Raw genomic sequence first — 57,671 nt, forward strand, 5'->3', positions numbered from 1 at the left:
GCAGGTAAAAAAGTAACGATTGAATATTGGCACACGTACAGCGACGCCGAAGAGGTGATACTGACCGATAAAATCAAGCCTGCCTTCGAGGAAGCGTATCCGAACATCGAGCTGAAGCTCACGCGCATGCCTTATGAAGGGCTGAAGCAGCAAGTCATTGCCGGTGTAGCCGGCGACGCCGCTCCAGACCTGATGCGCATGGATATCGTATGGGTGCCGGAGTTCGCAGCTCAGAACGCGCTGATGGAGGTTAGCAAGCTGGAAGGATTCGATGAGTTGAAAGCTAGCGTATTCGATGCGCCGATGGCGACGAACTATTTCAACAACGGCTACTACGGCGTACCGGTCAACACGAATACGAAGGTTGCGATTTACAACAAGGCTACTCTTGCTGAAGCGGGCTTGACAGAAGCGCCGAAAACGATAGATGAGCTGGTCGCTGCGGCAGAAACGCTGAAGGCAAAGGGCAAATACGGCATGGGCGTATCCGGCATTCATGCCTGGGGTCTCGCTCCGTGGTTCTGGAGCCTCGGCGGCTCCATCACGAACGACGATTACACCAAAGCTGACGGTTATCTGAACAGCGAGGCGAGCGTGAAGGCGCTGCAAACGATTATGGATTGGAACAACAAAGGTCTGGTGCTTCCAGTTATGCTGGGCGGCGAGCCTGGCACATGGGATGGCATCATTAGCGGCGAATACCTGATGAGCGATGACGGTCCTTGGTTCTACAGCACGAAGATTGCAGAGAAGGAAGCGACGGGCTTCGATCCGCTGGAGGGGACGGTTAGAGCGCTTATGCCTGCGGGAGACGGCGGCAGCCGTTCGGTCATCGGCGGCGAGAATCTGGTCATGTTCGCGAATTCGAAGCATCCGGAGGAAGCATGGACGTTCGCGAAGTGGATGCTGACAGAAGAGCCGCAAAAAATTATGGCGGAGACAGGTCTGATTCCTTCCAACAAAACGGCAGCCGATGCGATGAAGTCGATGGATATCCCATTCGTCGATACGTTCGTTGAGCAGTTGGAGACGGCATTGCCGCGCACACCGATCCCGCAATGGGGTGAAGTGGAAGCGATTTTCAACCTAGCGTTCGAGAAAGCGATTCGCGGCGAGCAAGAGCCGAAGGCTGCGCTGGATGAAGCGGTGAAGCAGATCGAAGCGATTTTGAAATAAGCAATATCAACGGGAAGGGTAACTTTGCGGGGCGGCAGCTTCGGCGAAGCCGCCCTTTCCTCCTTGCAACAACCAGACATGATTTCAACCAGTGAAAGGAGGGCTTCCGCCTATGCCCGATTCCGCATTAACACCGGATACGAAGCAACTGCCTATGATGCGCAAAAGCAAGTTCAAGCTGGGCCTGAAGCAATGGATGACCGTGCTGCCTTTTGTCGCGATCGGCTTTATCGGCATCGCCGTATTCGTCATTTATCCTATGATCCGCAACATTATGATCAGCTTTCAGGATTACAGCATAATGCCGAATGCGGCGAATCCGTGGGTCGGCTTCGATAACTACACACGGGTGTTCCAGGACCCGAACGACCGCTTCCTGATCGCGCTGCGCAACACATTCCTGAACGTGGCAGCGACGGTGCCGGTCAACTGGTTTTTGGCGGTGTTCTTTGCCGTCATGATCAACGCCCGATTCGTCAAATTCAAACTTGCTTTCCGCACCATCTACTACTTGCCGATCGTCACCTCATGGATTATCATCGCGCTGCTGTTCAAATATTTGTTTGCGGACGGTGACGGCGGCTTTATCAATTTCATCCTTCATAAGCAATTGGGTCTGATCGCCGAGCCGATTTCCTGGCGCAACAACTATTGGTCCGCTATGGTCATGATTTGGCTGTTCCATATTTGGAAGACAGTCGGCTGGGGCGTCGTGATCTATCTTGCCGCGCTGCAAGGGATACCGAAGGATCTGTATGAGGCAGCTGAGATCGACGGGGCGAATGCAGGCCAGAAGTTTTGGAAGATTACGATACCGCTGCTCAAGCCGATTACCTTATTTATCGTAATCAATTTAATTAACGGTGCATTTGGCTTCTTCCCGCAAGTGTACTTTATTACGCAAGGCGGGCCGATGAACCAGACGCATGTTATTCCGAGCTTGATCTACATCGAAGCGTTCCAGAATTTGAAGTTTGGCCCGGCGTCGGCTATGGGCGTCATGATGGGTGTGCTCGTCTTTATATTAACGTATACGCAGATGAAAAAAATCGGAAGACAGAGAATGTTCTAAGGAGGATCGCCTATGCAAACATCACTTATCAACAAGATCGTCGTCTACGCGATCATCATAACGGGCGCTCTTCTCTTTGTCTTCCCGTTCATCTATATGATTCTGACGACCTTCTTTCAGGGCACCAATACACTGCCTAAGCCGGAACAAGTTTTTTCGGTCAAAATCAACTTCGCCAACTACGTGACTGTATGGAACAAAAACAACTTTGTGAACTACTTCATGAACAGTGTTATCGTCACTTCGGTTGCGATGGTAGGCTCGCTGTTTCTCGGGGCGCTGACCGCATACGGTTTTGCGAGATTCACATTTCCGGGCAAGGAGCTGGTCTTCCGGATCTTCCTGTTGACCATGTTCATCCCGGGTGTCATCAACATTATTCCGCAGTTTGTCATTATTAAGGATATGGGGCTCGTCAACACGTACAGCGGCTTATGGCTTGTCTATATAGCAGGTGGCGTCATTGGGAATGTCTTCTTCCTGCGCGGATTTTTCGAGAGCATACCGAAGGAGCTGGAGGAATCCGTCCTGATCGACGGCGGGGGCAACTGGCGCATCTTCTGGAACATCTACCTGCCCCAATCGCTGCCTGCGCTTGGTACGCTGGCGATCTTTATCTTCCAGGGCACGTGGGAGGAATACTTCCTGGCGCTGACCTTGATCAAGAGCGAAGCCATGCGCACGCTGCCGATTGCCATACTTATGTTCAATGACAAATATTCGACCAACTACGGCCAAGTATTCGCGGCTTCGATGATTGCGTTATTGCCGGTTATATTGCTGTACATCATATTTCAGAAAAAATTCGTTCAGTCCGGCTACAACGAGGGCGGCGTGAAGGGCTAAAAGCCATCGACTGGTCAAACGGCAGAATGCAGATTGCGCTCAGCCATCGGGCTGATCAAGCGCCAGAGTGCAGATTGCATTCAGCCGTCAAGTCCAAGCCAAGGTCGTCAGGCGCTGCGCATGGAGTGGCATGGCGATAAGGGACACAACGAATGTTAACGAATCCCAATACAAGGAGACTACAATGCCAGGATATGTTTTTTGCAAAAAAACAGCAGCGGTATGCGCCAGCGTACTCGTCATTACTGGATTGCTGGCTGGCTGCCTGGGCGGCAAGCAAGCAGTCGTCGATCCGCAGAAAGCTGGTGATGCCGGTCTGCTGGCGTATGTCACGACAGACAAGGCGAGATATAACCCCGGAGACCCGGTTCATTACACGCTGACGATGAAGCCATCGGATATTGGCGGTGATCTGATCGTTCGCTACAAGCATCTCGACCGGACCATGGGCGAGTCGACGATCAAGTGGGACGGATCGGCGGCGCAGGTGCAATGGGAGTGGAAGCCTTCCTCCGATGATTATAAGGGGTATATGGCGGAAATTTTTTTGAAGCAGGGCAAAGAGATCGTTGACCATACGAACATTGCGGTGGATGTCTCGTCCGATTGGGGCAAATTCCCGCGTTACGGCTACTTGGCCGACTTTATGGCGATGGACGCGGGCGAGCAGGACAAAACGGTCGATCGGCTGAACCGTTTCCGTATTAATGGCATTCAGTTCTACGATTGGCAGTGGAAGCACCATATACCGATGAAGCTGGATAACGGCCAGCCGGCGAGCGAGTGGCCGGAGATTGCGGGTCGGCTAGTCTCGTACGATACGGTGAAGGGCTATATCGACCTCGCGCATAGCAAAAATATGAAGGCGATGAACTACAATCTGCTCTTCGGCGCGTTCGAGGACGCGGAGAAGGACGGCGTGAAGCGGGAGTGGGGCTTGTTCCGAGATCCGCTGCTTGCCACTCAGGACCGCCATCCGCTGCCGGACAGCTGGGTCAGCGACATTATGCTGATGAACCCGGCGAATGAGCAATGGCAGAACTATCTGTTCCAGGCGGAGCAGGAAGTGTTCAAGCATCTGCCGTTCGACGGCTGGCATGTCGATCAGCTTGGCGACCGGGGCATCCTGTATGACGGCAATGCCGATAAGGTCAATCTGCCGGAGACTTATGTTCCGTTCATGAATGCAGCAAAGAAAGCCGTTGATGTCGATTATGTAATGAATGCCGTCGGACAGTTCGGACAGAGCTACATTGCCAAGACGCCGGTGAAGTTTCTGTATACGGAGGTATGGGACGCGCATCCGCAATACCGCAATCTGAAGGAGATCGTGGACCAAAATCTGAAGTTCAGCGCGGGGGAGCTGAATACGGTATTTGCAGCCTATATGAACTATGATCATGCGGACTCCCGAGGGGAATTCAATACGCCGGGCGTGCTTCTGACCGATGCCGTTATCTTCGCCTCCGGCGGCTCCCATCTGGAGCTGGGCGAGAACATGCTGGCGAAGGAATATTTCCCGAACCGCAATCTGTCCATTCCGGCTGAGCTGGAAGAGGCGCTGGTGTCGTATTACGACTTCATGACCGCATATCAGAATCTGCTGCGTGACGGAACGGTCGACAAGGAGCTGAACGTTGCGGCGGCAGAGGGAGCAGAGCTGTCGGCGATGCCGGAGCGAGGCAAGGTATGGAGCTTCGCGAAGGAGGCGCAGGACAAGACGATCCTGCATCTGATCAATTTCAGCGATGCGACCGTGATGGAATGGCAGGACAATAAGGCTTCGCAAGCGGAGCCGAAGGAGATTGCCGATCTGAAGCTGACCGTGAAGGCGGACGGCAAAGTGAAGAAGGCGTGGCTGGCTTCACCTGATTATTACAACGGATCGGCCCTGCCGCTGGAGTTCACCGAGAAGAACGGGGCTGTGGAGCTTACACTGCCGCATCTGAAATACTGGAATATGGTTGTGCTGGAATACTAATGAAGCGCAAGACGCCCGGAGGGGGCGTCTTTGCGTCGTTGTCCGGAGAACTTGAGATATCGCATGTCTAATCGTATTCAGAATGTACTACAATGAGGGAACAAGCCGTTAGGGAGGAGGGGCAGTATGCGGGAATTATTACGTATGAGGATGCGAATGTCTTTTACAACGAAAATGATTGCAGCTTTTGTGCTCGTTATTCTCATTCCGACGCTGTTCACAAGCGTCTCCTTTTACGTCGTATCCAATTCCACGGTCAAGCAGAACGTCCGCGAGGCGTCCGTCCAGATTGCGAAGCAAGGCGCGGATTCCCTGTCCTTCATCTTCAATGCGGGCAGTGATGTCTCGGACATGATCTATATCGACTCCCGCGTGCAGCATGTGCTGGTGAATAACCCGACAAGCGAAGAGGACCTGCTGTTATGGCGCGAGAACGAAAAATATATGGAGAGCTTCCTGAACAATATTGTCTATTCCAGCTCGTTCGTCGGCATTGTGTATGTGTTGAAGGACCCGGCGACAGGCTGGGGAAGCGGCACATTCTCCAAGGTGAAGCTCGCGCGTTATGACGTGGAGGCCCAGTCATGGGCGAAAGAAGCCAGAGCGCTGGACGGCGGGCTCGTCTGGCATGAGATTCGGGCGGATCAGCTTAGCAGCGGCGGTGACAATACCGAGATGGTGCTGCCGATCGGGCGGGCGATTCATAGCGATGCGAATGAGGAGACACTCGGCTACATTGTGGTTAATCTGAACGGCCGCAAAGTCATCGACAAGATTGAGGAGATGAAGCTGGGCCAGACGGGAAGTTTCCTTGTGGTGGATGAGGGAGGCCGCATTATGGTCGCCTCCGACACGTCGCAGATTGGCGGGGTGGTGGAGAACGGGGAGTTGCTTGCGCATATTCGCGATCCGTACATCGAGTTTGAATTCCAGAACGGGGACGTGCCTTATTACGGCGTTAAGCAGACGCTGAGCAACGGCTGGCTGCTTGTTGGCACAGTGCCTGTACATGAAATAACGGACCGGCTGAGCGCGCTGCATCGCACCATTCTATTGTCCTTCGGCGTATTCACCTTGCTTGGCATCGGCATGGGACTTGTCATTGCCAGCCGTGTTACGCGGCCTGTCCAGAAGCTGACCCGGGGTATGAGACTCGTACAGAAAGGCGATCTGACGGTGCGGACGGATGTGGACACGAATGACGAATTCGGCCTGATGAGTCATCAGTTCAACAAAATGATCAGCGACATCAACCTCTTGATGGAACAAGTGTCGGAGGAACAGAAGCTGAAGCAGGAGGCGGAGCTGCGAGCGGCGGTGCACCGGATTAATCCGCATTTCCTGTTCAATACGCTCGGCACGATCAGATGGCTGATTAAGTATGGACAGTCCGACAAGGCTTATGAAGGCATCTCCGCGTTGACCCGGCTGCTGGAGGCGAACATGGGGCGGAAGGGCAACTTCGTTACAATCGCTGAAGAACTGGATATTATCGAAAAGTATCTGGTTATTCTGGAGATGCGCTATAACCGAAGATTCGCGCTGACGATTCACAAGGATAATGCAGCAGCAGAGCTGCTTGTGCCGAGAATGCTCATTCAGCCGCTCGTAGAGAATGCGATCTTCCACGGTATTGTGCCGAAGGACAGCGACGGCGAGATTGTTATAACGGTAAGGCGGGAAGGAAGCGCAACGATCATCGAGGTGGAGGATGACGGCATTGGTCTGCTGCCGGGCAAAGAGAAGATGCTGGAGTCGGTTGAAAAAGCAGTAAGGGACGGACAATCCGGCATTGGTCTGCAGCATGTGTACGAGTGTACTCGGCTTTATTTTGACAGAGGCTCAGGGGTGGAGATCCACGCCCGTGAACAAGGCGGCACGCTAGCGAAAGTCGTGCTGCATCCGAAGAGAACATCGCGGCAGGAAGGGTGAGGCTTAATGTGGCAAGCGATGATTGTGGATGATGAACCGATTATTCGATACGGCATCAAAGCATCCGTAGATTGGGAGCGCGAAGGCGTCGAGATCGCGGCGGACTGCGCGAACGGAGCCGAAGCGCTGCAGCTGATGGAGACTCGCCGGATCGACCTTCTGATCACGGATATCAAGATGCCGGTGCTCGACGGGCTGGCCCTGACGAAGCAGGCGCTGTCGCTGAACCCCGGCATCAAGGTGATTCTGGTAAGCAGCCATAATGACTTTGAATATGTGCGCGAGGGACTGAAGCTGGGCGTAGCGGATTATATTCTAAAGCATACGCTGGAGCCGGAGGAGCTGGTGCAGGTCGTTCGCAGATGTATCGGCATGCTGCAGAGAGAAAGCGGGGGAAACGGCGGAATGAGTCCGTCTGCCAGAGAGGAGCGGGCGAAGCTTCGCAAAAGCTATGAGAGCGACCTTAAGCAGCACTTGCTGCAGCGAAGCGGGAGCCTGTCTGTGGGAGCTTACCCAGAGTGGCTTAATGAGGAATATGCCGGTCTCCTTATTCATCCCAACCGTGTCTACTATATTGAAGAGCAGCAAGGTTATTTGTACAAATCTGTATTAATGGAGCAATTGACCGAAGTGTTGTACGGAGCCGAGCCGGAAGGGCTGGCGGTTCAGTCTGGGGAGCATGAGCTGTTTTATCTCATGCCGGTGCCTGACGCTGCGGATGTGGAGCGTGCTGCTGAGCTGCGGGAAAGGCTGCTGCGGCTTCGAGATAAGCTGGAGCGCGAAGGCGGCGCCGGTCTCACAATCGGTTATGCCGAGGGCTGGGGAGCCGGAGATATCCGCTCCGTCTTCTTCGGCAGCAAGGAAGCCTCCGACAGAGGGTTCTTCGAAGGGAGCGGCATCTATTCGAGCGAGTCCGCAAGTTCCCGCGACAGGGAAGGCATGCGGCTGCCCGCCATGTATCAGGAGGCGGAGGGGCTGGTTGACGAGAAGCTTCAGACTCTCGTGGCAGAGTGGAAGGAAGATTGGTCGCAGGGCGGCTGTCCTCCGCTTGTGCTCAAGGAAGAAGCGAGCCGTGTCCTCTCCATTATGTTCAAGCATCAAGTTGATCCGTATGCGCTCGTGGAATCATTCGATCGGCTGTTCAAGACGGAGACGCTGGCGGAATTATGCGACACGCTCCTTCTTGTAGCGGGTGAGTTGCGCAAAAGCCGCTCAGACTTCGATGCTCCCGGCTTCAGCCACCCCATCGACAAGGCGCTGGAGTACATTCGGACACACTACCTGGAGACGATGACGCTGCAGCAAGTGGCGGATATTGTTCACGTGAGCAAAAACTATTTTTCCATCCTGTTCAAGAAGGTTACAGGCCATAATTTCATCGATTACGTCATTACGCTGCGTATCCAGAGGGCGAAGGAGCTGCTGGCCGGCTCGGAGCTGAAGGTCTATGAAGTTGCCGAGCTATCGGGCTTCAATGACGTGAAATATTTCAGTAAGCTGTTCAAGAAGATGACGGGTCAATCGCCGGTTGATTACCGGGAACAGAAGCTGCATAAGGCGGACGGTTGCTGCGAGAGGGGAGGAGGGACAGAGTGACGCTTCGGATGATGCGGTCGTCGGCGCTAATGGCGATGCTTGCCTTATTGCTGTCTGGCTGTCTGGGCAATTCCATCATCGATGATCCCGGTACGGTCAAGAGGCTGGGCGACGAGCCTCAGAAAACGATTGTCATCTGGCATACGTACAGCGATGAGGAGACGATATTGTTCGAGAAGGAAGTGATTCCGGCATTCGAAGCGGAGCATCCGGGCATCGTCATTGAGTCGGTTAGGCAGACGCATAACCAGGAGTATCACTCTGCCCTGCAAGCCCGGGCTTCAGCGGGGAAGACGCCGGATATTATCCGGATGGATTATACCTGGATTCCGGTATTCGCGCAGCGGGAATTGCTGTATCCGATTGAGTCCTTCCCGGGTTATGCGGAGGTGTCCGACCAATTGCAGGGCCGCATGATGAATACGAACCGTTACGCCGGCCATGTATACGGGCTTCCGCTTAACATGACCACGAAGGCTGCGCTGTACAATGTTCAACTGCTAGAGAAGCTGGACATCTCCGAACCTCCGACTTCCTTCGCTGAGACGGTGAAGCTGGCCCGTGAGCACGGTTATTCGCTCGGGATGTCAGATGTTGATCTATGGAACAGCCTGCCTTATTTCTTTGCGCTCGGGGGCAATCTTGCTGACCCTTCGTTCTCGCGGACGGAAGGGTATCTGAATAGCCCGGCCAGCGTAAGCGCGATGAAGGAGCTGCTCAAGCTGCACAAGGAGGGAATTATTAATCCTTGGCTGCTGAAGGGGAACGCAGACTTGTGGCGGGAGGTCTATGCGCCAGGCCGTTTTCTGATGATAGACGAAGGTCCATGGTACTACAGCATCCTGCTTAATATCGCCAATACGGAGGTCGATTTGCTGCAGCGTACGAAGCCGGTGCCGTTCCCAAGCGATGGAGAATACCGTTCCATCATGGGCGGAGAGAGCTTGGTCATGACGAAGGGGGCGCGCAACAAGGAAGAGGCTTGGACCTTCATGAGCTGGATGGCCAACAAGCAAACGCAGCTGAAGCTGATGGATGCGGGGCTGATTCCGGCCAATACGGAAGCTTTTGAAGCGGGACGCCATTCGGATAACCCTGTAATCCGCTATTTGGCACCGTATATGGAAGGGATCGAAGACGCCTTCTACCGTCCGCCGATCCCGCAGTGGAACGAGATCGAGAAGCTGTACAATACGGCTATGGAAGATATATTCATGCGGGGCAAGGATGTCGAAGAGACGCTAGATGATACTGCGCGGAAGATGGACGCGCTGCTTGGCTCATCGTAAGAGCCAACGGCATGGTGAAAAAGCGGTTAACGGGGAGCTAGGCCTCCGGTTAACCGCTTTTTATTGTGTGTGTTTGTGCAACGTTATCGGCTCGCTAGGAATGAAGCACACTAGGCCGACTGGCGCATCGGGGGAGTTAGAGGAAACTGGTAGAGTAAAAAACGCTTATTTGCGCGAGAAGTGTGATTGGAGGGAAATAGTGATGTGAGAAACGCGAAACGGGGTGTTTGAGGAGTTTAGCGGTGCCAGAAACGCTTAAATGTACGCGGCGGGTACGCTGCTCGACTATTTGAACCGGCGATATACGATACCCGTCAAGATTTGGGTGCCGCATGAGCTGAAGCTCCGCCACTCCACGGGAGACCATTCTTAACTCGCATAAGACCGCATCCGGTCCCGCCTCTTGCCAATTGCAAGGACGGGACTTTTTTGCGTTTCCTTGGCTCTAAATCTTATTCAGAAAGAGACTCTGCTTTATATGGCTGCCGTCTTTCTTCATAATCCCGTACAAGCTCGAATACACTTTCCTTAACAGGCGGCTTGTCTGACGGTCAGATTGGGGGACAAGTCTGAATATAGAGGGAAAGAGGGATGCGATAATGAGCATAGAGCAATCGGATGCGGCAATATTGGGACTGGGGACGGCGGTGCCGCCCTATCGAATGGATCAGGAGGATACGTCCCGCAGGCTGACGGAGGCGCTGACAAGTGCCGGACATTCGGATTCCAGCCGGTGGGCGAAGCGAATATTCCGGCAATGCGGCGTCGAGAGCCGCTATACCTGCGAGCCGAATTTGCTTGAGCCCGCATCAAGCTGCAGGTACTTTCCGAGTGCGGACGGGCAAGCGGAAGTGCCTTCGACAAGCGGGCGCATGGCGGTGTACAAGCGGTCATCGGTTCCGCTTGCGGCAGAGGCGGCATTGAAGGCGCTGGCGGATAGCGGGACACATCCGGAGGACATTACGCATTTAATTACCGTGAGCTGTACGGGACAATTTCTGCCGGGACTCGACGCCGCGTTAATAGGAGAGCTTGGGCTCCGTCCGACCGTTGCGCGGATACCGCTTACGTTCCTCGGCTGCGCGGCGGGCTTGAAGGCGGTCTGTTTGTCCAAAGGGCTTGTTGAGAATCAGAGCGGTGCGAAGGCGCTGGTCGTATGCGTGGAGCTATGCACGCTTCATATCCAGCCCTCTAGCGATCGGGAGGCGCTATATGGCGCATCCTTCTTCGGGGACGGCGCTTCCGCATGCGTAGTGGGGAGACCGGAGGTACATCACCGGGACGTATTCCTGCTGGGAGACGAGAGATCGGTATTGCTGCCCGGCAGCTCGGGGGAGATGATCTGGGAGGTGGGCAACCATGGGTTCGACCTGTACCTGTCTCCATCGATCCCCCGGCTGATCGGTGAGCATGTTCCAGCCGAAGTGGACCGACTGCTAGATGGTGTGCCAAAGCCGGAACTGTGGGCTATCCATCCCGGCGGCAGAGGCATTGTCGACACCTTGCAGGAGACGTTTGCGCTGAGCGATGGCCAGACCTCCGCCAGCCGAACGGTACTGCGGAATTACGGCAATATGTCCTCGGCTACGATTCTGTTTGTGCTGAGCGAGATGAAGCGAACGCTCCGCGAAGAGAAGGCCGGCTACAAGGCGGGCGTGGCGCTTGCCTTCGGCCCCGGCGTCACCGCCGAGATGATCCGCATCGCTTATTCGCCAACTCCGCAAGCTCGCAAGGCGGGAGGTTCGTTAGAAGGCGTTCCAGAGGCTGATGCTTATGCTTAAAGCTCTTCAGAATCGGGAATTGAAGCCCGAATACATGGACGATAGGACACAGGGCGGACCGGAGCTGCAAGAAGCGCTGGTTCATCTGCGCCGGCTGAACCGCTTGTTCGGCGCAGCTTCCCCGACCCTATACGGCGTGAAGCGATTGTGGAAGGCGGCGGGTTCACCCAAGGAGCTGTCGATTCTGGATATCGGGGCCGGCTCGGGAGATGTGAACAGGAAGCTTCTCCAATGGGCGCTGGAGGAGGGGGTACGCCTTAATGTGACGCTTGTCGATACGACCGAGGAAGCAGTGAAGGAGGCAAGCCTGTACTTTTGGAACGAGTCGCGGGTGCGTGTATGCCAAGGCGATCTGTTCGAGCTGGAGGCCGATTCGGCGGATGTGGTGACGGGCACTCAATTTCTGCATCATTTCACCGGACATGAGCTGGAACGGGCGGTCAGGCAGATGATGCGGGCATCGCGCATTGGCGTTGTTATTAATGATATCCATCGTCATCCCGTATCATGGCTGTCCGTATGGCTGGCGACCCGGCTTATTTCACGCAATCCTTACATCCGGCATGACGGACCCCTCTCCGTTGCCAAAGGCTTCCGGGGAGACGACTGGGGGAGGCTGCGAAAGGCGTTATCGCTTGGTCCATCGTCGTTCAAATATGTCTGGCGGCCGTTGTTCCGGTATTCGGTCATGATTAGGAAGGATGGCAGCAAGCATCATGGGAGGTGGTGACCCATGACGACGATCTATGATGTCGCGGTGCTCGGCGCCGGGGTGGCAGGCAGCGCGGCAGCGAAGTTGCTTGCTTCGAAGGGGTGGAACACCGTCCTGCTGGACCGGCAGCGATTCCCGCGGCATAAGGTATGCGGAGAATTTTTGTCGCCGGAATCCCAGGAGACGCTTGCCCGGCTTGGATTGCTGAAGGCCGTACAAGGGTTGTCGCCTAGTCTGATTACCCGTACGAGCTTGTATCTGGAGAATGGAGGTGTCATCCGGCTTCCGCTGCCGGGTGCAGCACTTGGCATAAGCCGCTATAGGCTGGATGCCTCCTTTCATCAGGAGGCTGAGGCGGCGGGCGCAAGGATTCGGGAAGGCGTAACCGTCCTGTCGGCGGAGCTGCAGGATGGGCACTATTCGCTGACGTTGCGAAGCGAAGGCCAGACAGAAGTGCTGCGTGCGCGTGCGGTTATCGCGGCTTGGGGCGGGGCAGGACAGGCAAGCGAGCGACCGGACGGGAGCCGGCCGTCTCGTTCACGTAAGAGCGATCTGACCAGCCGTGACAGGGGCTCAGGCCGTTCGGCCCAAGTATCGGGCCTTGTCGGTGTGAAAATGCATTACCGGATGGCAGATCCCACTCCGCTCAGCGTACAGGTGAATAGCGCAGTAGAGCTGTATTTCTTCCAGGGAGGGTACACAGGGATTAACGGAGTGGAGGATGGAAAGGTGAATATCGCGGCCTTGCTTGATCGAGACGACATTCCCTCGAAGCACCGCTCCGTATCCGCGATGCTGGAGGAGGCGGCCCGCCGCCATCCGTCTCTACGTGAAAGGATTGAGGCGCTAATTCCGCTGCCTGATACAGCCGCCGCCGTATCGCCTGTTCGAATCAGCATGCGTCCAGTGGCATGGAGCGGCATTCCGCTAATCGGCGATGCCATCTGCCGCATTCCGCCGCTGTGCGGGGACGGCATGTCGATGGCGCTGCGCTCCGCTGAGCTTTGCTCGGATTATGCAGACCGATATTTGCGCGGTGAACTTTCGCTCGGCGACTGGGAACGTGAATATAAGGAGGCCATTATGCGGGAATTCAGCAGGCCGCTGCGTTGGGGACGGTTCGCAGAATTTCTGCTCAGCTCCGCTTTTCTGTCCCGTGCGCTGCCTGCGCTTGCAAGGCTGGCCCCGCGGGCGGCGAGAGGCATGATTCAAGCTACGAGATTGCGTGTCCGTTAGCGTTGCGATCATTTTTTGTAAATGGGTGGTTTACAACCGGCGGGGCGATCTGGTAGAGTATCACAAATGCAATGACGAGAAGAGTAAGCCTTCATGTCCCTGTACAGAGAGCTCCGCCAGCTGCGAAGGGGTCATCGGACATACGGCCGAACCAAGCCTCCGAGCGGCACATTGGAACGGGTGCGACCAGCCCCGGGATGGTGTGACGGGTGCTCCCGTTATAGGGCTAGAGTATAAGCATGTTTCATGCCGTACTTGAAGAGGCCGGCTTGGCGACAGGCTGGCGAATATGGGGTGGCACCGCGATGATCAATCTCGCCCCCAAGACCAAAAGTCTTGGGGGTGGGATTTTTTTGTTGTTGATCATCATGAGGTGAAGGGAGCCACATCTATGAAGAGGAATGTTTGGTTGGAAAAGTGGAAGTATCCGTTCATTCTATTATTCGGCATCGGCATATCCAATGTCGGGGGATGGATCTATTTTATCGCGCTGAATCTGATTGTGTATGATATGACGCAGTCCGCGTTAGCGGTGTCCATACTCTATCTGATCCGTCCGTTGTCTACGCTGGCCAGCAATTTGTGGGCGGGCAGTCTCATTGACCGGACGAACAAGCGCAGCTTGATGGCGATATTGGATGTAGCAAGGGCAGGGCTGATCGTTCTTCTGCCCCTCAATTCGTCTATTTGGTATATATACGTCCTGGTGTTCTTTATTCAAATGGCGGGTTCTGTGTTTGGACCGGCCTCAGGCACGTATATTACGATGCTGATTCCGCCAGACCAAAGACCGCGCTTCAACTCGCTGAATGCGCTGATCGGCTCCGGCGCTTTCCTGATCGGTCCGGCTATTGCTGGACTGCTGTTTCTTGCAGGCTCTCCGGTTATGGCGATCTATATCAATGCCGCCGCGATGTTCTTGTCCGGGCTCATTACGCTGCTTATGCCAAATTTGGAGAAGGGTGTATTTGCTCAAAAGGGTGGAGCTAGGCTGGAATGGTCCGTGATCAGGGCGGACTGGGGGACAGTGCTGAGATTCTATCGCTCGCACATATACATTACGGCTGTATGCCTACTGTTCGGCGCTATTATGATGGTCATGGCTTCGGCTGTCGATTCGCTGGAGGCGGTATTTGCCCTGACGGTGCTGGGTCTGACGGAGAGCAGCTACGGCATGCTGGTAAGCGTCTCCGGAGCGGGCATTATCGCAGGCGCTTTGGTCAATACGTTGGTGGCAGGAAGAGTGCCGTCAGCGGCATTAATTGGACTCGGCGTGCTTGGCGTAAGCGGAGGATATTTGCTGTATGCGACCTCCTCTGCTTTTGGAATGGCGGCAGCCGGATTTTTTATTCTTGCGTTTTTTATCGCCTTCGCCAATGCGGGATTTGCGACATTCTATCAAAACAACATTCCGGTGGGGATGATGGGCCGATTCGGCAGTATGAACGGCTTTATCGAAGCCATTCTCATTATGCTGACGACGATTGTGCTCGGATTATGGGCGGAGTGGGGATCGCTTCAAGTGGCTGTCATCGCCGGTGTCATCGTTATGGCTTTATTGAGTCTTGTCTTAGGGGGGCTGCTTTGGCGCAAAGTCATTATTGTACAAAAAGTATCCGGAACAGGCATTTCCGTGCAACAAGGCGCAGCCTATACTACAATAGAGACAAGACGCGAGTCGGGACCTGAGCAATAGACTGTTGCAGGATAGGCCTGGCGCTTGCGCAGGAATTGACGGCAAGACAACATCAATCGAGGAGGGATTGCGGTTGGCTGAGCAGGAGCAAGTGAAAATAGGATTAGTCGGAGCAAGCTGGTTTGCAGACCTGTGGTATTTGCCGGTCGTTCAGATGCATCCGAATGCGCAGCTGCATGCCATATGCAGCGAAGGCGGCGGAAGCGCGAGACGGATGGCGGACAAATACGGCATTCCGCATGTATTCGGCTCTTATGAGGAGATGCTGGAGCAAGCGGGTCTTGACGGCATATGTATCATTACGCCCAACGATGTGCATGTGACGATCGCGGAAGCGGCCATGAATCGGGCCGTCCACGTGATGAGCGAGAAGCCATTGGCGCTTAACTTGAAGGAAGCGGAGCAGATGATGCGTTTCGCGGAGAGAAGCGGAATGATCCATGGCGTTAATTTTACGTACAGGGAACATCCCGGAGTGCGCCGAATAAAGGCAATGGTAGAGGAAGGTCTAATCGGCCGGCTGCAATCCGGGCATTTTGAATATACAGGAGACTATGGCGTCGCCGGGCCTCCGGGGTGGAGAGGCTCCATTGCGAAGGGCGGCATAGGCGGCGTACTTGCGGATCTAGGCTCTCATTTGATCGATTTGGCACAATATGTAACCGGAGACGGCTTGTCGGAAGTTAGCGCGGATGCCACGTTCGCGCATCGGGATATGAACCCGGATGCGGCGGCGGACGCCGTCATCTTCTTAGCCCGTTCTTTGCAGGGTGCGCAGCATACGTTCCGTACGAGCTGGATCGAGCATCAGGGGACGAAGGGGCAGACGATTCGTATTCATCTGAATGGACAACTCGGCATTATCGAATTTGCCGTCAGCCATCTAGGTTCCGCTTTGTCTTATACGCTGCATGAAGGCGGTAAGACGGTAGTGGATCTTCGGGAGGATGGTCTCCCTGCGTGGAATGAAGACGAACCGTCCTCGGAGACGAGCTTCAGGCCTTGGCGGCTGACGGACCGCAATGAGGTATGGAAGTGGATCGACCGCATCATCGACCGAAAGGAAGGTACAGAGGAAGCATCAGCCGACGCGCCTACCTTTGCCGACGGATATTACGCACAGTCTGTTATGGAGGCTGTCATGCAGGCAGTGGAGGAGCGGCGCTGGGTGCCGGTTCGATCGGTGGAATAGAACGAAATATGATCTCTTGTTATAGTGAAAGCCTTGAACCCTATGATCAAATAGGTGCTTCAAGGCTTTTTATGCATGCTATAGAAGGATTGACATTTCTGCGCCTAGCGCGTATGTCAGGTTATTTTTTAGTTAATGAGAAATAAGACCATACTAAAAACTACTAAAAACGAGGCAGCAAGACGGTTTTTCATAACAATAAAATACGGTACGGGGGTATTGTAATTTTTCGTTGACGAATATAGGGGTACGGGGTATACTGATGATGTCGACAGGAAATGAAAGGTTTCTCATCCATCCCGATAAGAGAGCGAAAGCTGATGCGGAGTGAAGAAGTGAGGAATAGATGAACTTATAAATTGATCAAGAAGCATAGGAGTGTTCAATATGAAACAGGAAGCTTTAACGGCAAGCAACGATCAAGTGACATTTGATATATCCGGCATGACCTGCGCGGCTTGTGCTAACCGCATTGAGAAGGGACTTAACAAAATGCCGGGCGTGTCTCAGGCCAGCGTCAACTTCGCAATGGAGACCGCCAGCGTCAGCTTCTCGTCTTCGGAGATTTCCGTAAAAGATATGCAGAGCAAGGTGAAGCAGCTGGGTTATGCCGCGGCGCTGAAGGCAGAAGAGAAAGAGACGCAGGAACATCGTTCCCGTGAGACGAGAAAGCATAAGCTGACGCTTATCCTGTCTGCGCTACTCTCGCTTCCACTGCTCTGGAGTATGGTCGGCCACTTCTCATTTACTACATGGATGTACGTACCGGATTTGTTCATGAATCCGTGGTTCCAGTTAGTATTGGCTACGCCAGTACAATTCTATGTAGGCGCGCCGTTCTACAAGGGAGCCTATAAGGCGCTTCGCAACCGAAGCGCGAACATGGATGTGCTGATTTCATTGGGAACATCGGCGGCTTATTTCTACAGCATCTACCTGACGCTTCAGTGGTGGGCGGACGGAGCGTCCGCGCATCACGGCCATTCTGTGCAACACGGCCCGTCCCTGTACTTCGAGACTAGCGCCGTTCTGATCACGCTCGTGGTACTTGGCAAGCTGTTTGAGACGCTGGCCAAAGGCCGGACCTCGGAAGCCATCAAGTCGCTGATGGGTTTACAGGCGAAGACAGCGCTCGTCATTCGCGACGGTGAAGAACGCGCCGTTGCGATTGAAGAAGTGCTAAAAGGCGACATTGTTATTGTGAAGCCGGGCGAAAAAATTCCGGTAGACGGCCAGGTGCTTGAAGGAAGCTCGGCTGTAGATGAATCCATGCTGACGGGCGAGAGTATCCCCGTTACGAAAAATACAGGCGACCATGTCATTGGCGCCACCATTAACAAAAACGGCTTGCTGCGCATTACAGCGACGAAGGTCGGCAAAGATACCGCATTGGCGCAAATTATTAAGGTTGTGGAAGATGCGCAAGGCTCGAAAGCGCCGATTCAGCGTGTTGCGGATGTCATCTCCGGCATCTTTGTACCTATTGTAGTAGCGATAGCTGTTGTGGCATTTCTGGTATGGTACTTTATCGTAACGCCGGGCGACTTCGGCGGCTCGCTGGAGAAGGCCATTGCGATTCTGGTTATCGCATGTCCTTGTGCGCTTGGACTGGCGACTCCAACCTCGATCATGGCGGGCTCCGGCCGTGCGGCAGAGCTGGGCGTTCTCTTCAAGGGCGGCGAGCATTTGGAAGGTACTCATCGCATCGATACGGTTGTTCTGGATAAGACAGGTACGGTAACCAAAGGCAAGCCTGAGCTGACAGATGTCGTAACGGCATGGAACGAAGAAGAGCTTCTGCGTTTGGTAGGATCGGCAGAGAAAGGCTCGGAGCATCCGCTTGCGGAAGCCATTGTAGCAGGCGCTGAAGCTCGCGGTATCAAGCTTGTAGATGCACAATCCTTCGAAGCCATCCCTGGTTTCGGCATAAGTGCGACAATCGATGGCCGGGACGTGCTCGTAGGTACAAGAAGGCTGATGGAACGCTATCAAATAGAAGCGAAAGACGCATTGAAGGCTATGACGGCACTTGAGATGGAAGGCAAAACTGCGATGCTGGCAGCGGTGGACGGCGAGTATGCAGGTATGGTTGCAGTAGCGGACACGATCAAGGATTCCTCGCCAGCTGCAATAGCGAGACTGAAAAGCATGGGCATTGAGGTTGTCATGATTACAGGGGATAATGAACGGACCGCCAAAGCGATAGCGTCCGAAGTCGGCATCGATCATGTACTTGCTGAGGTTCTGCCGGAGGGCAAAGCCGAGGAAGTGAAGAAGCTGCAGGCACAGGGCAAAAAGGTAGCGATGGTCGGCGACGGAATCAATGATGCACCGGCGCTGGCTACGGCAGATGTCGGCATGGCGGTTGGCACTGGAACTGACGTGGCGATGGAAGCGGCAGATGTGACGCTGATGAGGGGCGATCTGTCCAGCATTCCGGATGCCATCATGATGAGCCGCAAGACAATGTCGAACATTAAGCAGAATCTGTTCTGGGCGCTTGGCTACAATACGCTGGGCATCCCGATCGCGGCGATTGGCTTACTGGCCCCATGGGTGGCGGGCGCGGCCATGGCGCTGAGCTCGGTATCCGTTGTACTGAATGCGCTCCGTCTGCAGCGTATGAAGATATAACTCGGAAGGCAGGGATATTCAATGGACCATTCCATAAAAATCTATACGATTCCCACTTGCAGCGATTGTGCCTTTGCAAAACGGTATTTTGGAGAGCGCGGGCTGTCGTATACGGAGCTGAGGTGCGAGGAAGAGGAGGCGTACCGCAGGGAAGTATGGCAATTGACAGGCAAGCAGGTTGTTCCGACGATCGTCATTGACGGCCATGTATTCATCGGGTTTGCCGATAATCTGTCCGAGATCGCTTCTCTGACCGGACAGAGCCAGAACTAAATCATGCCAGATGCAGGATCAGGGGGACGCTGGTTTCCCTGATCCTTTTTGCGTGTGCAGGCTTGAAATAACGGCAAGAGGGCATTCTACTTTTGGAGGAAAATATAACACTTGACTGAAGTATATATTGATTATATACTTAATTACAAATAGTAAGTAACAAGTGAAAAACAAGGTGGTGATCGCGTGGCTAACAAGCTGCATGCCGATACGCGCTTAGGCGAAGTCAAATTGCGAGTCAGCAATTTGGAGCGCTCGCTCAAGTTTTATGAAGATATTGTCGGCTTCCGCGTGTTGTCGCGAACCGAAAGCATAGCAGAGCTGACTGCCGACGGCCGTAACGTGCTGCTGGTGCTGGAAGAAGTGCCGAACGCGTCGATTACGCCGCTCCGTTCATCGAGCGGGTTGTATCATTTTGCAATTTTGCTGCCGACCCGAAAGGATCTTGGCCTGTCGCTTCGCAGATTGATGGATGCAGGCGCGAAGATCGGGCAAGCGGATCATTTGGTCAGCGAGGCGCTGTATATATCTGACCCGGATTTGAATGGTATTGAGATTTACCGGGACCGTCCGAGGGAACAATGGGAATATGATGCGCAAGGCTTTGTGAAGATGGCGACAGATCCCATTGATTGGGAAGGTTTGCTTGCGGAAGCGAAGGGAAGCGAGTGGAACGGGCTGCCAGACGGCACCGTCATCGGCCATGTCCACTTCCATGTCGGCGATCTTCATAAGTCCAAGCAATTTTATTGCGATGCGATCGGCTTCGAGGTAGAGGCGGATTTGATGCGGCAGATGGGCGCTCTCTTTATCGGGGCTGGCCGCTACCATCATCATATGGGACTTAATGTATGGGCTGGAGCCGGTGCGCCGCCTGTGAAGCCAAACGGTACGGGTATCGAGCATTTTACGATAATCGTGCCGAATGCAACTGAGCTGGAAGAGACGGTTCAGCGGGCGAAGCGGCTAGGCGTAGAACTGGAGCTGCGAGAGGGATCGTGGTGGACGAAGGACCCGAATGGAATAGCATTACAATTAGTAGCAGCAATCTGATCCAACGAATAAAGGAGCGTATAAAGCAATGAAAATTGGTATCGTCGGAGCAAGCGGCAAAGCAGGCAAGCTGATCGCACAGGAAGCTCTTAGCAGAGGCCATGAAGTGACAGCGATTGTCCGCAACAAGGCGAGCGTGCAAGTAACGGGCGCAGCCGTGCTGGAGAAGGATGTATTTGATCTGAAGCAAGCTGATCTGACTTCTTTCGATATAGTCGTAAATGCGTTTGGCGCTGCGCCCGGTCAAGAGCATCTTCATGTGGATGCAGGGAATGCGCTTATCGATGCGCTGAAAGGCACTTCGGTGCGCCTGTTCGTCGTAGGAGGAGCAGGCAGCTTGTTTGTTGACGAAGCCAAGTCGGTCCGCGTATTCGAGACGCCGGATTTCCCTGCGGCTTATCTGGCGACAGCGCAGAATCAGGGCAAAAACCTGGAAATTCTCCAGAACCAGCAAGATGTGACATGGACATTCCTTAGTCCCTCGGCGTTCTTCCATGCGGAAGGCAGAAGAACAGGCGCGTATGAATCCGGCCAGGATCATCTGCTTGTCAATTCCAAAGGCGACAGCTATATCAGCTATGCCGACTATGCTATTGCGGTAGTAGATGAAATCGAAAACCCGATACATCTCAACCAAAGATACACCGTTGTCGGCGAAGCGTAAGCGGGCTGGCGCGTTACACATAGATAAAGCTTTATTGGATAAGGAATATGTCATACACCAACAAGAACAACCAATCGGAGGGAACTTAAAATGGGAATTATGGACACTTTATTTGGAGCAGGAAATAAAAATTCGGAAGCGGCAGCAATGGACTTCTACGCGGCCGTTGAGGGAAGACGCTCTATATATGGCATCAGCAATGAAGGGGTCGTATCTGACGAGCGCATCCATGAAGTAATCGATCATGCGGTGAAGCATACACCGTCTTCGTTCAACTCGCAGAGCGCTAGAGTTGTCGTGCTGCTGGGCGACCAACACAAAAAACTGTGGGAGATCACTACAAATACATTGAAGGCGATCGTGCCTGCCGATCAATTCGCTCCAACGCAAGAGAAGATGAATGCGTTTGGTGCCGGCTACGGAACAGTGCTGTTCTTCGAGGATCAAACCGTTGTGGAAGGCCTGCAAAAACAATTCGCAGCTTACGCGGATAACTTCCCGGTATGGTCCAATCAATCGAGCGGCATGCTGCAGTTCGTGATCTGGACATCGCTGGAGCTTGAAGGCTTCGGTGCTTCCCTTCAGCACTATAACCCGCTGATTGACGAAGCGGTAAAAGCAGAATGGAACATTCCTGCCGGCTGGAAGCTGCTTGCTCAGATGCCGTTCGGCAAGCCGGTTACTCCTGCAGGCGAGAAGCAATTCGGTTCGCTTGAAGAGCGTGTGAAAGTGTTTAAATAAGCAGCAAGTTTATTGAGGCTTACACAGAAGTGAACGTGTAAATATAGAATGAAAAATAAATGTAGCCCGGTCGAATTGACCGGGCTACATTTATTTTCTACGTGATTAGTTAAGGAATAGTGGAGATGTATCCCCGTCTCATTTTAATTCATTAGAAAATTCTGTTGTTATTTCTGTAAATATTCTTTGTTTATTATGTGATTCTTCTCCTGAAAGTTCATTTGGATCTGTTCCATCAAGATTGAATTTACCAGCTTGCATATTAATGACACCGTATTGACCAAAAGTGTTTTTGCTTAAAAATATCAAGTATTGACTGCCTCTTTTCATGGCTGTATATCCTTCTATTGTGATTCTTTCTTTACCTTTAAAAGTCTGTTTTAAACCAACAGGCTCAATTACATTAAGATCAACAGCATCCTCTTTCGGCCCTTTTAATACCTTTTCAACTTTAATTTCTGTAGAAGTGGCAATATACATAAGAATACCCGTTGAAGTCTCTTTCGAAAGCACTTCACGATCCTCAAAGTCTTTAATCGGACTTCCTACAACAACTAAATCAGCACCTGAGAACAATGCTTGTGATGTTGGATGCCATTCATAAGATCCAGCCAAAGATATATCACGAACAGAATGATAAATGGCAAAATAATAGTAAGCTGCTGCTGCAAGGATCAAAACCAAGGCCAATGAAAACAATGTCCTTTTCTTTTTGATTAACATTGTACAACCCTCCCTCTTATATCCTAAATTACCCATATATACTTCAATTATCCTTTATTATACGTAGAAGGATGAGCTAGCATATAGCATTTTTTAAAGACAAAAAGGAGAAACGAGGCAAACAAAAGAACGAATGTAAGCGCTTTTGGAGCTCAGGCCGAACAAAATGGAGAGCAATAAGCGACTGATGCAAGTCTGCTAACGAACCGAATTCCTCTACACTTAAAGTAGATTTGCATTGATGCGAGGGGGAATTGCCGACCATGTTTACTTATGATCTTCATCAAGTGCCTTATAGCCGCTACGGGTCGTTTCTTGTTGTATCTCCATTGAAGAAGCAGGGAGACTTGGAGGAAGGTATCTATATTCGCACGGTGCATGGCGGGGACAACAGCCATGGAGCGGTATTTAAGCTGGAGCTTATCCATGAGGGTGAAGCAGTCAGCAGTCAGGTGATTGCATCTCCAGAAAGCGTGCGGCTGCTGGCAGCGGAAGGGTATGCGGAATGCTGTGTGACGGGCGAGCTAACGATGCAGCTCTTCTCTTGCGGGGTCGACATCCGTTTGACGCTTGTGAGCGGAGGCTATGATTACGCTTCGCCGATGAAGGACGGACGCTGGGAAGTGAATCATTTCTCGACAGAGTCGCGCTTCATGCTGGAGAGCGTCTCGGGCGAGCTGGCGGTGGACGCGCCATGGTCGGGGACGAAGTGCAGCCATGTCATTGTCGAGCTTCGCAGGGATATGGAGAGCGGACTGGCTGAAGTGAAGCTGGAGCAATTCTGGACAGTGCGTCCGCCGATCCGGGTAACTCGGATGCTGGAGGCTTGCAAGCGGGAAGCGGGGAACGAGTACCGGGAATGGCTTAGCCGCACGCTGCCGTCAGACGGCAAGTGGAGCGAGGCGCGCAAGCTGGCGGCTTACATTACCTGGTCCTGCGTCGTGCCGAAGCGTGGCATGTTGACGAGGCCAGCTATGTATATGTCGAAGAACTGGATGACGAATATATGGAGCTGGGATCACTGCTTCAACGCCATGGCGCTAATCCGTCATCAGCCTGAGCTGGCCTGGGATCAATTTATGATTTTCTTTGATGCGCAGGATGAAAGCGGAGCGCTGCCTGACTTTATCAATGACAAGCATGCACTGTGGAATTGCTGCAAGCCTCCTATCCACGGCTGGACGCTGAACTGGATGCTGGAGCGGTCCGGCTGGATCGGCAAGGAGCAGCTTGCGGAAGTATACGAGCCGCTTGTGAAATGGACGAATTGGTGGTTCGAGGAACGCGATGACAACGGGAACGGCATTCCAGAGTACCAGCACGGCAATGACAGCGGCTGGGACAACAGTACCGTATTCCGCTTCGGCGGACCGATTGAGACACCGGATCTATGTACCTTCCTCATCCTTCAGTGTGAAACGCTGGCGAAGGTTGCCCATGAACTGGGCAAGCATGACGAAGGAAGAGAATGGGAGCATCGCGCCAAGGCGCTTACGGACCGGTTGGTTGAACACTTCTGGGATGGAACATCATTAAGTGCGTGGGTTCGCGATGAACAGCTGGAGCGCGGCGGGGACAGCCTGTTGATGTATATGCCGATTATTCTCGGGAAGCGCCTTCCGGAGCCGCTCTATCGTCATCTGCTTGCAGGGCTGGAGGAAGAAGGGCGCTTCCTGACGGAGCATGGCTTTGCTACCGAAAGCGTCGGCAGTGCCTATTATTCGCCGGACGGCTACTGGCGCGGACCGATCTGGGCGCCGGTCATGATGCTGCTGGCCGACGGACTGGCTAGCGCCGGAGAGAGCGGGCTTGCAGGAACGGCTGCGGAACGCTTCTGCCGCATGGCGAGTGTCAACGGCATGGCCGAGAATTATAACGCGTTATCCGGCGAAGGCTTGCGGGACCGGGCGTTTACCTGGACGTCCAGCGTATTCCTCATCTTGGCGAATGAATATGCGTCTAAGGAACATATTTCCACCGTTTGAAGAGAGGCATCCGGCATGATACACTTCTGATACACAAGCATGATGCCCGGAGGAGGCGACTAGCGTGGACAGAACGCCGCAAGGCTGGATTCGGAGAGGACTGCAGCTTCCGCGCAAGAGCATACGCTTCAAGCTGCTCACTTTTTTTCTGGTAGTCGCCATTATACCGCTGCTGTCGCTGGGCTTCTTATCATACCGCACCTCCTCGGATTTGCTGCATGTGCAGTTCGGCAAATACGGGGAGAATGCGGTATCCCAGCTTCAATACCAAATCGACGCCCAGCTTCGCCAGATGAGGCTGACGGCTGAATATATTCACTCCTATCTGCTCGACCCGACCAAAAGCGTCATTACGGAAGAAGTGCCGAAGTCCTATTCGCAAATTCAAGAAAAAAACAATTTGGAAGATTTTTTGAAAGCGCTTAAAACCGAAATGCATGCCGGCGTATTCATCGTCACCAAGTCCGGTTATTTCTATGGCGAAAACACGCTGATACCAGATGTATTGCGGCAGGAAAGCTGGTGGACCGGCATCAGCCCCGAATTCCGGGGACAATACTGGACGGGCCTGTACGAGACGCATCATTACCGCGCCGATTATCGCGATGCCTCGCGCAAGGTGATGGGGCTGGTCGTACCGATTCGCAACCAGGAAGGGCCTCTGAAGGAAAGCAGCATTCTGATTGAGATGGAAGCTGACGATATCTACGATCAGCTGAAGCGCTTCGAACGCGACATGGACGCTTCCCTTACGATTCGTAACGGCGCGGGGAAAGTCATCTATGATTCGCTAGGGGACAGGGAGCCGCAGCCTGACGATGTGATCTGGTCGCAGCCGCTTGCAGAGAACGATTGGACGGTGGAGGCGCGCCTGCCATACGAGACGTTCTATCAATCGTCGAATGTCATTCGCTCCTATACGGCAGTCGGACTTGCGCTGTCTGTTCTGCTTGCGTTGATATTGGCCTTTTTGCTTGCGTCGAGATTCACTTCGCGCATTAAGCGGGTGAAGGATTCCATGAACAAGGCGGGAGCGGGCAAGCTTCAAACCCGGATCGAGGTGGATTCGGAAGACGAGCTTGGCGTGCTGGGGCGCAGCTTCAACAATATGGTCGGCCAAATTCAGACGCTGCTGGATGAGGTGACCCGTACGGAGCAGCAGAAGAAAGAGGCGGAGCTGAGAGCGATTCATTACCAGATCAACCCCCATCTGCTGTTCAATACGCTCAATTCGATCCAGTGGAAGGCACGGCTCCAAGGCAATGAGGAGATTCGCAAGATGCTCTATCATTTGACGATGGTGCTGGAGGGCAATCTGGACATTACGCAGGAGCTTGTTACGGTGGAGCGAGAGCTGGCGATGATCGATCACTTCCTCCATATCCAGCGCATTCGCTATGGCGATATGTTCAGCTATGAGGCGGATGTCGATCAAGGGGCGGCAGAAGCGCTCATCCCGCGTATGAGCTTGCAGCCGCTGTTCGAAAATATCTTTTTCCATGGTTTTGAGGACGGCGAAGGCTCGATCAAGCTGAAGCTGCAAGAGGAGCAGGAGCTGCTTCGATTGACGCTCCAGGACGACGGACGCGGCATGACGGAGGAGCGAGCGCGTGCGCTGCTTAATCCGGGCAGCAAGCGGACGACGAGAGGCGGGCTTGGCGTCGCCAATGTCGATCAGAAGTTCAGGCTTCATTTTGGCCCGCAATACGGACTATCCATCGAATCAACGCCGGAGCAAGGCACAACTATTGTGATCGTATGGCCCAGAAAGGAGTCGGCTTCGCATGAATGAACCCATTAAGGTATTGATCGCCGATGATGAGAGCATTGTCCGCAAAGGACTGCGGGCTACGGTGAACTGGAGCGAATTCCGCATGGAAGTCGTCGCGGATGTGCCGAACGGCCGCAAGGCGTGGGAGAGCTTTCTGGAGCATCGTCCGGAGGTCGTCATCACGGATATCGTCATGCCGGAGATGGACGGCATCGAGCTGACGCGCAAAATCAAGGAGCTGGCTCCCCATACGAAAATATTGCTGCTCAGCTGTCACCGCGATTTTGAATATGCGCAGCAGGGCATCAAGCTGGGCGTGGCGGGCTATTTGCTTAAGACCGCCTTTGAGGATGAGGAGATGGAGCGGCTGCTCGGAGGTTTCCGCGATGAATTGTCCGCTTTGGCGGCCGAACCGCGAGTGGAGAAAGCCACCGGCCGTCTGGACGATATGTTCTGCGGCTGGGTATACGGGGCGCATAATGAAACGGAATTTATGGAGCGGCTCCGGCAGCGCTGGGCTGCTGAATGGAGCTGGATGGAGGGCGCGCATGAGATTTATCTGCTGCAGCAGGAGGAAGGGCTGAGCGAGCTTGCGGCAGCGCTCGCAGAGAAGCAAGGAGCCGCCACGATGTTATGCGGTCATAATCGCTGCTACATCGTGTTTGCCCCTGAGCTGAAGGAGGAACTGGATGCGCTGCTGATGGAGCGGCTGGGCAAGGACCCGTCCTTCCGCTGGTACAAGGAAGGCGCGCAGCTCGGGATGGAAGGCTGGCTGCGTACCGTCCGTTCGTTGCATGCGAAGGCGGAGCGAGACCGAAGCTACGGCATCCATGCGGAGTCATGGCCTGAGGCGCTGCAGAAGGCGGTCGCCATTGTGGCGAAGGATCTCCGCTATCCTTGGTCTGTCAGCAATGTGGCGGATCGCGTAGGGCTTAGCCGCAGCCATTTCAGTACGCTGTTCAAGAAGGTGTCGGGGGAGAACTTCGTTGATTTCATCCACCGGATGCGACTGCGCGCCGCCCGCGACATGCTGGCCCATACAACGCTGACGCAGCAGGATATTGCAGAGCATATTGGTCTCATCGACGGCAAATATTTCAGCAAATGGTTTAAGCGCTCAAGCGGCATGACCCCGAGCCAGTATCGAGGCCAACAAAAAGGAGAATCCTAACATACAAATTCGCGAAGCTCGCCCGTTATCGAACAAACGGATGCCTAAGAGCGGACGCGTGAACGTTTTTGAACCGCTTTCATTCGAGCTACAATGAAAGCGGTTCAATTAATTTGGACCGGTAACGATCCTACACCACATAGGGGGAATTCGAAATGAGGAAGTCCGCAATGCTCCTGACCGCAATCATGATGGTCATCGTGCTGGCCCTATCCGCTTGCAGCGGAGGAGGCGGTAATTCGGAGGGAAGCAAGGATCAGAACAAGGGCAACACCAACTCGCAAAATGAAGGGAAAGACAATGGAGGCAACGCTACGATTCGCTTCGCAACCTGGGATACAGGAGAAGCGCTGAAGATTCAGCAGGAGATCGCCAAGAAGTTCGAAGCGGCGCATCCCGGCATCAAGGTGCAGGTGGAGCCTTACGGCGACGGCTTCGACCAGAAGCTGGCGGCGGGCTTCGGCGCAAGCAACCCTCCGGATGTGATGTACATGTGGGACTTCCCGACGTACTACAAGTCGCTGGAGCCGCTGGACGGCTTTGTCGAGAAGGATGAAACGCTGCAAATCGACGATTTCTATCCGGGCCTGTTCGCCTACAACAAAGTAGAGGGCAATCTGTACGGCTTGCCGGCGGGCTTTACGACAAGGGTCTTTTATTATAACAAGAAGCTGTTCGACGATGCGGGCATCCCGTATCCGCAGGATGGTTGGACATGGGACGACATGAAGGCAATGGCCCAGAAGCTGACAGACAAGGGCAAGAAGCAATACGGCATTGGCGTACGTGCCGACAACGACACCTACGATCTGCAAGGCTTCGTCTGGAGCAACGGCAGCAGCCTGATCAGCGATGACGGTACCGCTATCGACGGTTATATGAACAGCAAGGAAACAGCGGAAGCAATCGGCGTGCTCGGCCAAGCAGTGAAGGAAGGCTATGGCGTGCTCGTCGGCGGCAAAAACCAGCAGAGTGGCGACGATATTTTCAAAGCCGGCAAAATCGCCATGTGGGAAAGCGGCATCTGGCCGCTGGAAGGCTTCAAGGAAGCGGGCATCGACGTCGGTACGGTCGAGCCGCCAACCTTCCCGGGCAAAGATGTGAAGGGCGTGCTGGCGCAATCCGCCGTCTCCATCGCCAAGGATTCCAAGTATAAGGAAGCGGCATGGGAGTTCGTGAAGTTCTACGTCTCCGCGGAAGCGATCAAGATGAGAACGGCCGACCTGCCGATCCGCATCAGCATTGTAGAAGATAAGGGCTTCAAGGAAGACGCGCTGTACAAACCGTTCTATACGATGCTGGAGCGCTCCTCGAATGCGCCAGCGTTCCTGCTGCATCCGAACTGGAGTCAGATCAACCGGAATCTGTCGGTTGCGGTGGAAGCGATCATGCTCGGCAACAATCCGCAGGAGATGCTGGACCAGGCTGTGAAGGAGTCGGAGAAGTTTTTGAAATAACATAGAAAGTGCCGGGGAAAGGGGAATTAACATGAGCACACACGAGACAGCGATCATCCCCCCGCAAGCGGCGAAACGGCGAAGCAAGATCAAATGGGGTAGGGCAACACCCTACCTCTTTATTCTCCCATGGATCATTGGTCTGTTCGCCTTCACGCTGGGGCCGCTCCTCTTTTCGCTTGTTATCAGCTTTTTTGACTGGCCGGTTGTCGGTCAGGTGGAGTTTATAGGCTTTCGCAATTATTCGGAAATGTTCACGGAAGATCCGATGTTCTGGACATCGCTGGGCGTCACGCTCAAGTTTGCTGCGCTATTCGTGCCGCTGAATATCATCATTGCGCTGGGGCTTGCGATGCTGCTCAACCAGAATGTCAAAGGCAAAGCGATATTTCGCACGATCTTCTATCTCCCATCAGTCATCTCGGGCGTAGCGCTGGCGATGATCTGGGCATGGGTGTACAGCGGCGAATACGGCATTCTGAACTACTTCCTGTCGCTGCTCGGCATTACGGGACCGGACTGGCTCAACGATACGACATGGGCGCCGGTGGCCATCGTCATCGCCAGCCTGTGGGGGCAAGGGACGATGATGCTGATTTTCCTTGCCGGACTCAAAAACATTCCGAAGGAGCTCTATGAGGCATCTTCCATAGACGGAGCGGGACGCGGCAGACAGTTCTTCAGCATTACGCTGCCGATGCTCAGCCCGACGGTGCTGTTCAATCTGATTACGACGATTATTGCGGCGTTCCAGCAGCTGACGCTGGCGCTTGTGCTGACAGGCGGCGGACCGATGCGGTCCACTTACTTTTACGCAATGTACATGTACGAGAACGCCTTCAAATATTCCAAGATGGGTTATGCCTCCGCTAACGCCTGGTTCATGTTCCTGATTGTGCTGGCGCTGACGATGATCGTATTCAAGTCCTCCAGCATGTGGGTGTACTACGAGGGCGAGATGAAGCAGAACGGCAACAAAAAGAAAGCGAAATGAGGGGACGCGCATGAAAAAAGTCATCATTTATACGCTGCTGGCGCTCCTGTCCGCCTTGTTCCTGGCTCCTTTCTTCTGGCTGCTGACGACATCGCTGAAGGCGCCAACGGAGCTGTATCTATTCCCGCCGAAATGGCTCCCGTCGGAGCTTCATTTCAACAATTTTGCCAAGGCGTGGACGTCCCAGCCTTTTAGTCTGTTTCTCCAAAACTCGCTGATCGTCACGGGCCTGTCGCTGATCGGACAACTGCTGTCCTCTGCGCTGGTCGCTTACGGCTTTGCGAGATACAAGTTCAAGGGACGCGACGCGTTGTTCATCCTGCTCCTGGCGACGATGATGATTCCGTGGGAAGTGACGATGATTCCGCTCTATATGGAATTTAACTATCTGGGCTGGATCAATACGCTGAAGCCGCTCATTGTGCCTTCGTTCTTTGGCGCTCCATTCTTCATCTTCCTGCTGCGGCAGTTCATTATGACGCTCCCGGTGGAGCTGGAGGAAGCGGCTCGAATCGACGGGGCCAATCCTGTGCAAATATTCCTCCGTATCATAACGCCGCTTATGACGCCGGCGCTGGTACTGGTAGGAGTATTCCATATGCTGAACAGCTGGAACGATTACCTTGGACCGCTGATCTTCCTGAACGATCAAAGCAAATATACACTGACGCTTGGACTGGCGCAATTCCGCGGCATGTACGGCGTTGATATGGAAGGCATTATGGCCGTAACGACGCTCATCTGCATCCCGCCGCTCGCTATCTTCTTTATGGCGCAGAAGCATATCGTGGAAGGCGTTGCGGGAACGGGCATTAAAGGGTGAGCCCAAGAAGGGTTCTGACACATCATGGCAGGCAATAGCTACTTTAGAGATACGCTGCAAATGAGCGAAGGCGCGCGCCGGTTTCTGACCAGCGAGGCGTTGTACGGCATCGGCATCGGACTGTACACGCTCGTGCTGAACTACTATTTGCTGGCGATGGGATTAACCGAAGCGAAGGTTGGCGGCATCGTCTCGACGGGCATTCTCGTGATGGGCGGGCTCGCGATTCCCGTGAGCCTGCTGGCGGGCAAGGTCGGGCGCAAGCCGCTGCTGGTATCCGGCGTGTTCGCCGTCGCAGGCGGAGTTGCCTTATTCGCTTCCGGGAGTGGAGAGATTCGGTTTTATGCGGCTCAATTATTGATATCGACCGGACTGTGCTGTATCGAGACGACGGAGGTGCAGCTGCTGTTCTCCTACAGCCGGTCGCGGAAGGAAGAGACCCGGTCGTTCAGCTTGATGTTTGCAGTGTTCACCATGTTCGTTGGAGCAGGGACGCTGCTTGGTGGCATGATTCCGGGCTGGCTTTCCAGCAGCACGGACCCGGAAGGAGCTGCGGCCGGGTATCGGGCGGTGCTCTATTGCGCCTCGGGCACACTCGCGGTGCTTGGGCTGCTGCGGGCGCTATGGCTCCCTCCGGAGCGCCGGGGCGGGCGAATGGCGTCAGCGGCTTCAGAAGGAGAGCATCCGGCGCAGGCTGCGGGAATCCGCCAGTCTGCCGCAGCGGCAGCAACCCCTCTAGAAAGCGGGCGCGGACCGAAGACGTTCGTATGGCGCAAGCCGAGCCGGACGGTATGGACGCTAGCCTGCTATACGTTCATTAGCGGCATCAGCTTTGCGATGATTAGCGGGTTCCTGAACGTGATGGTGAAGCACCGGACGGGCTGGGAGGACAGCGCGATCTCGCTGCTGCTTACGGCCAATGGCATATTGCTGTTCATAGCTTCGCTGCTGACGCCGTGGGTGCTGGAGCGCTTCGGCATTGCGAAGGCGTTCCGCTGGGTCTATCTGGGCAATGCGCTGCTAGCATTCGTGCTAAGCATGCAACTGCCGGTGGCCATGTTCGCTATGCTCCTGCTGATGAGGGGCGGCGGATTCACCATGCTGAGCAATATGATCGACAGCCAGTCGATGTCGGTGCTCCATGAGCGTGACCGCAACATCTACGCGGGTATGCGCTCCGTTTTTCGCAGCGTGGGTTCGGCGGGAGCCACCTATACGGCGGGGCTGCTGCTGTCCGGCGGTCGAATAGAATTGCCCTTTGCCGTGACTGGCGTCATGCTGCTGCTCGGCTACGGTTATTACTACAAGTTTGTACAGCCCTTATTGCAACATAAAGAGACAGGAGGACATACAGCATGACAACATCTACTGGGCTGCCGGATTGGCAGCGGCTCGACGTATTGGAGCGGAACCGCGAGGAAGGCCGCTCCTACTTTATCGCCTATCCCAACAAGGTGAGCGCACGATCTTATGACCGGGGCAAGTCGCCTTGGTTTCGCCTATTGAACGGGACCTGGAAGTTCCAATATGCCGAAGCGCCGGAGCTGGCGCCGGAGAACTTCCATGAAGAGCATTACGATGACAGCGTTTGGGCCGGCATTGCCGTGCCGGGACATTGGCAGCTGCAAGGCTACGGCAAGCCGCATTATACCGATTTGTATTATCCGTTCCCGATCGATCCGCCGCGAGTGCCAAGCGACAATCCAACGGGCTGCTACCGCAAGGAGTTCCGTCTGCCAGGCGGCTGGCTGTCGCGCCGCGTTACGCTTCGGTTCGAAGGTGTCGACAGCGCGTATCATGTCTGGGTCAATGGCAAGCCAGTAGGCTACAGCCAAGGCAGCCGCCTGCCAGCGGAGTTCGATATTACCGACTACGTGCGGGAAGGGAGAAACAGCCTTGCTGTGAAAGTCTACCAATGGTCTGATGGCAGCTATATCGAGGATCAGGACATGTGGTGGCTGAGCGGTATCTTCCGAGACGTATCGCTCATCGCCCGTCCGCAGACGCATATTCGCGACTTTACGGTTCGTACCGAGTTCGCAGGCGGGGGCGATGACGCCTTGCTGTCGATTGACAGCGAGCTTGCGGGCAAAGGCAGCGGGATTGCAGCCGACTATCGGGTTCACTATGCGCTGTCCGAGTGGGGCAGCGGCAGGGAGATCGCATCGTGGACGAGTGATAAGGTTCGCGTCGACGCAGGCGGCAAGGCCGCGCTGCAAGAGAAGATGACGATTGCTAATCCACGGAAATGGTCGGCAGAGGAGCCGCATTTGTATTTGCTGCTTATGACGCTGCAAACGCTGGACGGTGAGACAGTCGAGGTTATTCCGGCGCGCGTCGGCTTCCGTCAGGTGGAAGTGAGCGAAGGGCTGATGAAGGTGAACGGAGTGGCTGTGCGCCTTAAGGGTGTGAATCGCCACGACCATCATCCTGAGCTGGGCCGTTATGTCCCGTACGAGGTCATGAAGCAGGATGTGCTCATGATGAAGCGGCATAACATCAATGCCGTTCGTACAGCGCATTATCCGAATGATCCGCGCTTCTATGACCTGTGCGACGAGTACGGATTGTATGTCATGGACGAAGCCGATCTGGAATGCCATGGCGTAGAGCTAATCGGCAAGCCGCATATGCTGAGCGATGATCCCGCATGGGAAGCCGCTTATGTCGATCGCGTCGCCCGTATGGTGCAGCGGGATAAAAACCACCCTTCGATCATCATGTGGTCGCTCGGCAATGAATCCGGCTTTGGCTGCAATCAGCGCGCGATGAGTGCATGGTGCAAAGCAGCCGACTCGACGCGGCTCATCCATTATGAAGGAGACCGCGAGGCGGAGGTATGCGACGTCTACAGTACGATGTATTCCTCGGTGGAGAAGATGATCGGCTTTGGTGAAAAGAACGATTTGGGCAAGCCGCATATCTTGTGCGAATACGCTCATGCGATGGGCAACGGCCCGGGCGGACTGCTGGAATACGAGGAAGCGTTCCGCGGCAGCAAGCGGCTGCAAGGGGCATTCGTATGGGAGTGGATCGATCATGGTTTGCTGCTGAAAAGCGAGGGCGGCAAAACGGATTATGCTTACGGCGGCGATTATGGCGACGAGCCGAACAACAGCAACTTCGTCATTGACGGCCTCATCTTGCCGGACCGCACCCCATCACCGGGGCTGCTGGAATATAAGAAAACGATTGAGCCGGTTACGATGCAGATTCTGGATGCCGCAGACGGCAAGCTGGAGCTGCTGAGCCGTTATGATTTTCTGAAGCTGGACCATCTGTCGCTGTCCTGGTCGGTTATGCAGAATGGCGAGGCCGTTCAAAGCGGAGAGCTTCGTCTGCCGCCGATTCCGGCAGGGGAGAAGGGCGTTGTCAACTTGCCATATGAGCGCGGAGAGCTGGATGCAGGCAGCGGTGACGCTTGGCTGCGCGTCAGCGTGACGCTTGCGTCGGATCAGCGCTGGGCGCTGCGGGGCCATGAGCTGGCCTTCGACCAATGGACGCTGCCGCTTGCGGCAGTTGCTGAAGCTGAAGGCGTCGCGGGAGCCGAGCCACAGCGTGAGATGAACGGCGCATTGCGTTATGAGCAAGAGGGGAACCGCGCTGTCATTGCCGGGGATCGATTCACACTTGCGTTCGATCTCCACAAGGCGCAACTGACGGAGTGGACATTCGAAGGCAGCACGCTGCTGCATAAAGGGCCAAGCATGAGCTTCTGGCGCGCTGTGATCGACAACGATATGTATGTTGTGAAGGAATGGCACAAAGCGCATATGGACCGGATGCAGACGCGTGTAGATGGATGGCATGCCGAAGCGGATGGCGACGAATGGCTGATCTGTTTCTCGCTGCGCATCGCGCCTCCGGTCTATGATTGGGGCTTCCGCTGCGAGGTCGTCTACCGGATTGCGCCGGATGGACTGGTTACGCTGGATGTATCAGGCCTGCCGGAGGGCAAGCCGCCTGAGATGCTGCCGCGCATCGGCTGGGAGCTGGAGTTGCCGCAGACGCTGCGCCAAGCCGTATGGTACGGTCGCGGACCGGGCGAGAACTATGCGGACAGCAAGCGCGCGAACCCCGTGGGCATGTATCGCAGCAGTGTGGAGGAGCTGGAATTCCCTTACGTGTATCCGCAGGAGAACGGCAACCGGACCGATGTTCGCTGGGTAACGCTGCATGACGACAGAGGAATCGGGCTAATGGCGGCTGGCGCGCCGGAGCTGAATTTCAGCGCACATCGTTACGCGACCGAGGATCTTGATCTTGCCAAGCATCGCTCCGAGCTGAAGGAGCGGGATTATATCGTCTGGCATCTGGACTGGAAGCAATCCGGTCTTGGCAGCAACAGCTGCGGTCCGGCACAGCTTCCGCCGTATCAGGCGAAGCCGGAGCCGTTCCAATTCGCAGTGAAGCTGAAGCCGTACCATGCGGAAGAAATATCGCCTGTTGCACTGGGCGCGGAATTAATAATGAGAGGAGAGCGAGAGTCATGACAATGGGCAGAGCGGACATGATCGAACAATTGCTGAATGTGCAAGGGAAGGTAGCTGTTGTAACCGGAGGCGCATCGGGAATCGGCCTGGCAACGGCGCAGACGCTGTCTCGATTCGGGGCCAAGATCGCCATTCTCGATGTGAACGGGGAACAAGCGCAGCTTGCCGCAGAGGGCATTCGCGAAGGCGGCGGAGAAGCGGAAAGCTTCCGCTGCGACGTGACGTCGGCGGAGCAATGTGAGGCGGCGGTAAAGGGCATTCGCGAGCGGTTCGGCAGAGCGGATATATTGTTCAACAATGCAGGCGTTATCCGCCGCAAAACCGTTGTCGAGACCGAAGAAGCGGAATGGGATCTCGTTCTTGACGTTACGCTGAAAGGTGCTTTCCTGCTCTCCAAATTCATCATTCCGTTCATGGCGGAGAATGGCGGCGGCAGCATTATCAACACCGGCTCCGGCTGGGGGCTTAAGGGCGGCGACAAGGCGGCCGCTTATTGCGCGGCGAAAGCGGGTATGGTCAATCTGACGAAAGCAATGGCGATTGACCACGGCAGGGACAACATCCGGGTCAACTGCGTATGCCCCGGCGACACCGACACGCCGCTGCTGCGGGATGAAGCGCGGCAGCTCCAGCTGGAGGAGAAGTCGTTCCTCGTCTCCTCGGCGGATCGTCCGCTGGCTCGGTTAGGCACGCCGCAGGACATCGCGAATGCGGTGCTGTTCCTGGCAAGCGATATGTCGCAGTGGGTGACAGGTTCTGTGCTGGTCGTAGACGGAGGCGGGCTGGCTTAAGAGGTTGTTCAGCTTCATCCCATCTTCTGCAGCGTTTTGAAAAAACGCATCATCGGAAGCATAAGCTCATGTGCTGAAAACGGACTTTTTGAACACGCACTTAAAGACGCGTTGCAACATTTTCATCAGAATCAGGAGGCGAATGGCATGACTTCCCCTAACAGAACGGTCCATCCTTATATTCCGAATACAGTGCCCGAGGTGCGCAAAGCGATGCTTCGCTCCATCGGCATTAACGATATAGAAGAGCTGTACCAAGGCGTCCCCGCCCATCTGAGGATGCCGAAGGCGATGAATATGCCTCCGGCGCTGACGGAATATGAGCTACAGCGCCATGTAGAGCGCCTTATTGCTCGCAATACAAGCGCGAAGGAAGCGGTAAGCTTCCTGGGGGCGGGCTGCTGGCAGCATTTTATTCCGGCGGTATGCGACGAGATCAGCCAGCGATCTGAGTTCGTTACGGCGTATGCGGGCGAGCCGTACGAAGATCATGGACGTTTTCAAGCATTGTTTGAGTATCAAAGCTTAATGGCAGAGCTGATCGATATGGACGTCGTCAATGTACCGACGTTCGACTGGGCGCAGGCGGCATCCACCGCTCTGCGCATGGCTGCCCGGATGACGGGAAGAGGACGCGTGCTGATAGCGGGCTCCGTCTCGCCTGACAAGCTCAAAATCATTATCAACTATTGCACCCCGGTCATCCAAGTGGAGACGGTCAAGTTCGATACGGCAACGGGCGCGCTTGATCTGGCGGATTTGAAGAGCAAGCTTGGCGACGATGTTGCCGCCGTCTATATCGAGAATCCGGGCTATCTCGGCATGATTGAAGCGAACGGCGGGCAGATCGCCGATCTGGCGCATGCGCATGGAGCGGAGTTTGTCGTCGGCGTCGATCCAAGCTCGCTTGGCGTGCTTGCGCCGCCGAGTGCTTACGGAGCGGACATCGTCTGCGGCGACTTGCAGCCGCTCGGCATTCGGATGAATTACGGAGGAGGCCAAGCCGGCTTTATCGCCACGCGAGATGAGGAGCGTTATGTGATGGAATATCCGTCCCGCCTGTTCGGCATTGCGCCTACCAGCGTGGAGGGAGAATACGGCTTCGGCGACGTGGCATACGAGCGGACTTCCTTCGCCAAGCGGGAGAAGGGCAAGGAATCGGTAGGCACGCAGACAGCGCTGTGGGGCATCGTAGCGGGCGTCTACCTCGCGATTATGGGGCCGCACGGTATGCAGGAGCTGGGCACTACGATTATGCAGAAGTCACAGTATGCGGCGCGCATGCTGGGCCAAATTCCGGGCGTCAAGGTACGTTTTGACGGCGCGTTTTTCAAGGAGTTTGTCGTAGATTTCAATGGCACAGGTAAGACGGTGCGCGAGCTGAACGAGGGCTTGCGTGCGGAAGGCATCTTCGGCGGAAAGGATCTGACGGAGGATTTCCCTGAACTCGGGCAATGTGCGCTTTATTGCGTGACGGAGGTTATTTTCCAGGAAGACATCGACCGATTGGCTGCGGCGCTGAAGCGTCTGACTGACAAAGCGTAAGGGGAGGAGCGATCATATGAAACCGATCAAGAGAGAGCAGAAGGTAAGAGCCTTTCATCAGGCCAAATGGGATGAACCGGTTATATTTGAATTGCATCAGCCTGGGGAGCGCGGCGTCTGGGTACCTGAGGCGGAAGCCGAAATTAAGGAAGCGGTCGGCGACGGCGTATCGCTAATTCCGGCGTCCATGCGCAGAAGCGAGGCGCCCAAGCTGCCGGAAATCGGTCAAGCGAAGGTATTGCGCCATTATTTGAGATTATCGCAGGAGACGCTCGGCTCCGATCTCAATGTCGAGATCGGGCAAGGCACTTGCACGATGAAATATATTCCGCGTGTTAACGAGTTTCTGATTCGCAGCGACAAGGTAGCCGATCTGCATCCGCTGCAGGATGAGAGCACCGTGCAGGGCATGCTGGAAATCTATCACCGCATGGATCTGGCGATGCGCGAGATTTCAGGCATGGATGCATTCAGCTTCCAGCCGAGCAGCGGCACGCAGGCGCTGTTCGCCATGGCGTCGATCGTCCGGGCCTATCATGAGGCGAACGGCGAAGGCGATCAGCGCGATGAGATCATTACGACGATCTTCTCTCATCCATCGCAAGCGGCAACGGCTGCGGTCAAGGGCTATAAGATTATTACTTTGTACCCGGATGAGAACGGCTTCCCGGATATCGAGAAGCTGAAGGGTGTCATCTCGGAGCGGACGGCGGGCTTTGTCGTGGCGAACCCGGAGGATACGGGCATCTTCAATCCGCGCATCCGCGAATTTACCGATCTGGTGCATGAAGCGGGCGGGCTGTGCTTCTACGATCAGGCGAACGCCAACGGCCTGCTCGGCATTGCGAGAGCGAAGGAAGCGGGCTTCGATATGTGCTTCTTCAACCTGCACAAGACGTTTGCCGCGCCGCATATGTGCGGCGGTCCAGCGACTGGCGCGCTCGGCGTCGTGGAGAAGCTGAAGCCATTCCTGCCAGGGCCTTATGTCGAGGAAGAGAACGGCCGCTACACCTTTAAGTGGGATCAGGAGTATAGCATTGGTAAGGTGCGCTCCTTCCACGGCGTCGCCCAGACCGTGCTGCGCTCGTACGCCTGGATTCGCAGTCTTGGAGCAGTCGGGCTGCTCAATGTGGCCCAGATCGCCGTATTGAACAACAATTATCTGTATCACCATATTACGAAAATCCGCGGGGCTAGCGCTCCGTATGTGGAAGGCATGCGTCTGGAGCAGGTGCGCTATAGCTGGGAGCAGCTTGCGCAAGAAACAGGTGTTACGACAGAAGACGTACAACGCAGAATGTGCGATTTCGGCCTTCACTACTGGACCAGCCATCATCCGTATATCGTACCGCAACCGTTCACGCTGGAGCCGACGGAATCGTATTCCAAGGATGACTTGGACGAGTACATTGCTGCGCTGGAGCATATCTCTTACGAGGCTTACAACGAGCCGCAAATCGTCAAGGACGCGCCGCATGCCAGCACCGTGCATCGCATTGACGAATCCTCCCTCGATGATCCGGCGCTGTGGTGCACAAGCTGGAGAGTGTATTTGCGCAAGACGGGTCTCGCCGCTTCCGGGAAGTAGCTGGTTGGAGGCAAGCTTATGAAGAGGATGTAACTTGCAGCTAATCCCGCTATTAAATTTCAAAATACTTGAAAAACGAGAAGCTTCCGCATCCTTGAACGAGGTGGTGGAGGCTTCTTTATTTATCAAATTTTATTATTCCTACTTGACAGGTGTGAATAATTGGTTTAGTCTGAATCCAACGCAAATCAACGAACACTCATTTAATGATTAATCATTTGATGAATGTTCATTATCTTAAAATTAAATCAATCAGTCGCCGATTGGACCGCCAAAGGCTCCTGCTTTTCTCTACTTGCTAGAGGAAGCCAGGAGTTTTTTTGTTACCACAATAGAATTTATAAGTTTTCCGGGGGATCGGATATAAAAATTCTATTTGGAAAAGCCTCGATAGAGGTTTTCTCATCCGGCGTGTGGATGAAGGGGGATATATGGACAACAGGAATTGGGAGTTGCTTGAGGAAGCGGATTGGCTGTTCCGCAAGCTGGTCAGACGTTTCGTGAAGGAGCGCGACAAAATTACGATTGAAGGCATTTCGCTGCCGGGCTTGCTCATTCTGAATTTAATTCATCAGCAGGGAGAGCAGCGTCTCGGGGAGCTGGCGGAGCAGCTGGACTTTACGTCGGGAGCGGTCACTGCATTATGCGACAAGCTGGAGGATGGCGGGTTTGCCGTCCGGGTGCGAAGCGAGGAAGACCGCCGTACCGTTATTCTGCGGATTACCGAGCAAGGGCGGGAGCTGTTGAAGCGCAACCGGGATGCGGGAGCTTATATGATCTCGGTATTGTTCGAGGGCTTTACATCCGAGGAACTGGATGCGCAAATCATGATTTTCAAAAGATTGAGTCATAATGTGGAACGATTCTCGGGTACCGTGATGGCTTATGCGGAAGAGAAGCAGACTGCCCAGAAGACTAAGGGTGCGGAATCAACAAACCGGACGAATCGATTTATTTCCTACTAAATTTGGCGTGAGAGAGGAGCAATTAACGATGGGACACCCTACGATTTATCCGACAGGAACGACGGTATATAACCCGAGAAAGGCATGGAGCGGCTATACGCTTTATCAGGCGGCGGAGACGGGCGCGCTGCTGGTCGATATGAACGGCAGAGAGGTGCATTTGTGGAAGGGGCTGAGAGGCTTTCCGAACAAGCTGCTTCCCGGCGGCTATGTGCTGGGCAGTACGGCGGAGCGCGATCCTCAGTATGGTTTTCAGGATGAGCTGAATCTGGTACAGGTGGATTGGAACGGCAATATTGTCTGGAAGTTCGACCGCTACCAGTGGATTGAAGATCCTGGACATTCTGCGCAGTGGATGGCGCGCCAGCATCATGATTACCAGCGAGAGGGCAATCCTGTCGGCTATTACGTTCCCGGGCAGGAGCCGAAGACGGATTCCGGCAATACGATCGTGCTGGCGCATAAAAATGTAAGCCGTCCGGAAATTTCCGACAAGGAGCTGCTGGACGATACGATTCTTGAAGTCGACTGGGAAGGCAATGTCATCTGGGAGTGGACGTGCAGCGACCATTTCGAGGAGCTGGGCTTTGACGAGGATGCGAAGCGAGCGCTGTACAAGGATCCGAATACGAGATTTTTTGGTACAAACGCAGGCGACTGGATGCATATCAATTCCGCTTCGGTGCTTGGTCCGAATCAATTTTATGATAGGGGCGACGAGCGGTTCCATCCGGACAATATCATTTGGGATGCGCGCGAGACGAATATTATTGCCATTATCGATAAAAAAACAGGGAACATCGTATGGAAGCTCGGTCCGAATTACAATGACGAAGCGACTAAGCATATCGGCTGGATTATCGGCCAGCACCATGCTCACATGATTCCGAGAGGACTGCCGGGAGAGGGCAATATTCTCATCTTCGACAATGGCGGCTGGGGCGGCTACGGGTTGCCGAATCCAGAGTCCCCGGACGGTCTGAAAAACGCGCGGCGCGATCACTCCCGCATTCTGGAGATCAATCCCGTTACGCTGGAGATCGAATGGCAGTATACGCCGACGGAAGCGGGCTTCCAGGCACCGCTTGACTCTTATCGGTTCTACAGCCCCTATATCAGCTCCGCCCAGCGGCTGCCGAACGGCAATACCCTCATTACGGAAGGGGCGGACGGACGCATCTTCGAGGTGACGAACGAGCATGAGCTGGTATGGGAGCATATCTCCCCCTACAAAAATAAACGCAACTCCAACATGGTATATCGCGCATACCGCGTGCCTTACGAATGGGTGCCTCAGCTGGAGCAGCCGGTCGAGACGGAGATTGCGCCGCTGGATGTGGCGGACTATCGTCTGCCGGGCGCAGCGCCAAGAGGAGCGATTACAGCCGTTGAAGTAGAAGGGACATTGTCTTATGAAGAGGGTGCTTTATGCGTGGCACGTACCGATGAAGCCCCTGCGAAGGAGGAGAATAGCCATGAAGAATCGTAGTTCGGCAAACAGATGGAGTTTGGTACTGCTGACGTTGGTTGCAGCTGCTGTTCTAATGACCGGCTGCTCCAGCGGAAAAAGCGATGGTCCCAAGCTTAAGCTCAGAATTGCAGACATTACGACGAATACGGTATTCCAGGTTGCGAAGAGCAAAGGCTTCTTCGATAAGCATGGCCTTGACGCTGAACTGGTGACGTTCGCGACTCCGGCCGAGGGTGTCAATGCGCTCTTTATCAAGCAAGTAGACGTCGCGTTCGGCGCCGATTTCCCGCTGCTGAACGCTGTCAGCAAAGGCGATTATTCCATTATTGCCTCATCCGGCACTGCTACCGAACTGAGCGCCAGCGAGTGGAAGCTGTTTGTGCGCAAGGAGATCAGCAGCGCGGCGGATTTGAAGGGCAAGAAGCTGAGCTTCTCCAGAGGCACTTTTATTCCTTATCTATGGGACGTTTACCTGGCTGAGAACGGGATTGCTCTGTCGGAGGTCGAGCTGATCGGCCAAGGCGGCTTTGATGAAGCTTATGTCGCTTTGAAAAAAGGTGAGATTGACGGGGCATGGGTCTATGGGGCGGTTCTGAACGAAAAATTCGGCGCGCTGGAAGAAGCTTATGAGCTGACGGATATGTCCCAGACGCCAGTGCGCCTCGGCACGGGGCTAATTACCTCCAACGAGCTGATCGGCAGCAATCGGGAAGGGGTTATCGCTTTCTTGAAGGCGGTCGACGAAGCGTCGAGGTACGCTCAGGACCATCCTGACGAGACGGCCGACATTTTGTACAAGGAAGTGAAGCAGCCTCGTGAGGCTACACTAAAGGATTTGCCAAAAAATCCGTGGAATATCGGCTTCACGCAGAAGGCCTATGAGGGCATGGCAGGCCAAAAGCAGTATATGGTTGACAATGGCATCATCGAGAAGGATTTTAACCTGGACGATAAATTGAATCTGGAGCTGGTGCGGGAGACATTCCCGGATCGCGTCGAATTGAAATAGGGGGATGATGGGATGAGCGCAGCGTCGAAAAGCAATGAAATTTACATCGAGCGATTGAATAAAAGCTACTCGCAGCCATCGGCGGGAGAACTGCATTACATTATCAAGGATGTGGACCTGACCGTTAAAGGCGGACAATTTTTTGTCCTGCTTGGGCCGAGCGGCTGCGGCAAGTCGACGCTGCTTAGTCTCATCGCCGGTTTCGTCTCCAAGACCTCGGGCGAGGTGCGTGTCGGGGAGAAGGAAGTGGTGCGTCCCGGCCAGGATCGTGCTGTCGTCTTCCAGCAGGCGGACTCCTCTCTCTTTCCTTGGCTGACCGTTCGGGAGAACGTAGAGTTTGGTCTGAGGATGAAGCGGATACCCGCTGCCAAACGAAAGGAAATCTCCGACAAGTACATTGCCATGGTCGGTCTCTCTGGTCACGAAGGGAAATTTCCGCGCGAGCTGTCGGGCGGCATGAAGCAGAGGGTGCAATTGGCCCGCGTATTGTCTAACGATCCCGACATTCTGCTCATGGATGAGCCGTTCGGGGCGCTCGATGCCATGACCCGCCGCACGATGCAGCGGGAGCTGGTCAATATTTGGCGCAGCACCGACAAGACCGTCATCTTCGTGACGCACGACATTCAGGAGGCGCTTCTGCTCGGCGGCCGAATCGGCATCATGTCGGCGGGACCGTCGTCGCATATCTCGCATATCTACGATGTGCCGCTGGCTTATCCACGTGATTTGGCTTCTCCAGAATTCCATAAGCTGCATGAGGTGATTCAATCGCATTTTGAGGAATAGCGAGTTCTGCTGTCAATGGCACGGCGTATGAGTTGAAAAGGGAAACGGAGTGATCGCCATGAGCGCGAGATTGAAAAAATGGGGGGTTCATAGCCTCTTCCTGCTAGGAGGCTTGACGATGTGGCAGCTCTTGTCGCTGGTGTACGGGCCGGAGATATTGCCGGGACCGATCTATACGGCGCAAGGCGGGTATGAGCTGCTGCAGGACGGAACTCTGTTGCAATATATCGGCATTAGCTCGTACCGTGTATTGGCGGGTTGGACGCTAGGGAGCCTGATAGCGATACCTGTCGGACTGATTATCGGTAAGGTAGGTGCGATCCGTGCTGTAGCGGAGCCGTTTTTGAACTTTATCCGGTTTATACCGCCTATCGCGTTTATTACGCTGTTTCTGGTATGGTTCGGAATTGGCGAAACCTCGAAAATAGCGTTGATTCTGTACGCGACCTTTTTTATCGTCGTGCTGAACACGCTAACCGGGGTCATGTCGGTGGAAGAGGATAAGATTCGTTCTGCCCGCAGCATGGGTGCATCGGAATGGCAGATCGTCTTGCATGTTATTATTCCCGCTACCGTACCCTATATGTTCACTGGCATCCGGCTCGCGATGGGCACATCCTTTATGGCGATTATCGGTGCGGAGATGATTGCATCCAACGAGGGCGTCGGCTATCTGATCTGGAATTCGCGTCTGTTCTTCCGCACGGACTGGATCTTCGTCGGCCTGATCTGCCTTGGCCTCATGGGTTTCCTGACTGATCGCGCCGTCGCCTGGATCGGCCGCAGGCTGCTATCCCGTTATGGTGTCGTTAGCACAACTTCGCTCAGACGTTGAGCCTTGGCTAATAGTCTTGGCAGGTCAGTCGTGTCGTAGGACGCCGCCAATAAGAATGTGCAAAGAAGCTCCGCAGCCGAGAGGCGGCGGGGCTCTTTTGTGTGTTGCTGAGACACGTTGTCTTTGTCCAATATAGTTTGCGTTGAGTCGCTCCGTTATTCATGCCAGTAAGCTAAAAATCCCAAATTAACGTTTCTACAAAACACTAAATGCGCGTTCATGCCCATGTGAGTGGAATAGTGTTGCCACAAAACATTAATTAGGAGCAGGTGCTGAAAATCCAAAATTAACGTTTCTACAAAACACTAAATGCCCGTTCATGCCCATCTAAGCGGAATAGTATTGTCACAAACTGTTAATTAGGAGCAGGAACTAAAAACACCAGTCAGCAGCAGATGAGCATCGGAAGTTCCGTCATAAGAGTGCTACGCTACTAGATCGCCCAATGAGTAACAGACGGGCCCCAACAGCCCGTCAATCAACCGAACATCGTCATACAGAAAAACACAGCGCGCTTTCCGCTCTCACTATTCTCCCCCTCAGGCCCGAAGGCCAGTACCAGACAGAGTTGGTACTATTCCGTCCTTCAGACCGTTGGTATATTGGTACCAAGTCATAAACAATTCGACTGGCTGCCATTATGAACGAAGAGGTGACGGATATGACAGCAGGCAAAACGAACCGTCCAAAGAATCCAACGAGCCGCAAATCATACTTATACATTCTGCTTTCCAATACGGGAACTGCATTTTCGAGGCTGATTCAATGCTTCACGAATGCCCCCTATAACCATGCGTCCATCGCGCTGGATTCTGAGCTGAACGAGCTGTACAGCTTCGGCCGCAAGACGGCGCGCAACCCGCTTAATGCTGGTTTTGTTCAAGAGGACGTTTATTATGGCACTTACAGCTATTATCAAAATACATCCTGTATTCTGCTGCGTCTCCAAGTAACGCGCAAAGAAAAGGAAGCTGTCGCCGCGGCGATTGAGCAGTTCCGCGAGGAACGGGAGCGTTATTCCTACAATTTGATCGGTCTAATCGGTGTGTTGCTAAACCGAGACCTTGAAATCCCGGACGCTTATTTCTGCTCGCAATTCGTAGCGGAGGTGCTCCGCAGAGGCGGACTCTCGCTGTGGAATAACCCGGAAGCGGGAGAGCTGCCGCCTGCTCTTGTTACACCGCAGCACTTCCACCGCCACCCCCGGATGGAGAAGGTGTACGAAGGAAGGCTGGCGGATTACCCCGAGCTGGATCGTCAACAATTGAACGCATCTTATGCGAAAAGATACCAAAGGCGCACAGCCGCTTTGAAGGTCAATTGACCCGGCTCGATCAGCGTAGCGTCGCTGGCCGCCATCATCGTTTTGAAGCGGATGGGCTCGCCTTCGGTTCCGATCTCCTGTACCTTGCATGGCACGGCGGATAGGGAGACGCCAAGCGCTGCCGCAATTCCGGCTGCTTTCTGCTGGGCGCGGCGCACGGCTTGCGCGAGCGCTTCCTCCTGATGCTTCTCCGCTTCGGAGGAGGCAAAGGCGACCTCGGAGACCAAATTGGCGCCATGGGCGGTTGCCGTGTCCAGCACCGTCCCGGCATGCTCTACGCCATCCAGCGTAATTTGCAGCAGATGCGTTGCTTTGTATCCGCGGAATACTTGCTTGCCATCCTCGTAATCGTATTGTGGGTCGATACTATACGATTTTGTCTGCACATTTGATCTCGGCACTCCAAGCGCTGTCAATGCTTCGATAATAGCCCGGATTGCGTCTGCATTCTCGCGCTGGACTGGCGCAACCTCCTTGCCTTCAGTCACAACACCGAGGGTGATGATCGTCCGGTCCGGCGCTGCTGATGTCACGCCTTCTCCGCTCACTTCAATCGTAAAATCGCAGCCTTCCTTTTCCGCGCCTCTTTCGCTTCTGTTCAAAATCGTCATGTCAGAACAGCTCCTTTCGCACACTTTCCTTTATTTTGTTATTCTATGGATCACGCAAGCTGGTCATTCTTGAAGATTACAAGTCTATTTCCCTCTCTTTTTTTTGGGCCTTCGTCTTCTTTCTCTGCCTCTTTTTTTACAACTTCTCAAAAACTTCTTCACACTCTCGTAACATTCGTGTATATAATAAAGCTAACAACTGAATGGAATATGGGTCGGAGAAAACGAGAAAACCCTGTTTGCACGAAGGCTGGAAGCATTTTGCTTCTACCTGAATCAAACGGGGTTTTCTCTTTTTTTGTTGCAAGGGGCATGTCGGACCCGGATTCACAGGTTGTGAGATTGGTAGAATCCAATATTACTGGGAGGGATCGTGTTGAAGAAAAAGTTTCAGAAGTGGAGTGCATATGTGCTGGTTGCTGCATTGCTGGCAGGCTTGTGGCCGCAGTCATGGACAGATCGCGCGTATGCAGCCGAGGCTCCGTCAGCGCTGTGGATCACCGAGATTGTGCCGCGTTCCGGGGGAGAGGGCCAGCCTTATGAATTTATCGAACTGCACAACAGCAGCACGGCAGCGATCAATCTGAATCAATACCAGCTTCAATACTTTACCAGCAGCATGACGAATCCGGCCAATCGCTGGCCTATAGGCGATACGACAATTGGGGCAGGGGAGACGAAGGTGCTATGGCTAAAAAAATTCGACTACCCGAATGTCCCGCTGGAGGACTTTAACGCCAACTACGGCGTTTCACTGGATTCCGCAGACGTTATTGAGATAGCGCTTACAACATCGGCGCAGGGTCTTCATGACAGCGCATTGCGCAAGGTAGCGATAGCGGATACCGCAGGTCAACCGCTTGTGTCGGCCTTGTTCAACGAAGGCGTTGCCGATGGCATGCTGAACCGCAGCGTCATCTACAAGGCGGGAGACTCCGCCGACATGAAGCGGCTGCGCAATGACGAGACGCCGACGCCGGGTACGCTTTTGGCGGAGCAGCTTCCGGGGGCGCCTGATCCGGGCGGCGAGCCTCAGCCTACACCATCGCCAGGTGATGGCGATATTGCGGCGCCGCTGCCGGGAGAGCTGCTCATTACAGAGCTGGTACCGGATACGGCTAACTTTGCCGGGTATGACGCCTTTGAATTTATCGAGCTGTACAATGCAGCAAGCCATCCCGTAGAACTTCAAGGCCATACGGTTGCTTCCGCTAGCTGGTCTGTGACCATTGAAGAATCACTGGTGCTGCCGGAATGGAGCAGCTATGTGATCTGGACGCGCAGAGGAGAGATTGCGCCAATTGGCATGGAAGCGTTCAACAGCTATTATTACGCCGAATATACGGGCAAATATGTGCCCGAGGGCAGCTACCGCATCTTTGAGAACATTGGCGGGCTTACGAACAGCGGCAATCAGAATGTCACGATTCGGGGCCTCTCTGGCAACGAGATTGCCAAAGCCTCCTACTCCGCCTCGCATGTGGCGGAAGGCAAATCGATCACATTCCGCTATCCTAGCGGCGGCAGTACGGCCATGGAGCTGATTGACGGCTTGCAGGCGCCGACACCGGGTTATGTAGTAGCGGGACAAGCTCCGCCGAAGCCAGTCGTGAATACCGAAGCGCCGCAGTCTCCTATAGGGCTCACCGCTGCTGCAGGAGCAGGATCGGCAGACCTTAGCTGGTCCCCAAACGGTGAATCCGATCTTTGGAGCTACCACATCTATATGGACGGCCAATTGCAATTTGAAGTGCCGGCATCGCAGCTTTCTTTTCGAGTGGACGGGCTCATTGGCAATATCTCTTACGACTTTCAGGTCAGCGCAGTGAACACATCAGACAAGGAGTCTGCTCCTTCTGCGATTGCTTCGGCAGAGCCTGGGCACCAGAAGCTGTCGCAGACGGAACGCGCGCCGCTCTTGCAGCCTGAGAAATACGCGTTGACCTGGGAGATCGGCGAACTCGGACCGGTTATTCCTGGCCTTGCCGAAGGCGTCGTGCCGCAGGGCATTGCTTACGACGAAGAGCTGGACTGGCTTGTAACCGTGTCGTATATGGACGACGGCCGTCCCGGCGTGCTATCGGTTATGCAGGAATCGACAGGTGTCCAGCTCAAGTCGCTTTCGCTCATGAACGAGGACGGCACGCCGTACTTGGGTCATGCCGGGGGCATATCGATTATCGGCGACGATGTGTGGGTCGCCTCGGAGACGTACCTGTACCGGCTCGATGTTGCTGATATTGGGGCGGCGGAGCATGGGGGAGAGGTGCAGTTCACCGGAGTCATTCCGGTGCCGCTGCAAGCAGCTTTCATGACTTATGCGGACGGAGTGCTGTGGGTAGGCGAGTTCTATGAGGCAAAGTCATATCCGACCGATCCGCAGCATCATATTGCGAACCGGGATGGCGAGACGCATTATGCCTGGATGGCGGGCTACGAGCTGTCGACAGACACAGGCCTTCCGGGCGCAGACAACTGGAATGGCAATAAGGCAACAACAGCAACACCTAATTATTTGTTCTCTATTCGGGAAAAAGTGCAAGGAGCGGCATTCGACGACAGCACTGTCTATTTGAGCACCTCGTACGGGCGCGCCAATGACAGCACGCTATACCGTTACCGTACGCCGGATCTGGCAGGAACGCCGCATGCGAGCGCTGTTGTGAATGGTGTTACTGTACCGCTGTGGTTCCTGGACGGCCAATCCGCTACAGAAACGAATGCTTCGCTTGTAACGGTACCGATGTCGGAAGGCATAGCCGTGGCCGGGGGAGAGCTGTATGTGCTGTTGGAATCCGGGGCGAACAAATACCGGTATACGACTACGTTCATCATGGACCGGATGCTGAAGCTGGACTTGGTGTCATGGGAGAGCTATGGCTCCGAGCCTCCGGCAGCTGAGCGTCCGCCGGTTCGCGTATCGCAATTCATGTACGATGCGCCGGGAGCCGATGACGGCAAAGAATACATTGTGCTGCGCAACTATGGAACGAAGCCGGTGGATATCGGCGGCTTCAAGCTGGGCGACGGCATTAACGAAGGCGGCGGCGAGGGCATGGCTGAATTCCCGGCCGGTACGGTGATTGAGCCGGGCGAGGTTGTCGTTGTCAGCCAGTCCGCGCTTATATTCAAGCAGACATACGGCGTGTCGCCGGACTTCGAAGTGCCATGGGAGGGCGTATTCAAGCCGCAAGATGATCCGGCCGTACCTGATTTGCTGCCGACGACATGGTCCACCGGCGTCATCCAGCTGGCGAATGGCGGCGACGAGATTCTATTGATGGATAGAGCCAATGAAGTTGTTGATTTTGTGCCTTATCTGAAAGATATGACTTACCGCGGCATTGCTTACAAAGGAGTGACGGCTGCGGCTGGCGGCAACGGCAATGCGATTAATCGCATTAGCGATACCGATGTCCCGGCAGCGGACTTTGCGGCTGCGCCGCCAGATCTGCCGAACAAGCCAATTCCGATTCCGACCAGCCAGACGCTGCTCATTACAGAAGTGGTGTATGATCCGCTTTTCGAAGAGATTACGGGCGAATATATCGAGCTGACGAACATTTCCACGCAGCCGATTGATATAAGCGGCTATTATTTGGGCGATGAAGAGACAGAAGGACAGGCGGCTGCGGAAGGGATGTACAACTTCCCGGAAGGAACGGTACTGGCGCCATATGAAGTCATTGTCGTGGCTAAGAATGCCAAGGGCATTGAGGAGCGCTATGGCATCAAAGCCGACTTCGAGCTTGACGAGTCAGATCCCGAAGTGGCGAAAATGATCCCGAATTGCAACTGGGGCTGCGGCAATATGCAGCTTGCGAATACGGGCGACGAGGTGCTGCTGCTTGACCGCAACAAAGCTTTGATCGATGTCGTTGTGTATCGGTCCGGCATGTATATGGGCATTGAAGCTCATCCGGGCGTTGCGGGAGGGCATTCACTGGAGCGTATTAGCGATACGGATACGAAAAACAGCCGCGCCGACTTTGTCGATCAGCCGAACCCGACGCCGGGACTGCTGCTGTTCGGGCCGAACGGACGCCCGGATCTGATTCCGGTATCGGACTTGAAGGAGAATGTGCTATTGACCGAGGAGCCAGAGAGCAAGCTGGCGGCAGCGCCAACAGTGGCTGATGCATCAGGAGTGCTTCCTGAAACATTCGTCTCAGGAACTTCGGCTTTCCTGCTAACGGTTGGTCTATCGGGCGGCAAGCTGATGGCAATCAATGTGAACATGGAGCTGAAGGATGCGCTGCAGCAGCTTGACGGTCACAGACTGCCGATGCTGGAGCTGCAAGACCGTGCGCTTATGCTGGCGGTACACGGCTTGCTTGGCGAGCTTGAAATGCAGGATGTCATGATCGTGTCGGGGAATGCCACTGTCGTGAAGGACATGCGCGAGCTGGATGATGAATATCGCGGAGTTGTGCGTATTCAAGGCACAAGCCTCAAGCGGGAGCAATGGAACGATATCGTCATTAGCGTAAGAAACAGCACGGGCTTGACAGCGCTGCTGGATTACCGGGCGGCAAGCGCCGAGCTGACCGCTTACCTGGCGGCTCGGGGAATCTCGGTATGGGCATACGGAATGGAGCAGGAGGCTGATCTTCACCGGGCGATCGCGGCAGGCGTTAACGGACTGATGACGAGCAAGCCGCAAGCGGCGGTCGAAGCGATTCAGAGCTATGACGAGCAAGCGACGCTTGGCGTTCCGCCGTTGTTCGTCGCGCATCGCGGCATGAGCTCGCTGGCGCCGGAGAATACGATGGACGCCTTCAAGCTTGCGGTAGAGATGAATGCCGATGTGATTGAAACGGATGTGCTGCGCACCAAGGATGGCGAGTTGGTGCTGCTGCATGACTTCACGGTAGATCGGACGACGAACGGCAGCGGGCGGGCAAGCGAGATGACGCTTGCGGAGCTGAAGGCGCTGACGGCCAATCGCACGGATCAGGCAGTATGGCAGCCGATCTATGATCAATTTCCGGATGCTCGAATTCCGACGCTGGCTGAGCTGCTGGCCTATGCCAAGGATAAAGACATTGTACTTGCGCTGGAAATGAAGGGGATCGGTTACGAACGGGAGCTTGTTGATTTGATTGAGCATTACGATATGGTGGCAGATGTTTATGTGTCCAGCTTCAGCAGTGAAGTACTGAAGCGGGTGCATGAGCAGAATCCGCAGATCGGCATCGGCTTCGTGTTGGATGGCGGCGTGCCTGAAGCGGGCAAAGAGCTGGTGCAAGCGGAGAAGCTGATCACGGACAATGTGCAGCTTGGCGCATTCCTGCTGGCCAATACGACGCTGATGACGCCTGAGCTTGTCGCTTATGCCAAACAGCGCGGCGTTGCATCCGTAGGCTGGACGGTGAATACGAAGAGCGGCATGCAGGAGTTGGCGGCGCGCGGAGTCGGCGGCATTATTACGGACTATGCGAACTGGATGAATGAGCTGCCGACCGGTATTAGCAGCCTGCGGGCGAACGGAAGCTACACGCTGCGTCCGGGAGCAGAGCTGTCCTGGGATGAGCTGGTTGCAGTTGCATCACGGACTGGAGCAGACATTCCATTGAGTGGCGGAGTTCGTATTCTAGGCGAAGCTTCAGGTGCTGTGGAACTGGAAGGCAACCTGATTAAGGCGGTTAAACCCGGCCATGCGATTCTGCAATTCTATCATGACTTCCCGTTGTTCCAGCCGGTGGAAGGAGAGGCTGTGCCGGAGTCGAGCTGGAGAGTTTATTCGGAGCCGATCCGGGTGACGGTAGCGAATCAGACGACGCCAACCCAGCCGAGTGACGGAGGACAGAGCACAGAGAGTACGTCCAAATATGAACCAACAGCAGCAGAGATTGCATCGTTAGGCGGCAAGCTGAAGCTCAGCGGCAAGCAGACATTGGTATCCCTTCCGGGCGGCATGAGCGATTGGCTTCCTGCTGATGGCTTATCTGTTCAATCCGGTTCGTGGACGCTGCAGCTTCCAGCCAAGCTTTTGCTGGCCGCGCTGCAAGCCCTGCCTGAAGAACAACGAGGGGATGGCAGACTGGAGCTCTCTATGATTCCGGTTAAGGCTGAGCAGAATCTAGCTGATGGAATGAAGCAGCGCGGCATAATCATGGATTTCAAACTGGAGGCCGTTGATCGCGAAGGCATGCGGACGGTTGTGACAACTTTCAGTGAAGAGGCCAATATGCACTTCCAGCTTGAAGAAGGAACCGACCTATGGCTTGCTGGCATCTATCAGCTGATGAATGACGGAACGCTGCATTATGTCCGTGGAAAAGTAAACAACGGATATATCGAAGCCGGCTCGACGCATTTCAGCCGCTATACGGTCATGGAATACAGCCCGGTATTCCAGGATGTGCCAAGCTCCCATTGGGGACACGAAGCGATAACAAGACTTGCTGCCAAGCATATTGTCGAAGGTATGGGAGGGGGCAGCTTTGCGCCGGAGCGGGCGGTGACGCGAGCGGAATTTACAGCGCTGCTTGTCAGGGCTCTGGGCTTGCAGGCACCTGATAGAGATATGCCGTTCTTGGATATCGACAGCGGCCAATGGTATGCCGATTCCGTTGCGGCAGCCTATCAGGCGGGACTCGTAAGCGGCGTATCGGAGGAGCGCTTTGCGCCAGAGGCGCGGATTACGCGCCAGCAGATGGCGATTCTGCTAGTCCGTGCTACACAATGGGCGCAGCAGCATGGGAATGCGCTGAAGGGCAGCGAGGCCACCCGAACAATAGATAGCTTTGGCGACAAAGGGGATATTGCTCATTGGGCCAAGGATGAGGTCGAGCAAGCGCTAAAGCTTGGACTGATGAACGGGCGCGGCAATGACCGCTTTGCGCCGCTGGAGCAGACAAGCCGCTCCGAAAGCGTGCAGGCCTTATACAATCTTATTGTCCGGCTGCAATTGCTGCCGTAAATAACTTAGAATCCACATATAGAAAACGCTAGTATTAGAAGCAAGCTTCAGGCTGATGCAGCCCGGAGCTTGTTTTTTTCTGAAGCAGCTTTCCGCTTTACAACATCTCTACATTTCGTTGACACTGCTTTAATAGTTGGGCGCTATAGTTGTCCTAGAAGCAAGACACCAACAGAATACGAGGGCACACGGGTTGAGAATATGAGAAAACCCTTGTTTGAAAAGATGTACGGTCATTCACGAGAGATTATTCCGCAAGGGGAATGCCGTGATGATGACTTCTGCTCAAATAAGTGTTTTCTTTTTTATTGCCTTCTTTTGCATCACGCTGCAATAACGTTGGCAGCCCTTCCGCCGCAAATCTTGTTTCAGCGCGCTGACGGTTGTGGGGACGGCCATGTTATATAAAAAAAGACAAGTAAAAGGAGAGTTATCCACCCATGCGTTCCATGATGAAAGCACTGATTGTCATTTGCGCTTGCGCCATGTTTGTCGTCGGCTGTTCCGGTAATGGCGGAGCGAAGCCATCCGCAAGCAACGCCGGCAGTAACGGCACGGCAACACAGGCGCCAGCGAAGGAAGCGGACAAGCCAGCGGGAGAGAAGGTAGAGCTCAGCTTCTATTATCCAGTAGCGGTAGGCGGCCCGATCACGGAAGTGATCGAGAACATGGCGAAGGATTTTATGGCTGAAAATCCGGACATTACGGTGAAGCCGGTATACACAGGCAGCTATGCCGACACGATGGTCAAAGCGCAAGCGGCTATCCAAGGCAAGACGCCTCCGGATCTAGCTGTGCTTCTGAGCACGGAGCTGTTCACTTTGCTGGACATGGATGCTATCGAACCGCTGGATGAGCTAATTGCGGCTGACGGCGGCGATGAATATTTGAAGGATTTCTATCCGGCTTTCCTGGCTAATGGCCAGACAGACGGCAAGACATGGTCGATTCCTTTCCAACGCAGTACAATCGTCCTTTTCTACAATAAAGAAATGTTCAAGGCGGCTGGCCTTGATCCGGAGAAAGCGCCTGCGACTTGGGAAGAACTGGCCGACTCCGCAAAGAAGCTGACGAAGGACGGACAGTGGGGCCTTGAAATTCCGTCGACAGGCTTCCTGTATTGGATGTTCCAGACGTTCGCGCTGCAAAGCGGCGACAACATTATGACGCAAGACGGCAAGAAAGTATTTTTCGATACACCGGAAAATGTGCAGTCGATGCAATTCTGGAGAGACCTCGCAGCGGTGCATAAGGCGATGCCGGAAGGCGCGATCGAGTGGGGTACGGTTCCGTCCGACTTTATCGAAGGCAAGACAGCGATGATGTACCATACGACAGGCAACTTGACGAACGTGAAGAACAATGCCAAGTTCGACTTCGGCGTAGCGATGCTTCCGAAAAACAAGCAATACGGTACGCCAACAGGCGGCGGTAACTTCTATATGTTCAAAGGCATCAGCGAAGCGAAGAAGCAAGCAGCTTGGAAATTCATCAAGTTCATGACGGAATCCGAGCGCATTGCTCAGTGGAGTATCGATACAGGCTATGTAGCGCCGCGAATCTCTGCTTATGAGACAGACAAAATGAAGACGTATGCTCAGGAATTCCCTGCCGCTCTTGTAGCGCGCGACCAACTGCAATACGCTTCGGCGGAGCTGTCTACGCATAACAACGGCAAGGTGTCCAAAATTTTTAGCGATGCGATCCAGTCCGTACTGACAGGTTCATCCGATTCTGCTACTGCGCTGAAGAAGGCGCAGGAAGAGGCGGACAAAGCGCTTGCGCCATTCAACAAATAAGCAGGGGGTAACGACATGAAGATGGCGACAAGGCGCAGACGGGCATGGAAGCTGAACGCATTCGCGTGGATGCTCCTGCTCCCCTCGCTCATCTTCCTCCTTGTGTTCACGCTCTATCCGGTTGCGGGGGCGCTGAAGCTCAGCCTGTTCCAGGCTGACCTCGGCACTCCGCAGCCTTCTTATATCGGGCTGGACAACTACAAAAGCATGGCGGAAGATAGCGTGTTTTGGAAAGTGGTCAAAAACAATATTTGGTTCGCAATCGGCACGGTGCCGACGAGCATCCTGCTGTCTCTCCTGATGGCGATGTTTGCGAACAAAGTCATGCGGGCCAGAGGACTGGTGCGAACCGCATTCTTCTACCCGACCGTTGTGCCGATGATTGCGATCGGCAACATCTGGCTGTTCATCTATACTCCGGAATACGGCATAGTCAGCCGATTTCTCGAAACCTTCGGCATCAAGGGTCCCAACTGGCTCGGCACGCCAGACCTGGTCATGTGGGCCATGATTATAATGATTGTATGGAAGGAAGCCGGTTATTTTATGCTGTTTTATCTGGCTGGTTTGCAGAACATCTCCGAGGAGTTGTATGAATCTGCGAGAGTGGATGGAGTTCCAGCATGGCGTGTATTCTGGCGGATTACCTTCCCGCTGCTCATGCCGACGACGTTGTTCGTCTCCATTATTGCACTCACCAATTCATTCAAGCTGGTCGACCACCTATGGATTATGACCAAAGGCGGACCGGAGAACGCCAGCAATCTATTGCTGTTCTACATTTATGAAACAGCCTTCAGCTTCTGGGACCAAGGCATGGCGTCGGCTCTGACGACGGTCATGATTATTCTCCTGCTATTGCTTGCGGCTATACAGTTTTTCGGCTTCGACCGCCGCATTCATTACCGATAGGAGGAAGCGCTCTATGATGAAGAAAATAAGCTATGGCTTGATGTATATAATGGCGGCGGTCTGGCTCATTCCGCTTGTATGGACGGTATGGACCGCCTTTCGTCCGAAGCGGCTGGCGCTGTCGTCATCCATTTCGATCGATTTCACGCTTTCGAACTTTACTCATGTATGGAACGCTGCGCCGTTCGGAACTTATTACATGAACACGCTGATCATCGTTGCCGGGGTATTTACGGTTCAATTTCTGACGGTGTCGATGGCTGCGTTCGCCTTTGCGCGGGTTGAGTTTTGGGGCAAGTCGGCAATTTTCCTGCTGTTTCTCGCTCAAATTATGATTCCAGCCGATATTCTCATCTTTCCCAACTATACGGTGCTGAGAGATTTGTCTTTGCTGGATACAAAGCTCGGCATTATGATTCCGTATTTCGCCTCCGCTTTCGGGGTGTTCCTGCTCAGGCAGATGTTTAAGACGATTCCGTTCGAGCTGGACGAAGCCGCCCGCATGGAAGGCTGCAGCTTGTGGCAAATCCTCTGGCGCATCTATATGCCGCTTGCCAGACCGGCTTATGTTTCTTTCGGACTTGTCTCGGTCAGCTATCATTGGAACAACTTCCTGTGGCCGCTCATTATTACCAACTCCGTCGAGAATAGGCCGCTTACCGTTGGTCTGGCGATTTTCGCCCAGTCCTTCGAGACAGGGGCGCAATGGAGTGAGGTAACGGCGGCGACGATGCTGGTGATCCTGCCGCTGCTGCTAGGGTTTATGGTGTTCCAGCGCCAATTCATGAACAGCTTTATTCATTCGGGTATTAAGTAAGCTTCAAGGGAGGAATGGACGATGGTCAGCCCGATTATTGCTTCAATTACGAATGAGGAGCAACTGTCGCATGTATGGGACGCTCCGCTTTCCCGCGTCATCCTGATGACAGGAGATATTACGACGCTGGGCGGCATTGTAAGCAAGCTTCACAGCATGGACAAGCAAGTGTATGTCCATATGGAGATGGTGAACGGACTTGGACGGGATGCCTCCGCCGTACATTATATCGCAAGAGAATTTGGAGTGGACGGCATCGTGACGACGAAGAGCCATATTATTGCGGCAGCCAAGCAAGCCGGCATCCGCAGTATTCAGCGCGTATTCGCAATCGATACCGCTGCGGTGGAGACGGGCATCAGGCTGACGGGTACAAGCAAGCCGGATGAAGTGGAGATGATGCCGGGTCTCATGCCGCGCATCATCCGCGAGGTGAAAGCCAAGGTGAACAGACCGCTTATTGTCGGCGGACTGATTCGGTATGAAGAAGAGATTAAAGAGGCGCTGGCTAGCGGTGCGGATTATGTGTCCGTCGGCCATCCGAGCTTCTGGACGTAACGAACGACAGTTGTATAAGCAGGGATCGAGTTGACGAGATAACCGAGGAATCAGGCGATGAACGGGTCCGAGTCATCCGTTCGCTTCGTGTGGCGACTTGGTTTTTTTGTTGCGGCAAAAAAGGAGAACTAAAGTGCGATTTAAGCTTGCTTAGGAGGGGAAAAGGTGGCGATACGTCTTATTGTAAGCGATTTGGATGGCACGCTGTTGTCGCCTGATCATCAGTTGACGAACCCGGTCAAGGAAGCCGTAGCGGCATTCACAAGCCAGGGAGGACTATTCACTTTCGCTACGGGCAGGCCGCTGCTGACGGCTGCTCCGTTTGAGAGGGAGTTGGCACTGGGACTGCCTTATATCTTGTGCAACGGCTCCGTTATTGCGCAAAAGGGTGAGGTGATGGAGTCGGCATCCTTCCTGGCAGAAGACGTCTACGCGCTGCTT

General features: G+C 54.4%; 42 protein-coding genes (2 of these 42 only partly in view). 40 read left to right on the forward strand and 2 right to left on the reverse strand.

From position 1 onward, the window contains the following. The 17 genes from ACFVSO_RS06485 to ACFVSO_RS06565 all read left to right on the forward strand — a co-directional run. Positions 1-1,176, forward strand: the 3' portion of a protein-coding gene (locus ACFVSO_RS06485; protein WP_387471289.1) for an extracellular solute-binding protein. The gene continues 147 nt to the left of window position 1, outside the view; the window shows 1,176 of its 1,323 coding nt (coding positions 148-1,323); its start codon lies beyond the left edge, outside the window; its stop codon occupies positions 1,174-1,176. 112 nt (positions 1,177-1,288) lie between these two features. Then, complete coding sequence (locus ACFVSO_RS06490; protein WP_387471291.1) at positions 1,289-2,248, forward strand: carbohydrate ABC transporter permease; 960 nt, start codon at positions 1,289-1,291, stop codon at positions 2,246-2,248. A 12-nt stretch (positions 2,249-2,260) separates the two neighbouring features. Then, positions 2,261-3,094 carry a carbohydrate ABC transporter permease gene (locus ACFVSO_RS06495; protein WP_387471293.1) on the forward strand — a complete coding sequence of 278 codons (834 nt, stop codon included), beginning with the start codon at positions 2,261-2,263 and terminating at the stop codon, positions 3,092-3,094. A gap of 184 nt (positions 3,095-3,278) precedes the next feature. Beyond that, positions 3,279-5,075 (forward strand): glycoside hydrolase family 66 protein, encoded by a 1,797-nt coding sequence (locus ACFVSO_RS06500; RefSeq protein WP_387471295.1) that lies wholly within the window; start codon positions 3,279-3,281, stop codon positions 5,073-5,075. Positions 5,076-5,231: 156 nt separating this feature from the next. Further along, on the forward strand, positions 5,232-7,007 hold the full coding sequence (locus ACFVSO_RS06505) for a cache domain-containing sensor histidine kinase (protein WP_387471297.1): 1,776 nt from the start codon (positions 5,232-5,234) through the stop codon (positions 7,005-7,007). Between the two features lie 6 nt (positions 7,008-7,013). After that, complete coding sequence (locus tag ACFVSO_RS06510; RefSeq protein ID WP_387471299.1) at positions 7,014-8,603, forward strand: response regulator transcription factor; 1,590 nt, start codon at positions 7,014-7,016, stop codon at positions 8,601-8,603. Continuing rightward, complete coding sequence (locus ACFVSO_RS06515) at positions 8,600-9,892, forward strand: extracellular solute-binding protein (protein WP_387471301.1); 1,293 nt, start codon at positions 8,600-8,602, stop codon at positions 9,890-9,892. Before ACFVSO_RS06510 ends, ACFVSO_RS06515 begins: the two co-directional genes overlap by 4 nt. A gap of 599 nt (positions 9,893-10,491) precedes the next feature. Then, positions 10,492-11,673 carry a type III polyketide synthase gene (locus tag ACFVSO_RS06520; RefSeq protein WP_387471303.1) on the forward strand — a complete coding sequence of 394 codons (1,182 nt, stop codon included), beginning with the start codon at positions 10,492-10,494 and terminating at the stop codon, positions 11,671-11,673. Continuing rightward, positions 11,666-12,403, forward strand: coding sequence for a methyltransferase domain-containing protein (locus ACFVSO_RS06525; RefSeq protein ID WP_387471305.1), 738 nt, complete (start codon positions 11,666-11,668; stop codon positions 12,401-12,403). The genes ACFVSO_RS06520 and ACFVSO_RS06525 overlap by 8 nt, the downstream gene beginning before the upstream one ends. A 3-nt stretch (positions 12,404-12,406) precedes the next feature. After that, the gene (locus ACFVSO_RS06530) at positions 12,407-13,621 is read left to right on the forward strand and encodes an NAD(P)/FAD-dependent oxidoreductase (protein WP_387471307.1); all 1,215 of its coding nucleotides are present in this window, start codon (positions 12,407-12,409) and stop codon (positions 13,619-13,621) included. 391 nt (positions 13,622-14,012) lie between these two features. After that, positions 14,013-15,317, forward strand: a complete 1,305-nt coding sequence (locus tag ACFVSO_RS06535; RefSeq protein ID WP_387471309.1) for an MFS transporter — start codon at positions 14,013-14,015, stop codon at positions 15,315-15,317. A gap of 73 nt (positions 15,318-15,390) precedes the next feature. Beyond that, positions 15,391-16,509: a Gfo/Idh/MocA family protein gene (locus ACFVSO_RS06540; RefSeq protein ID WP_387471311.1), complete on the forward strand. Its 1,119-nt coding sequence runs from the start codon at positions 15,391-15,393 to the stop codon at positions 16,507-16,509. A 387-nt stretch (positions 16,510-16,896) separates the two neighbouring features. Continuing rightward, positions 16,897-19,143, forward strand: a complete 2,247-nt coding sequence (locus tag ACFVSO_RS06545; RefSeq protein ID WP_387471313.1) for a heavy metal translocating P-type ATPase — start codon at positions 16,897-16,899, stop codon at positions 19,141-19,143. Positions 19,144-19,164: 21 nt separating this feature from the next. Further along, positions 19,165-19,416, forward strand: coding sequence for a glutaredoxin family protein (locus tag ACFVSO_RS06550; protein ID WP_387471315.1), 252 nt, complete (start codon positions 19,165-19,167; stop codon positions 19,414-19,416). Positions 19,417-19,602: 186 nt separating this feature from the next. Next, a complete protein-coding gene (locus tag ACFVSO_RS06555) occupies positions 19,603-20,469 on the forward strand; it encodes a VOC family protein (protein WP_387471317.1) in 867 nt (288 codons plus the stop codon). Between the two features lie 28 nt (positions 20,470-20,497). Next, the gene (locus tag ACFVSO_RS06560; RefSeq protein WP_387471319.1) at positions 20,498-21,133 is read left to right on the forward strand and encodes an NAD(P)-dependent oxidoreductase; all 636 of its coding nucleotides are present in this window, start codon (positions 20,498-20,500) and stop codon (positions 21,131-21,133) included. A gap of 90 nt (positions 21,134-21,223) precedes the next feature. Then, the gene (locus ACFVSO_RS06565) at positions 21,224-21,874 is read left to right on the forward strand and encodes a nitroreductase family protein (RefSeq protein WP_387471321.1); all 651 of its coding nucleotides are present in this window, start codon (positions 21,224-21,226) and stop codon (positions 21,872-21,874) included. Positions 21,875-22,012: 138 nt separating this feature from the next. On the opposite strand, the gene ACFVSO_RS06570 is transcribed toward ACFVSO_RS06565, so the two are convergent. Beyond that, positions 22,013-22,597, reverse strand: a complete 585-nt coding sequence (locus ACFVSO_RS06570) for a hypothetical protein (RefSeq protein ID WP_387471323.1) — start codon at positions 22,595-22,597, stop codon at positions 22,013-22,015. Between the two features lie 263 nt (positions 22,598-22,860). Between ACFVSO_RS06570 and ACFVSO_RS06575 the strand changes: the two genes are divergently transcribed. From ACFVSO_RS06575 to ACFVSO_RS06655, 17 genes are all read left to right on the forward strand, one after another. Further along, a complete protein-coding gene (locus ACFVSO_RS06575) occupies positions 22,861-24,582 on the forward strand; it encodes an amylo-alpha-1,6-glucosidase (protein WP_387471325.1) in 1,722 nt (573 codons plus the stop codon). Between the two features lie 64 nt (positions 24,583-24,646). After that, positions 24,647-26,374: a sensor histidine kinase gene (locus ACFVSO_RS06580; protein WP_387471327.1), complete on the forward strand. Its 1,728-nt coding sequence runs from the start codon at positions 24,647-24,649 to the stop codon at positions 26,372-26,374. Continuing rightward, the gene (locus tag ACFVSO_RS06585) at positions 26,367-27,524 is read left to right on the forward strand and encodes a response regulator transcription factor (RefSeq protein WP_387471329.1); all 1,158 of its coding nucleotides are present in this window, start codon (positions 26,367-26,369) and stop codon (positions 27,522-27,524) included. The genes ACFVSO_RS06580 and ACFVSO_RS06585 overlap by 8 nt, the downstream gene beginning before the upstream one ends. Positions 27,525-27,679: 155 nt before the next feature. Then, the gene (locus ACFVSO_RS06590) at positions 27,680-28,981 is read left to right on the forward strand and encodes an ABC transporter substrate-binding protein (RefSeq protein WP_387471331.1); all 1,302 of its coding nucleotides are present in this window, start codon (positions 27,680-27,682) and stop codon (positions 28,979-28,981) included. A 31-nt stretch (positions 28,982-29,012) separates the two neighbouring features. Then, entirely contained in the window at positions 29,013-29,975 is a 963-nt protein-coding gene (locus ACFVSO_RS06595; RefSeq protein WP_387471333.1) for a carbohydrate ABC transporter permease, read from the forward strand. 10 nt (positions 29,976-29,985) lie between these two features. Continuing rightward, positions 29,986-30,798, forward strand: coding sequence for a carbohydrate ABC transporter permease (locus ACFVSO_RS06600; RefSeq protein ID WP_387471335.1), 813 nt, complete (start codon positions 29,986-29,988; stop codon positions 30,796-30,798). A gap of 24 nt (positions 30,799-30,822) precedes the next feature. Continuing rightward, a complete protein-coding gene (locus ACFVSO_RS06605; RefSeq protein WP_387471337.1) occupies positions 30,823-32,157 on the forward strand; it encodes an MFS transporter in 1,335 nt (444 codons plus the stop codon). After that, positions 32,154-35,291: a glycoside hydrolase family 2 TIM barrel-domain containing protein gene (locus tag ACFVSO_RS06610; RefSeq protein WP_387471339.1), complete on the forward strand. Its 3,138-nt coding sequence runs from the start codon at positions 32,154-32,156 to the stop codon at positions 35,289-35,291. The genes ACFVSO_RS06605 and ACFVSO_RS06610 overlap by 4 nt, the downstream gene beginning before the upstream one ends. Further along, positions 35,288-36,082, forward strand: coding sequence for an SDR family NAD(P)-dependent oxidoreductase (locus tag ACFVSO_RS06615; RefSeq protein ID WP_387471341.1), 795 nt, complete (start codon positions 35,288-35,290; stop codon positions 36,080-36,082). Before ACFVSO_RS06610 ends, ACFVSO_RS06615 begins: the two co-directional genes overlap by 4 nt. Positions 36,083-36,229: 147 nt before the next feature. Further along, entirely contained in the window at positions 36,230-37,627 is a 1,398-nt protein-coding gene (gcvPA, locus tag ACFVSO_RS06620; RefSeq protein ID WP_387471343.1) for an aminomethyl-transferring glycine dehydrogenase subunit GcvPA, read from the forward strand. A gap of 16 nt (positions 37,628-37,643) precedes the next feature. Then, on the forward strand, positions 37,644-39,215 hold the full coding sequence (gcvPB, locus tag ACFVSO_RS06625; RefSeq protein ID WP_387471345.1) for an aminomethyl-transferring glycine dehydrogenase subunit GcvPB: 1,572 nt from the start codon (positions 37,644-37,646) through the stop codon (positions 39,213-39,215). A gap of 431 nt (positions 39,216-39,646) precedes the next feature. Continuing rightward, a complete protein-coding gene (locus ACFVSO_RS06630) occupies positions 39,647-40,180 on the forward strand; it encodes a MarR family winged helix-turn-helix transcriptional regulator (RefSeq protein ID WP_387471347.1) in 534 nt (177 codons plus the stop codon). A gap of 28 nt (positions 40,181-40,208) precedes the next feature. Further along, positions 40,209-41,669 (forward strand): aryl-sulfate sulfotransferase, encoded by a 1,461-nt coding sequence (locus tag ACFVSO_RS06635; protein WP_387471349.1) that lies wholly within the window; start codon positions 40,209-40,211, stop codon positions 41,667-41,669. Further along, the gene (locus ACFVSO_RS06640) at positions 41,656-42,660 is read left to right on the forward strand and encodes an ABC transporter substrate-binding protein (RefSeq protein ID WP_387471351.1); all 1,005 of its coding nucleotides are present in this window, start codon (positions 41,656-41,658) and stop codon (positions 42,658-42,660) included. The genes ACFVSO_RS06635 and ACFVSO_RS06640 overlap by 14 nt, the downstream gene beginning before the upstream one ends. 12 nt (positions 42,661-42,672) lie before the next feature. After that, entirely contained in the window at positions 42,673-43,449 is a 777-nt protein-coding gene (locus ACFVSO_RS06645; protein WP_387471353.1) for an ABC transporter ATP-binding protein, read from the forward strand. A 58-nt stretch (positions 43,450-43,507) separates the two neighbouring features. Further along, on the forward strand, positions 43,508-44,284 hold the full coding sequence (locus ACFVSO_RS06650; RefSeq protein WP_387471355.1) for an ABC transporter permease: 777 nt from the start codon (positions 43,508-43,510) through the stop codon (positions 44,282-44,284). A 661-nt stretch (positions 44,285-44,945) separates the two neighbouring features. Then, positions 44,946-45,608, forward strand: coding sequence for a hypothetical protein (locus ACFVSO_RS06655; protein WP_387471357.1), 663 nt, complete (start codon positions 44,946-44,948; stop codon positions 45,606-45,608). Here ACFVSO_RS06655 and ACFVSO_RS06660 read toward each other — a convergent pair. Beyond that, the gene (locus ACFVSO_RS06660) at positions 45,560-46,219 is read right to left on the reverse strand and encodes an SIMPL domain-containing protein (protein WP_387471359.1); all 660 of its coding nucleotides are present in this window, start codon (positions 46,217-46,219) and stop codon (positions 45,560-45,562) included. The genes ACFVSO_RS06655 and ACFVSO_RS06660 overlap by 49 nt on opposite strands. A gap of 376 nt (positions 46,220-46,595) precedes the next feature. Between ACFVSO_RS06660 and ACFVSO_RS06665 the strand changes: the two genes are divergently transcribed. The 6 genes from ACFVSO_RS06665 to ACFVSO_RS06690 all read left to right on the forward strand — a co-directional run. Then, positions 46,596-53,144, forward strand: a complete 6,549-nt coding sequence (locus tag ACFVSO_RS06665) for a lamin tail domain-containing protein (protein ID WP_387471361.1) — start codon at positions 46,596-46,598, stop codon at positions 53,142-53,144. A 440-nt stretch (positions 53,145-53,584) separates the two neighbouring features. Next, positions 53,585-54,943, forward strand: a complete 1,359-nt coding sequence (locus ACFVSO_RS06670) for an ABC transporter substrate-binding protein (protein ID WP_387471363.1) — start codon at positions 53,585-53,587, stop codon at positions 54,941-54,943. A 21-nt stretch (positions 54,944-54,964) separates the two neighbouring features. Continuing rightward, positions 54,965-55,855 carry a carbohydrate ABC transporter permease gene (locus ACFVSO_RS06675; RefSeq protein WP_387471678.1) on the forward strand — a complete coding sequence of 297 codons (891 nt, stop codon included), beginning with the start codon at positions 54,965-54,967 and terminating at the stop codon, positions 55,853-55,855. Between the two features lie 13 nt (positions 55,856-55,868). Beyond that, positions 55,869-56,672, forward strand: a complete 804-nt coding sequence (locus ACFVSO_RS06680) for a carbohydrate ABC transporter permease (protein ID WP_387471365.1) — start codon at positions 55,869-55,871, stop codon at positions 56,670-56,672. Positions 56,673-56,693: 21 nt separating this feature from the next. Further along, entirely contained in the window at positions 56,694-57,230 is a 537-nt protein-coding gene (locus tag ACFVSO_RS06685; protein WP_387471367.1) for a glycerol-3-phosphate responsive antiterminator, read from the forward strand. Between the two features lie 165 nt (positions 57,231-57,395). Then, positions 57,396-57,671, forward strand: the beginning of a protein-coding gene (locus ACFVSO_RS06690) for a Cof-type HAD-IIB family hydrolase (RefSeq protein WP_387471369.1). It continues 513 nt past the right edge of the window; the window shows 276 of its 789 coding nt (coding positions 1-276); it begins with the start codon at positions 57,396-57,398; its stop codon lies beyond the right edge, outside the window.

Source organism: Paenibacillus sp. NPDC057967, assembly GCF_042887015.1.
In the GTDB taxonomy this organism is placed as follows: Bacteria; Bacillota; Bacilli; order Paenibacillales; family Paenibacillaceae; genus Pristimantibacillus.

Excerpts from the sequence above, each read along its gene's own strand:
- ACFVSO_RS06535 (WP_387471309.1), top strand. The coding sequence starts at position 14,013 with ATGAAGAGGAATGTTTGGTTGGAAAAGTGGAAGTATCCGTTCATTCTA.
- ACFVSO_RS06635 (WP_387471349.1), top strand. The coding sequence starts at position 40,209 with ATGGGACACCCTACGATTTATCCGACAGGAACGACGGTATATAACCCG.
- ACFVSO_RS06575 (WP_387471325.1), top strand. The coding sequence starts at position 22,861 with ATGTTTACTTATGATCTTCATCAAGTGCCTTATAGCCGCTACGGGTCG.
- gcvPA (WP_387471343.1), top strand. The coding sequence starts at position 36,230 with ATGACTTCCCCTAACAGAACGGTCCATCCTTATATTCCGAATACAGTG.
- ACFVSO_RS06570 (WP_387471323.1), bottom strand. The coding sequence starts at position 22,597 with ATGTTAATCAAAAAGAAAAGGACATTGTTTTCATTGGCCTTGGTTTTG.
- ACFVSO_RS06590 (WP_387471331.1), top strand. The coding sequence starts at position 27,680 with ATGAGGAAGTCCGCAATGCTCCTGACCGCAATCATGATGGTCATCGTG.
- ACFVSO_RS06495 (WP_387471293.1), top strand. The coding sequence starts at position 2,261 with ATGCAAACATCACTTATCAACAAGATCGTCGTCTACGCGATCATCATA.
- ACFVSO_RS06565 (WP_387471321.1), top strand. The coding sequence starts at position 21,224 with ATGGGAATTATGGACACTTTATTTGGAGCAGGAAATAAAAATTCGGAA.
- ACFVSO_RS06615 (WP_387471341.1), top strand. The coding sequence starts at position 35,288 with ATGACAATGGGCAGAGCGGACATGATCGAACAATTGCTGAATGTGCAA.
- ACFVSO_RS06600 (WP_387471335.1), top strand. The coding sequence starts at position 29,986 with ATGAAAAAAGTCATCATTTATACGCTGCTGGCGCTCCTGTCCGCCTTG.
- ACFVSO_RS06505 (WP_387471297.1), top strand. The coding sequence starts at position 5,232 with ATGTCTTTTACAACGAAAATGATTGCAGCTTTTGTGCTCGTTATTCTC.
- ACFVSO_RS06525 (WP_387471305.1), top strand. The coding sequence starts at position 11,666 with ATGCTTAAAGCTCTTCAGAATCGGGAATTGAAGCCCGAATACATGGAC.
- ACFVSO_RS06510 (WP_387471299.1), top strand. The coding sequence starts at position 7,014 with ATGTGGCAAGCGATGATTGTGGATGATGAACCGATTATTCGATACGGC.
- ACFVSO_RS06630 (WP_387471347.1), top strand. The coding sequence starts at position 39,647 with ATGGACAACAGGAATTGGGAGTTGCTTGAGGAAGCGGATTGGCTGTTC.
- ACFVSO_RS06520 (WP_387471303.1), top strand. The coding sequence starts at position 10,492 with ATGAGCATAGAGCAATCGGATGCGGCAATATTGGGACTGGGGACGGCG.
- ACFVSO_RS06680 (WP_387471365.1), top strand. The coding sequence starts at position 55,869 with ATGATGAAGAAAATAAGCTATGGCTTGATGTATATAATGGCGGCGGTC.
- ACFVSO_RS06605 (WP_387471337.1), top strand. The coding sequence starts at position 30,823 with ATGGCAGGCAATAGCTACTTTAGAGATACGCTGCAAATGAGCGAAGGC.
- ACFVSO_RS06500 (WP_387471295.1), top strand. The coding sequence starts at position 3,279 with ATGCCAGGATATGTTTTTTGCAAAAAAACAGCAGCGGTATGCGCCAGC.
- ACFVSO_RS06585 (WP_387471329.1), top strand. The coding sequence starts at position 26,367 with ATGAATGAACCCATTAAGGTATTGATCGCCGATGATGAGAGCATTGTC.
- gcvPB (WP_387471345.1), top strand. The coding sequence starts at position 37,644 with ATGAAACCGATCAAGAGAGAGCAGAAGGTAAGAGCCTTTCATCAGGCC.
- ACFVSO_RS06545 (WP_387471313.1), top strand. The coding sequence starts at position 16,897 with ATGAAACAGGAAGCTTTAACGGCAAGCAACGATCAAGTGACATTTGAT.
- ACFVSO_RS06660 (WP_387471359.1), bottom strand. The coding sequence starts at position 46,219 with ATGACGATTTTGAACAGAAGCGAAAGAGGCGCGGAAAAGGAAGGCTGC.
- ACFVSO_RS06610 (WP_387471339.1), top strand. The coding sequence starts at position 32,154 with ATGACAACATCTACTGGGCTGCCGGATTGGCAGCGGCTCGACGTATTG.
- ACFVSO_RS06560 (WP_387471319.1), top strand. The coding sequence starts at position 20,498 with ATGAAAATTGGTATCGTCGGAGCAAGCGGCAAAGCAGGCAAGCTGATC.
- ACFVSO_RS06595 (WP_387471333.1), top strand. The coding sequence starts at position 29,013 with ATGAGCACACACGAGACAGCGATCATCCCCCCGCAAGCGGCGAAACGG.
- ACFVSO_RS06490 (WP_387471291.1), top strand. The coding sequence starts at position 1,289 with ATGCCCGATTCCGCATTAACACCGGATACGAAGCAACTGCCTATGATG.
- ACFVSO_RS06675 (WP_387471678.1), top strand. The coding sequence starts at position 54,965 with ATGGCGACAAGGCGCAGACGGGCATGGAAGCTGAACGCATTCGCGTGG.
- ACFVSO_RS06670 (WP_387471363.1), top strand. The coding sequence starts at position 53,585 with ATGCGTTCCATGATGAAAGCACTGATTGTCATTTGCGCTTGCGCCATG.
- ACFVSO_RS06530 (WP_387471307.1), top strand. The coding sequence starts at position 12,407 with ATGACGACGATCTATGATGTCGCGGTGCTCGGCGCCGGGGTGGCAGGC.
- ACFVSO_RS06550 (WP_387471315.1), top strand. The coding sequence starts at position 19,165 with ATGGACCATTCCATAAAAATCTATACGATTCCCACTTGCAGCGATTGT.
- ACFVSO_RS06650 (WP_387471355.1), top strand. The coding sequence starts at position 43,508 with ATGAGCGCGAGATTGAAAAAATGGGGGGTTCATAGCCTCTTCCTGCTA.
- ACFVSO_RS06640 (WP_387471351.1), top strand. The coding sequence starts at position 41,656 with ATGAAGAATCGTAGTTCGGCAAACAGATGGAGTTTGGTACTGCTGACG.
- ACFVSO_RS06655 (WP_387471357.1), top strand. The coding sequence starts at position 44,946 with ATGACAGCAGGCAAAACGAACCGTCCAAAGAATCCAACGAGCCGCAAA.
- ACFVSO_RS06685 (WP_387471367.1), top strand. The coding sequence starts at position 56,694 with ATGGTCAGCCCGATTATTGCTTCAATTACGAATGAGGAGCAACTGTCG.
- ACFVSO_RS06645 (WP_387471353.1), top strand. The coding sequence starts at position 42,673 with ATGAGCGCAGCGTCGAAAAGCAATGAAATTTACATCGAGCGATTGAAT.